This window comes from Streptomyces sp. Root1310 (genome assembly GCF_001426425.1).
Lineage (GTDB): Bacteria > Actinomycetota > Actinomycetes > Streptomycetales > Streptomycetaceae > Streptomyces.
Genome location: NZ_LMEQ01000032.1, coordinates 575,602 through 633,272, shown reverse-complemented (window position 1 = coordinate 633,272; position 57,671 = coordinate 575,602). Strand labels below are relative to the sequence as shown.

The following is a 57,671-nucleotide window of genomic DNA, read 5'->3' as shown; positions in this document are numbered from 1 at the left end:
AGGCAGGTCAACGAGCGGGACGCCCGCCCGGTGCCCGCCGCGCCGCCTTCTTCACGGCCCGTCACCCGGGCCCGTCCGCTCCCTCTTCCAGGAGCCCCGCGTCATAGGCCAGCAGGGCGATCTGCACCCGGTTGTTGAGGCCGAGCTTGGCCAGGACCCGGGAGACGTGGGCCTTGACGGTGGCGACGCTCATGAACAGCTCCGCGGCGACGTCCGCGTTGGACAGTCCCCGGCCGACCGCGACGGCCACCTCGCGTTCGCGTTCCCCGAGGGCCGCGAGACGCACGCGCGCGTGTGCACGCCGGGTGTCGGCCGGGGTACCGGCCGCGTGGTCCATCAACTGCCGGGTGACCGTGGGCGACAGGACGGGGTCACCGGCCGCCACCCGGCGCACGGCGTCGAGGATCTGGGCGGGCGGGGTGTCCTTGAGGACGAACCCGGCGGCACCCGCGCGCAGCGCGCGCAGCACCTGCTCGTCGGCGTGGAAGGTGGTGAGCACCACGACCTGCGGGGCGTCCTCCTGTCCGCGCAGCCGTTCGGTGGCGGTGAGTCCGTCCACGGACGGCATCCGGATGTCCATCAGGACCACGTCGGGTCGGGTGCGCTCCACGAGCCCCTCGACCTCGCTCCCGTCGGCGGCCTCACCGACGATCTCGATGTCGTCGGCGCCCCCCATCATGAAAGCCAGACCGGCCCGCACGAGGGGATCGTCGTCGACGAGGAGGAGTCTGATGGCAGTCATGGACCTCACGTAATCACGGTTGTGGGCGGGCGGGTTCACGGTTCCCGGCGAACGAACCGAGCGGGGTGGTCACGCCCGGCCCCGTCAGGGCGTCGCCCGCCACGGCAGCCACGCCCGCACCTCGAATCCCCCGTCCCCCCACGTCCCGTGTGCCAGTCGCCCCCCGGCCAGGGTGGCCCGTTCGGTCAGGCCGATCAGCCCCTGGCCGGAGCCGGGAACGGGCGGCACCTCGCCGACGGGGGCCGGGTTGCGCACGGTCACGTCGAGACCCTCGCCGGGGCCGCCGGTGACGGTGACCGCGACCTCCGCGCCCGGGGCGTGCTTGCGGGCGTTGGTCAGGCACTCCTGGGCGATGCGGTACGCGGTGCGGCCGACGGAGGCGGGGACGGCTCCGGCGTCGGTGACGCGTTGGTCGAGGGTGACCTTCGTGCCGGCCTCGCGGGACTCGGCGACCAGGGTGTCCAGGGCGGCCAGCGTCGGCTGGGGGCGGCCGGCGTCGTCCGGTTCCGCGGCCCGCAGGACGCCGATGATCTCCCGCAGGTCCTGAAGAGCCTCGTGGGCGCTCTCGCGGATGACACCGGCCGCCCGCGCGATCTCCTCGCGGGGCGCGTCCGGACGGAACTCCAGCCCGCCCGCGTGCACGCTGAGCAGGGTCAGCCGGTGCGCGAGCACGTCGTGCATCTCCCGGGCGATGGCCTCACGCGCCAGCCGCTGCGCCTGCTCGGCGCGCAGCCGGGCCTCGGTCTCCGCGCGCCGGGCGCGGTCGCGCAGGCTGAGCATCAGCTGCCGCCGGGACCGGACGAACATGCCCCAGCCGATGGCCGTGACGGTGAACAGCACGCTCCACGCCACCGAGGGCCCGTACGCCAGGGTGGGATCCGGCCGGGCCCAGGCCAGCAGCGGGATCAGGGCCACCTGGGCGCCGCCCACCCAGGCCACGTACCGGAACGGCCGGTGCACGGCGAGGGTGAAGAGGGCGACCGTGCAGGCGCCGGCCGAGGTGGTCGCCAGGAAGCCGAGGGGGACCATCGCGATCGCCAGGCCGAGGGGCCACCGGCGGCGCAGCCAGACCGCCGCGCAGGCGAGGGCGCCCAGGAGCTGGTCGGCCGCGGCGACGACCTCGGGGAGGTCCTGTTCGCCGGGGAAGGCGTCCGCGACCGTCAGGCCCACGGCCACGGCCACGAGGAAACAGAGGAAGTCGACGATCCAGTCGCGCGCGGTACGCCGGTACGGCCGGCCCGGATGCCCGGCGTCCGGGGCGAGTTCGGTGACCACGGCCGACGGCAGCAGCCATCGGCGCCCCGTGAACCCGGGCGCCGCCGGTGCCGTGCTGTCGTCTGCCCTCATGGTCGACAAATCTACGCAGGGCGGAACCCTGACACCTCCCCGTGGACGCGCATCCCCTACCGAAGACGGGGAAGGACCGACCCACGTCGCGGTGCCGCCTACTTTCGGCGCGGCCGGACCGCCGGACCGCAGCCTTCCGTCGCGCAGCCACGGCCCGGCGGCCGATGGCCCGCGCGGGCTCCGCGGGGCGAGAGTCACGAGCATGAGGGAACTGCTGGGACTACTCGGATTTCTCGCCCTGGTGCAGGGCGTCCTGGGCCTGCTGCACGAGTTCACCCGCTGGCACGTGGGCCTCGTGCAGCGCCTCGGCTTCCTCGACGGCTACGAGGTGTACGCCGGCGTCGCGCTGATCGTCCTGGCGTTCGCCCTGTTCGCCGCCGCGGAGAGCCGGAGAAAGGGCTGAGCGCGGGAGGCCGGACTCCGGTTAACGCCGTGAAAACTTCTCGGACCCGAAGGCAAATTCCGTCACCTTGTCATTGACATGACACTGTCTACGCGCGTCATCATGAAGCCATGAGATTCCCCCCACGGATCACTCGTACGGTCACGTCGGCGGCTGTCCTGTCCGCCCTCCTCGTCGGCGGCACCGTCTCCGCCACCACGGCCCACGCCGCCGTCGGCAGCGTCTGCTACACGAAGCTGCCCTCCCAGGCGTACGACACGCTCGACCTGATCGACGCGGGCGGGCCGTTCCCGTACTCGCAGGACGGAGCCGTCTTCCAGAACCGGGAAGGCGTCCTGCCCAGCCAGACGTCCGGCTACTACCACGAGTACACGGTGAAGACCCCGGGCTCCTCGACGCGCGGCGCGCGCCGCATCGTGACCGGGAAGAAGTCCGCCGAGGACTACTACACCGCCGACCACTACGTCACCTTCAACCTGATCAACTACGGCTGCTGACCGACTCCGTTCGCCCGTCCGATCCACAGGCCCTCGCCCCGCGGACCCCCCACGTCTCCAGGCCGCGGGGCGAGGCACGTCCGGACGGAGCGGCCCGCCGCGGCGAACCCGGGCCGCCGGTGCGCCGGAACGGCTCCTCGGCCCCCGGCCGGCACCCCGCCCGGCGGCCCGCCCGGCACCCTGCCGACACCACTCCGTCCGCCCCCGCGGCGCTTCGGCTCAGCCCGCGTTCGTCGAGAACAGTCCGCCGGTCGGCCCCTGCTTGTCGCCGCCCTGGGCCTTCCTCAGGGCGTTGGCGAGACTCTCGATGGTGAGGGACTGCAGGATGACGCGGCCGCTGCCCTCCAGGGTGGCCAGGGACAGGCCCTCGCCGCCGAACACCGCGTTCATGACCCCCTGGCGGTCGAGACCGCCGACCCGCTGGACGCCGTACCGGATGCCCTCCTCGAAGGCGACCACACAGCCGGTGTCGACCTCGATACGGCCCCCGAAGTCGGCGGGGTCGAGGTCGATGAAGTTGCCGGCCCCCGCGATGATCACCGTGCCGCGTCCGGTGAACTTCTCCAGGACGAAGCCCTCGCCGCCCTTCATCCCGGTACGGCCGGCCTGGAAGGCGATGCCGAACTCGACGGTGGACTCGGCGGCCACGAACGCGTCCTTCTCGGCGAACCACGCGCGCGTGCCGTCCAGCTCCAGGGCGCGCATCTCACCGGGGAGCACGCCCGCGAAGCCGACCGTGCCCTCGCCGCCCTGGGCGGTGAAGTACTGGAACGCCAGCGACTCGCCCGCGAGGGCGCGCTGGCCGACCTGCATGGCCGTGCCCATGGCCTGGCGCAGCATGCCGCCCATGCCGCCGCCCGGCGAGCCTCCCCGGGGTTGCCCGCCACCGCCGCCGGACGGGCCGCCCGAGGGGCCGCCGAGGCGGGTCTCCATGGTGACGTTGACCGTCTTGAACAGGAACTTTCCGGCCTCGCAGTACACGGTCTGGCCGGGGGACAGGTTGACGACCGCCATCTGCATGGCGTTGCCGACGATTTCTTGCTGAAGGGTCACGTGGGGAGAACGCGGCAGGCGGAGGAAAGAGTTCCGCATCTTCCGCGGCGCGCGCGATCCGCACGTCCGTCACCCCCTTGTCGTCCCGGGGGATCTCGACGTCCGTTCGCCGCCAGCGCGCGGGAGCGCCGGCCGCTGGGATGGAGCCATGACGACGACAACGACCGACAGGACCCTGAACGGCAAGGTGGCCCTCGTGACCGGCGGCAGCCGCGGCATCGGAGCGGCCACCGCGCTGCGGCTCGCCCGGGAGGGCGCGGACGTGGCGGTGACCTATGTGAACGGCAAGGAGGCGGCCGAGGACGTGGTGGCGGCCGCGGAGGCGCTGGGACGGCGGGCGGTGGCGCTGCGCGCGGACTCGGCGGACCCCGGGGAGGCGGCCGGGGCGGTGGACCGTACGGTCCGGGCGCTGGGCGGGCTCGACGTGCTGGTGAACAACGCGGGCGTCGGTGTCCTCGGACCGCTGGAAGGGCTCGGCCTCTCCGACGTCGACCGGGTGCTCGCGGTGAACGTCCGCGGCGTGTTCCTGGCCTCGCAGGCGGCCGCCGGGCGGATGACGGACGGCGGACGGATCATCACGATCGGCACGTGCATGACCCAGCGGGTGCCCGGCCCCGGCGGGACCCTCTACACGATGAGCAAGTCGGCCCTGATCGGACTGACCAAGGCCCTCGCCCGGGAGCTGGGCCCGCGCGGGATCACCGCGAACCTCGTCCACCCCGGCCCGATCGACACGGACATGAACCCCGCGGACGGCCCGTACGCGGCCGGTCAGGCGACGATGACCGCACTGGGCCGCTTCGGCACGGCCCAGGAGGTGGCCGCGACGGTCGCGCACCTGGCGGGGGCCGCGTACGTCACGGGCGCCGAGTTCGCCGTGGACGGCGGACACGCGGCGTAGGGATCCGTCTGCCGATCCGCGTCCGGGCCGGCGTCCGCACCGGTGCGGGCCTCCGGACCGGGACCGGTACCGGGGCCAGGGCCGGGACCAGGGCCGGGATCCGGACCAGGATCAGGCTCGTGTGGGTGCGTGGGCGCCCTCGCTGCGGTATCGCCATACCGCCGTACCGCCGTGCACAGCCCTCGCTCGTCCGGGGTGTGCACGGCGGTGGTGGGCGGTTCAGCCGCCGAGCTCCTGGTGGCGGGCCGTCAGGGCCGCCGTGCCGGCTTCCGTGAGGGAGCCGAACAGGCGCAGGCGGGAGATGCCGCCGTCGGGATAGATGTCCACGCGCGCGTGCGTGCCGAGCGCCGGGGCAGGCAGGACGAAGCGGTGGTTGGTGTCGGGCTGAAGACGGGTGCGCGGGAGGATCTCCGTCCACTCGCCGCTCTCGCCGTCCTTCACCGAAACCGAGGCCCACCCGGCGCTGTTGCCCTTCAGGTAGGCCGTGTCGATCTCCAGCGCGCGGATCCGCGCCTGGGCCGCCAGGCGGTAGCGGATCCAGTCGTTGCCCCGGTCGCGGCGGCGGCGGGTCTCCCAGCCGTCGTCCATCTTGCGGGAGCGGCCCGGCTGGATGGTGTTGCCCGCCGGCGAGTAGAAGAGGTTGGAGGCGTCCTCGGCGCGGCCGCCGTTCTCCAGGGCGACGACGTCGAAGGTGCCGAGCGCCGTCAGCCACTCGGGATCGGGCACGACCTCCCCGTGCACGCGCAGGCGGGCGATGCCGCCGTCGGGGTGCTGGTTGACCCGCAGGTGGGTGAAGCGCTGCTCCACCGACACGGAGAAACCGTTCGCCGCGTGGCCGCCGACCGGCGTGCGCGGGACCAGCGTCGTCCACTTCACATGGTCGCCGAGGAGTTCCCCGGCGGACGGCGAGCCCGGCACCGAGGCTCCTTCGACCGAGACCGCCTGCGGGTAGTTGCCGCGGAAGTGCGCCGTGTCGACGACGATGCCCCGGACCACCCCGGGCGCGCCGAGGCGGACGAGCGCCCAGTCGTGGTCCTCGGCGGTCGGCCACGGGTGGTCGGCGGAGGCGCCGCGGCGGCGGCGTGTCTCCCAGCCGTCCATGACCTTGCCCTTGTGCCCGAAGTGCTCCGGGTCGAACTCGGCGGGACCGGGGACCAGCAGGTTCTCGCGCTGGGCGAAGAACTCGTCGTTGGCGGCGACGACCGCGGCTCCGAGCCGCCGGTCGGCGAGATCGGCGAACCGGGTGAAGGGGAAGTCGGCGGTGCGGTAGTCCGCGTACGGGTCGCCTCCGCCGTAGGGGTTCGCGTCGCCGGTGAAGCTCTCTATCGCCGTCACGGTGATCAGGTCTGCCTTTCGGGAGTCGGCCGGTGCGGGTGCGGGTGAAGTGGGAACGGGCAGGTCGGGCACTCCTTCGGCTCAGGGGACGCGGGTGAGGAGCCGGCCCTTCGGCTCGGTGAACTCGCCGTCCGAGACGATGCGTTCGCCGCGCAGCCAGGTGGACTTCACGACGCCGTACAGGGTCTTCCCGGCGTACGCCGTGACGCGGTTGCGGTGCTGGAGTGCCGCCGGGTCGACGGTGAAGGTCTCGTCGGGGGCGAGGACGGCGAAGTCGGCGTCGCGGCCCGCCTCGATCGCGCCCTTGCGGGAGAGGCCCACCAGGGCCGCCGTACGGGTGGACATCCACCGGGCGACGTCCTCCAGGCCGTGGCCCCGCCGCCGGGCCTCCGTCCACACGGCCGCCAGGCTCAGCTGGAGGCCCGAGATGCCGCCCCACGCCGTCGCGAAGTCGTCGGTCTTGAGGTCGGCCGTGGACGGGGAGTGGTCGGTGACCACACAGTCGATCGTGCCGTCCGCCAGGGCCTGCCAGAGCAGATCCTGGTTGGCCGACTCGCGGATGGGCGGGCAGCACTTGAACTCGCTGGCGCCGTCGGGGACTTCCTCGGCGGTCAGGGTCAGATAGTGCGGGCAGGTCTCGGCCGTGACGCGGACGCCCTCCGCCTTGGCGGCGGCGATCAGCGGCAGCGCGTCACCGGAGGAGAGGTGCAGCACGTGCACGCGTGCGTGGAGGCGCCTGGCCTGCGCGACGAGGTGGGCGACGGCGGTGTCCTCGGCGTCGCGCGGACGGCTGGCCAGGAAGTCGGCGTACCGGGGGCCGCCCCGCTGCGGGGCGGCGTCGAGGTGGTGCGGGTCCTCGGCGTGCACGATCAGCAGGCCGTCGAATCCGGCGATCTCGGCGAGGGAGCGGGCGAGCCGGTCCTGGTCGAGGTGCGGGAACTCGTCCACGCCCGACGGGGAGAGGAACGCCTTGAAGCCGAAGACGCCGGACTCGTGCAGCGGGCGCAGGTCCTTGACGTTGTCGGGCAGCGCGCCGCCCCAGAAGCCGACGTCGATGTGCGCCTTGTCGGCGGCGACCTCCCGCTTGATCCGGAGGTGGTCGACCGTGGTGGTCGGCGGGAGGGAGTTCAGGGGCATGTCGACGAGGGTGGTGATGCCGCCGGCCGCCGCCGCGCGGGTGGCGGTCCAGAAGCCCTCCCAATGGGTGCGGCCGGGGTCGTTGACGTGCACATGAGTGTCGACCAGACCGGGCAGCAGGACGTCGTCGCCGAGGTCCTCCAGCCGGGCGCCCTCCGGGAGGGGGGCGTCGTACGGCAGTACGGCCGTGATCCGGCCGGCGGCGACCGCGACCGCGGCGGGCCGTGACCCCTCGGGAGTGATGACGCGCGTCGAGCGCAGCACCAGTTCAGCCTCGGACACCCGGGCCCCTCTCTTCCGTTCTCCTCCGGTTACGCCGGTGAAACTTCCACGTAACGGAATTCAACGTTCTGTTGAAGGAGTCTTCCCCTCCCGGCCTCGCGCCGTCAAGGGCCCACTCCCCCAGGGTGCACCCACTCCGCCACTCTGGACGTTTCCACATAATGGAATTACTATTCCGGTCAGCAGAATCTATCGACGCACAATCAGGGAGTCAACCGACCGCCGGGTAGGCTTCAGCCCTTCCGCCAGTTTCGAAAGGAACGCGCCGTGCCGACGTCCAGCGCCAGCACCACCGACTCCGCCAAGTCCGCCAGCGGCGGGGTCCAGTCCCTCGAGCGCGCCTTCGATCTCCTCGAGCGGATGGCGGACGCGGGCGGCGAGGTCGGTCTGAGCGAGCTGTCCGCGAGCAGCGGACTGCCCCTACCCACCATCCACCGCCTGATGCGCACCCTGGTGGCCTGCGGTTACGTCCGCCAGCAGCCCAATCGCCGCTACGCGCTGGGCCCTCGGCTGATCCGCCTCGGCGAGTCCGCCGCCCGGCTGCTGGGCACCTGGGCCCGCCCCTACCTGGCCCGCCTGGTCGAGGAGACCGGCGAGACGGCCAACATGGCCCTGCTCGACGGCGACGAGATCGTGTACGTGGCGCAGGTGCCGTCCAAGCACTCGATGCGGATGTTCACCGAGGTGGGCCGCCGTGTCCTGCCGCACTCGACGGGGGTCGGCAAGGCGCTGCTCGCGGGTTTCCCCGACGACGAGGTGCGCGCCCTGCTCGCCCGCACCGGCATGCCCGCCGCCACGGACAAGACGATCATCACCCCGGACGGTTTCCTCGCGGCCCTCGCGGACGTGCGGCAGGCCGGTTACGCGGTCGACGACAACGAGCAGGAGATCGGCGTGCGCTGCCTGGCGGTGCCGGTGCCGGACTCCCCCACCCCCGCGGCCATCTCCATCTCCGGCCCGGCGGGCCGCGTCACGGAGTCGGCGACGGACAGGATCGTGCCGGTACTGCGCCAGGTCGCGGTGGAACTGTCGCAGGCGCTGACGAGCTCCGGGCCGGCGGTCTAGCGCGGGCCCTCGCCCCAGCACGTCCGGCCGGTTTCGGCGCAGTGCCGCACGGCAGCCGGCGACCCGGCCGGGCCGCCGGCGTTCAGCGGCCCCGCGTCTCCCCGAACAGCTCCACGGCGTGGCGCACCTCCGACAGGCTCCTGGCCAGTGCGCTCACCGAGCCGACAGCGCCCGCGATCAGCAGCAACGAGCGGCGTAACCGGGGGAGTTCGGGAACGCCGTGCATCACCATCGCGGCGAGCGCGGCGAGTTCGTCCTCGGCGATCGCCCGTTCCGGGAACTCGGCCGGATACGTGGCGAGTTCGCGGCGCAGCCGGGACACCGCGGTCCGCAGTTCCGCCACCCTCGGATCCTCGTAGCTGCCGGTCACTGCCCTCTGCCTCAAGCTCCGCAACACAGCTCTCCCCCCACGCGCGCTCCGCCGAGCGCGCGTGCGCGCCCATCCGCCCCGCAGCCCCGCGGCACCGGCACCGGGCACCGCAGGACGCGGGTCAGTAAACGCCACCCGATGCGGCGGGCGCCACTGCGCGGACCGAAATTCAGCCCCACGAAGCCGCGCGGCCGGCGCCACGTCAGGTATGCAGGACACATGACACACAGGGAAGAGCGGGCGGCGGACCAGGTGACGGGCCTGCTCCTCGCGGCGGGCGGCGGGCGGCGGCTCGGCGGACGCCCCAAGGCCCTGCTCGAACACCGGGGCCGGCCGCTCGTCGAACACGCGGTGCGGGTGCTGCGGGCGGCGGGCTGCGCACGGGTGCACGTGGTGCTCGGGGCCGCCGCGGACACCGTGCGGGAGCGGGCACGGCTGGAGGGGTGCGTGATCGTGCCGAACCCGGCGTGGGAGCAGGGCATGGGCACCTCGCTGCGGGCCGGGCTCGGTTCCCTCGCCGGGACGGGGGCGCGGGCCGCGCTGGTCTCCCTCGTCGACCAGCCCGGCATCGGGCCGCAGGCCGTGGCCCGGGTGCTGGCCGCCTACGAGGACGAGTCCTCGCTCGTCTGCGCCGCCTACGACGGCGCACGCGGCCATCCCGTCCTGTTCGGAGCCGCCCACTGGGCGGACATCGCCGCGACTGCCACCGGCGACCGGGGGGCACGCGCCTACCTGAAGGAGCACGAGGAGGCGATCACGCTCGTCGAGTGCGCGGACGTGGCGCGCCCCTTCGACATCGACACCCCACAGGATCTCGCGCACCTTGAGTGAGGGGCCTGGCACTGAGCGCCACCTTGCCTCGACGCGGAGAATCTCGACATCAACAAATCATTGAAGTTCCACGATGAGGAAACTAGTATCCACTGTTCAGAAGGACCCGACCCGTCCGGGGCCCCGTCCGCCGTACTCGGTTCGACTGGCACCCGGTGCCACCGCTGAAGGAAGTGACCGCTCATGTCCGCACCAGCGCCGTCCCCGCTGGCCATCGTCGACGCCGAGCCCCTGCCGCGGCAGGAGGAGGTCCTCACCGAGGCGGCACTCGCCTTCGTGGCCGAGCTGCACCGGCGGTTCACCCCGCGCCGGGACGAACTCCTCGCCCGGCGTGCCGAGCGCCGCGCCGAGATCGCCCACACCTCCACCCTGGACTTCCTCCCGGAGACCGCGGCGATCCGCGCGGACGACACCTGGAGGGTCGCCCCCTCCCCCGCGGCCCTGGACGACCGCCGGGTCGAGATCACCGGCCCGACCGACCGCAAGATGACCGTCAACGCCCTCAACTCGGGCGCCCGGGTCTGGCTCGCGGACTTCGAGGACGCCTCCGCGCCGACCTGGGAGAACGTCGTCCTCGGTCAGATCAACCTGGCCGACGCCTACACCCGGCGCATCGACTTCACCGACCCGCGGTCGGGCAAGTCGTACGCCCTGAAGGACGCCGGCGAGCTCGCCACGGTCGTGATGCGCCCGCGCGGCTGGCATCTGAACGAGCGTCACCTCGTCGACGCGGACGGCCGTCAGGTCCCCGGCGCCCTGGTCGACTTCGGCCTCTACTTCTTCCACAACGCCCAGCGCCTGCTCGACCTCGGCAAGGGCCCGTACTTCTATCTCCCGAAGACGGAGTCGCACCTGGAGGCCCGCCTCTGGAACGAGGTGTTCGTCTTCGCGCAGGACCACGTCGGCATCCCGCAGGGCACCGTCCGCGCCACCGTGCTCATCGAGACGATCACGGCCGCGTACGAGATGGACGAGATCCTCTACGAACTCCGGGACCACGCCTCCGGGTTGAACGCCGGCCGCTGGGACTACCTGTTCTCCATCGTCAAGAACTTCCGTGACGGCGGGGCCAGGTTCGTCCTCCCGGACCGCAACGCGGTGACGATGACCGCCCCGTTCATGCGGGCGTACACCGAACTCCTCGTCCGCACCTGCCACAAGCGCGGCGCGCACGCCATCGGCGGCATGGCGGCCTTCATCCCGTCCCGCCGCGACGAGGAGGTCAACAAGGTCGCCTTCGAGAAGGTCAAGGCGGACAAGGACCGCGAGGCGAAGGACGGTTTCGACGGGTCGTGGGTGGCCCACCCGGACCTGGTGCCGATCGCCATGGCCTCCTTCGACGCCGTGCTCGGCGACCGGCCGAACCAGAAGGACCGGCTGCGCGAGGACGTCGACGTCAAGGCGGCCGACCTGATCGCCGTCGACTCGCTGGAGGCCAGGCCGACCTACCCGGGGCTGGTCAACGCCGTGCAGGTCGGTATCCGTTACATCGAGGCCTGGCTTCGCGGCCTGGGCGCGGTCGCCATCTTCAACCTGATGGAGGACGCGGCCACCGCGGAGATCTCCCGCTCGCAGATCTGGCAGTGGATCAACGCGGGGGTGGAGTTCGAGCGCGACGGGACCACGGTGAAGGCCACGCCCGAGCTGGCCCGCGAGGTCGCCGCCGCGGAACTGGCCGCGATCCGCGCGGAGATCGGCGAGGAGGCCTTCGCGGCCGGTCACTGGCAGCAGGCGCACGACCTGCTGCTGACCGTCGCCCTCGACGACGACTACGCGGACTTCCTCACCCTGCCGGCGTACGAGCAGCTCAAGGGCTGAGCACCGGCACCGGCCGGACGGCTCACCTCTCCGAGTGGCCCAGGGACTTCCCCGGGGCCACTCGGTCACGTACGAGCTTCTTCACCGCGGTCGGCTCCGGGAAGCCCTGTTCGCGGCGGTCCCAGACCACCTCGTCGTTCACCCGGACGACGAAGACCCCGCCCTTGCCGGGCTTCAGGGCGAGCTCCGTCAGCTCGGCCTCGAAGGTCGTGAGCAGCTCCTGTGCCAGCCAGGCCGCGCGCGGCAGCCAACGGCACTGGGTGCAGTACTCGATCTCCACCCGCCCGCTCGCGTCACTCGCTCCGCTCATCCGAGGTGCACCGACCAATCCTGTTCCGCGGCCGGCTTGCCGTGCAGGTCGGGGACCCGCTTCAGCCAGTCGGGCCGTCCTTGCCGTGTCCTCGCCGCGCGCCGGGCCTCGTCGGCGGCGAGCTCCTCCGGGGCGGGGAAGTCGGTGGGCAGCCAGGCCGCCGAAGCCCGCACCCGCGCGTGGAGGTAGCGCACATACGCCTCCCGGACCGCGTCCGGGGTCGCGAGCCCCGCCTCGCCGGTCAGCCAGGCGTCCGGTACCTCCGCCACGATCCCGCGCAGCAGCTCCTCGGTCACCCGGGGCGCCAGCTCGGCGTCGGCCGCCCGGGTGTCCGGGGCGCAGCGGCCGAGGGCGTGATGGCGGAAGTCGTAGCGCTTCTCGGGGTCGGCGCCGTCCCAGCGGTGGTGGAAGACGAGGGCGGCGCCGTGGTCGATGAGCCAGAGCCGGGGCGGGACCGTGCCGAACGTCGGCCAGACCATCAGGTTGGAGCTGTGGACCGTCCGGTCGACGTTGACGGTCAGGGCGTCCAGCCAGACGATCCTCCCGGCCTCCAGCGGCTCCACCGGGAAGACCTCGGCGACCTCCGGCGTGAAGTCCTCCGCACCCGGCAGGAAGTCCATCCCGAGGTTGACCCCCGCGCTCGCGGCGTGCAGGTCCCGTACCTCCTGGTGCGGTTCCGCAGCGGCGATCGCCGGGTCGAAGCGGACCAGGACCAGTTCGGGAAAGCGCAGCCCGAGGGCGCGCGCCAGCTCGCCCACGATCACCTCGGCGACGAGCGCCTTGCGGCCCTGCGCGGAGCCCGTGAACTTCACGACGTAGGTGCCCAGGTCGTCGGCCTCGACGACGGCGGGCACGGAGCCGCCCGCCCGCAGCGGAGCCACGTAGCGGGTCGCCGTGACCTCGGTCAACATGACTCTCTCCCTCTGGCCTGAAGGAGCATAGTAACCAGGCCCGACAGCCGGCGAACGGGGCCGAGCCGGCGCGCGCGGAGGCCCGCGGGCGGCCTCCGCGGCTGTGGTAGCTCGCCCAGGCCGGTCGAACCCATGTGCGCACGCGAGTGTGTACGGGTCAGGGAATCCGGTGCGAATCCGGAGCTGACGCGCAGCGGTGAGGGCGACGGGCGGGGCACGGCCACCGGACGGCGTACGCGGTCCGGGAAGGCGCCTCGTCCGGGTGACCCCGAGTCCAAGGACCTGCTGGCGACCCCCGCAGCCGGGAGACGGCCGGGGGAGCACCGTACGACCGGGCTTCGCGCTTGAGCCCCCGACGCGGCTGACGGTCTGCCTCGGTCACGCCAGGACCCTGGACGCGTTCGCCTTCGGGCAGGACGCGACCCTCTGCCTCGGGGTCTCCGTGGCCCGCACCCGTCTGGTACTGCTGTGCACGACCGCGCTGCTCACAGCCACCCTGGTGAGCTCGGCCGGGGCGATCGGCTTCGTCGGCCCGGTGCTCCCGCACGCCGCACGGGTCCTCACCGGCCCCGGCCGCACCCGGCTGCTGCCCGCCACCGCCCTGACCGGCGCGGTGTTCCTGGTCTGGGTCGACACCCTCGCCCGCACCGTGCTCGACCCCCAGGAGGTGCCGGTGGGCGTGGTGACCTCCCTCATCGGCGTCCCGGCTTTCGTCGCCGCGCTGTACCGCGCGAAGGAGACCCGATGACAGCGCATCGCCGTCGTCGAGCAACAGGCCGACACCCCACTCGCGTTGAACGTCCACGACGTCGTACGCCTCGGCCGCGTCCCGCACCGCCGCGCCTGGGCCGCCACCGCCGCCGACGAGGAGGCCGTCCGCTCCGCGCTCGCGCGCACCGGGCTCGCCGACAAGGCCCACCGGCCCTGGCACTCCCTCTCCGGTGGCGAGCGCCAGCGCGTCCAGATCGCCCGCGCCCTGGCCCAGGAACCCCGCGAACTCCTCCTGGACGAACCCACCAACCACCTCGACATCCGGCACCAGCTCGCCCTGCCGGCCCTGATCACCGAACTGCGGGTCACCAGCGTCGTCGCGCTGCACGACCTCAACCTCGCCGCGATGTACTGCGACCGGCTCGTCGTCCTCGAGGAGGGGCGCGTGGTGGCCTGCGGCAGCCCGCGCGACGTCCTCACCGAGGCGCCCGTCGCCGACGTCCACGGCGTCCGGGCCGCCGTCACGGCCGACGGCCCCGACGGCCGCCCGCACATCCGCTTCCTGGGCGCCGCGCCGACTCCTGACGCGGCATCGGCGCGCGGCTACTCCCCTGCCCGTGCGGCGTTCCGGATCCATTCACGGGCCTGCTCCGGCGTGGCCGCGACCCGGACCCCCGCGGGGACCGGCGGTCTGCGCACCACGACCACGGGCAGCCCCGCCGCCCGAGCGGCGGTCAGTTTCGGGGCGGTGGCCGCTCCCCCGCTGTCCTTGGTCACGACGACGTCGATCCGGTGGCGGCGCAGCAGTTCGCGCTCCCCGTCGAGCGTGAAGGGTCCCCGGTCGAGCAGTACCTCCATGCGGGACGGGACCGGCGCCTCGGGTGCCTCGACCGACCGTACGAGGAACCACAGGTCGTCCAGGGCCGCGAAGGCGGCGAGCCCCAGGCGCCCGGTGGTGAGGAACACCCGCCGGCCGAGCGAGGGAAGCAGCTCGGCGGCCTCCGCCAGGGAGCCGGCCTCGTGCCAGACGTCGCCCGCCACCGGAACCCAGCCCGGGCGGCGCAGCGCGAGCAGCGGGACACGGGCGTCGGCCGCGGCCTTCGCGGCGTTGAGGCTGATGGTCCCGGCGAAGGGGTGGGTGGCGTCGACGAGCGCGTCGACCCCCTGCTCGTCCAGCCACGCGGCGAGACCCCCGGCCCCGCCGAAGCCGCCCACGCGCACCGCGCCGGGCGGCAGCCGGGGCGCGGCCACCCGTCCGGCCAGGGAGGTCGTCACGCGGATCCCGGGCGTGGCGTCGGCCGCCAGGAGTTCGGCGAGGCGACGGGCCTCGGTGGTCCCGCCCAGGATCAGTACGTGCACGAGAGTGCGGTCCCTTCCGGAGAGCAGGGCCCGAGGGGCGCCACCGGGGATGGTCACGGCGCCCACTGAAGCACACCGGTCCCGGCCCGGCCGGGCCGGCGTCGTGTCCCGGGAGCGCTCCACGCGGTGCGGCGGGCCGCGGCATTGACTCGCCCGCCTTCACTTAGAGTAGCCTTGCCTAAGTTGACCGGTTTCCGGAGGGTGGCTGGTGGGATCAGGGGAACAGTCGGGGCGGGACGTCCTGACGCGCTCCGTCAGGGGGCAGGCGCGGCGCGTCGGTCTCGGCGCGGCGCTCGGGTGTGTGCACCAACTGGGGGAAGCCCTGGTGCCGGTGCTCATCGGTGTCGTCATCGACCAGGCCGTGGCCGGGCAGGACGCCGGGCGGCTCGCCCTCTGGCTGGTCGTGCTGGCCGTGATGTACGTGGCGCTGTCGTGGAGCTTCCGGCTGGGCGCGCGGGCCGGTGAGCGGGGTGCCGAAGAGGCCGCGCACACCCTTCGCCTGGCGATCGTGCGCCGGGTGCTCGACGCACGCGGCGGTGCCGAGGAGGGACGGCTGCCCGGCGAGCTGGCCAATGTCGCCACCGAGGACGCCAAGCGCGTCGGCGCGGTGAACATGGCGCTGATGAGCGGGATATGGGCGGTCGCGGGCATCACCGCCAGCGCCGTGTGGCTGCTGCTGACGTCCGTCCCGCTGGGGCTGATCGTGCTGCTGGGCACGCCGGTGCTGCTGTGGCTGGGGCATCTGCTGAGCAAGCCGCTGGAGCGCCGCAGCGAGGCCGAACAGGACCGGGCAGCCCACGCCTCGGGAGTGGCCGCCGACCTGGTGGCCGGTCTTCGGGTGCTGAAGGGGCTGGGCGCCCAGCAGGCGGCCGTCGAGCGGTACCGCCGTACGAGCCGTGCCTCGCTCGCGGCCACCCTGCGCGCGGCACGTGCCGAGTCCTGGCAGACCGGGCTGGTGCTCGCCCTGACCGGTGGGTTCATCGCGCTGATAGCGCTGGTCGGCGGGCGTCTCGCGCTCGACGGCTCGCTCACGTTGGGGCAGTTGGTGTCCGCGGTGGGTCTCGCGCTGTTCCTGCTGGGCCCGTTGGAGACGTTCGCCTGGGTCAACGCCGAACTGGCGCAGGGCCGGGCCTCGGCCGCCCGGGTCGCGGAGGTCCTCGCCGCGGAACCCGCCGTGGTGGGCGGCCGGGCCCCCGTGCCGGACCCGGTGCGCGGGGAGCTGCGGCTGCGCGGGGTGCGGCTCGGCGGGCCGGACGGCGTCGACCTCGACCTGCCGGCCGGGCGGCTGACCGGGATCGCCGTGACGGACCCGGCCGCCGCCGAGGCGCTGTTGCGCTGCCTGGGCCGCGAGACCGACCCGGAGTCGGGTTCGGTCGAACTGGACGGGGTGCCGTTGACCCGGCTCGATCCGACGGGGCTGCGGGCGGCGGTACTGGTGGCCGCCCACGACGCCGTGCTGTTCGACGGCTCGCTGGCCGCCAACGTGACTCCGGAGGCGGAGCCGCGACGCGGCCCCGCGGAGAACGGCGAGGCGGACGGGCCGTCAGACGGGCCGGCGGACGCGGCGGCGGATCTGCGGACGGAGCGCGCCATGGCCGCCGCCCACGCCGACGAGGTGGCCCGGTCGCTGCCGCACGGCGCCGCTACCGGTGTCGGTGAGGGCGGCCGCTCCCTGTCGGGCGGTCAGCGCCAGCGCGTCCTGCTGGCGCGTGCCCTGCGCGCCGGGCCGCCCGTCCTGGTCGTGCACGACCCGACGACGGCCGTGGACGCGGTGACCGAGGCACGTATCGCCGAGGGGCTGCGCGCGATACGGCGCGGCCGCACCACGGTCGTGGTGACCAACAGCCCGGCGCTGCTCGCCGTCGCCGACCGGGTGGTCCTCCTCGACGGCGGCCGGGTCGGCGCCGAGGGCACCCACGCCGACCTCGTACAGGCCGACGCGACCTACCGGACGGCGGTGCTGGCGTGACGACGGAACAGACGGAAGCCGCACGGGCGGAAGCGGCGCAGGCGGCGGCAGCGGCTCGGGCGGCAGCCGCACAAGCGGTGGGACCGGCGGACGCCGGGCAGGCGGACGCCGGGCAGGCGGAAGCCGGGCGGGCTCTGCTGCCGACGGCGAGTCCCGCTCGTACCCGGGCCGCGGTGCGTGAGTTGCTGCGGCCGCACCGGGGGCTGGCCTGGGCCGGGTTCGGGCTGATGGTGCTCGCCACCTCCGTCGGCCTGCTCACCCAGCCGCTGCTCGGTCACCTCGTCGACGTGGTCACCGAACGGCGTGCCCCCGACGCGCTCACCCTCCCCGTCCTCGCGCTGGCCGGGGTCGCCGTGGTGCAGGGCGTCACCACCGCGCTGGGCATGTCGCTGGTGTCCCGGCTCGGCGAGACCGTGCTCGCCCGGCTGCGCGAGCTGTTCGTGGAGCGTGCGCTCGCCCTGCCGCTGGAGCGGCTGGAGAAGGCCGGCTCCGGCGACCTCAACGCCCGGGTCACCCGGGACGTGGCCCGGGTCGCCGAGGCGGTGCGCGGCGCCCTGCCCGAGCTGGCGCGCTCCGCACTGTCGATCGTGCTGACCCTGGGCGCCCTCGCCCTGCTGGACTGGCGGTTCCTGCTGGCCGCGCTCGTCGCCCTGCCCGTACAGGCGCACACCGCGCGCTGGTACGTGCGCAACGCCGTGCCCCTGTACGCCAAGGAGCGCATCGCCACCGGGGCCCAGCAGCAGCAGTTGCTGGACACCATCGGCGGGGCACGGACCGTACGGGCGTACCGGCTTCAGGCCGGCCACACCCGACGGGTCACGGACCGCTCGCGGGCGTCGGTGGAACTGACGATGCGCGGCGTGCAGCTGGTGCTGCGCTTCTACAGCCGGCTGCACATCGCCGAGTACGCGGGCCTCAGCGCCGTTCTGGTCACCGGGTTCCTCCTGGTGCGCTCCGGCTCCGCCTCGGTCGGCACCGCCACGGCCGCCGCGCTGTACTTCCACAGCCTCTTCGGACCGGTGAACACCGCGCTCGTGCTGCTCGACGACGCCCAGTCGGCGACGGCGGGACTGGCCCGGCTGGTCGGGGTGGTGGACGAGCCCGTGCCCGCGTTCGCCGAGCGCGCGGACGACCGTCCGACCGCCGCCGCCGGCGCCCCGTCCGTGACGCTGACCGCGGTCTCCCACGCGTATGTGCCCGGCCGCCCGGTGCTGCACGGCGTCGATCTGGAGATCCGGCCCAAGGAACGGGTCGCGCTGGTCGGCACGACCGGGGCGGGCAAGACGACGCTCGCGAAGCTGGTGGCGGGGCTGCACCGGCCGGAGAGCGGCCGGATCGAGGTCGGCGGCGTCGAACCGGACGAGTCCGGCCGCCTGGTGGGACTCGTCACGCAGGAGGTGCACGTCTTCGCCGGTTCGCTCGCCGACGACCTGCGGCTGGCCCGTCCCGGGGCGCACGACGAGGAGCTGCGGGAGGCGCTGGCCACGGTGGGCGCCCTCGGCTGGGCCGAGGCACTGCCGGAGGGCCTGGAGACGGTCGTCGGCGACGGCGGACACCGGCTCACCGCCGACCGGGCCCAGCAACTCGCGCTGGCCCGGCTGTTGTTGGCCGACCCGCCGGTCGTGGTCCTCGACGAGGCGACCGCCGAGGCGGGCAGCTCGGGCGCCCGCCAGCTCGACGAGGCCGCCGAGCGGGCCCTGCGCGGCCGTACCGCGCTGGTGGTGGCGCACCGGCTCAGTCAGGCCGCCACCGCCGACCGGGTGGTCGTCCTCGGCGACGGCCGGGTCGTGGAGAGCGGCACGCACGACGAACTGCTCACCGCCGACGGCGCGTACGCCGCCCTGTGGCACGCCTGGTCCGGCAGCCGCTCCACCGCCCCCGACGCCCCCTGACCGCCCCTCACGGCCCCCGACGAGAACCCCGCCCGCCTTCCCCCCGCCCCGGAACCGGCCACCCCCCGCCGAACGCACCGCGACGAACAGAAGGATCACCGATGCCTCGCGCAACCAGAGCCTCACGGCTGTCCGGCCTGCTCGCCTCCGTAGTCCTGCTCGCCGTCGCGGCGGTCGGCTGCGGCGACTCCGACTCCGGTTCCTCGTCGTCCGGCGCGAAGGGGTCGGACTCCTCGTCCGCCGCCGGCGCGTTCCCGGTGACACTCGACCACAAGTACGGCAGTACGACGATCAAGTCCGAGCCGCAGCGGATCGTCACCGTCGGTCTCACCGACCAGGACGCCGTCCTCGCGCTGGGCAAGGTGCCGGTCGGCACGACCGAGTGGCTCGGCGGCTACAAGGGCGCCATCGGCCCGTGGGCCGAGGACAAGGTGGGCGGCGCGGCGGCGCCGACCGTCCTCACCGACACCGGCACCGGCCCCCAGGTGGAGAAGATCGCCGCGCTGAAGCCCGATCTCATCCTCGCCGTGTACTCGGGCCTGACCAAGGCCCAGTACGAGAGCCTGTCGAAGTTCGCGCCGGTGGTCGCCCAGCCGAAGGCGTACAACGACTACGGCGTGCCGTGGCAGCAGCAGACCGAGGAGATCGGCAAGGCTCTCGGCAAGGAGACCGAGGCCAAGACGCTCGTGTCGGGCGTGGAGGACAGGTTCGCGGCGGCCAGGAAGGCCAACCCCGCCTTCGCCGGGGCGACGGCGGTCATGGCGACCCCGTACGAGGGCACGTTCGTCTACGGCAGCCAGGACACCCGCTCGCGGATCCTGTCCGGCCTCGGCTTCTCGCTGCCCAAGGACCTCGACAAGGTGATCGGCGACACGTTCGGCGCCAACATCAGCAAGGAGCGCTTCGACCTGCTGGACCAGGACGTCGACGTGTGGATCGTGCCGGACCTGACCACGGCGGTCACCAAGCTGCACAGCGACAAGATCTACTCCGACCTGAACGTGGTGAAGCAGGGCCGCGAGGTCTTCGTCCAGGAGAGCGGCGACTACGGCAACGCGGTGTCGCTGTCGACCGTGCTGAGCCTCCCCTACGTCATCGACCGGCTGGTGCCGCAGCTCGCGGCGGCCGTGGACGGCAGGACGCCGGCTTCCCCGCGCGTCACCGCCGGGCCGCACCACCGGGCCGCACCACCGGGCCGCACCGCCGGGCTCAGGCCCCCTCGGCCTCGACGAGGCTCTTGGGCCGCAGGTCGGTCCAGTGGGTCTCGATGTGGTCCAGGCACTCCTGGCGGCCGGCCGGGCCGTGCGCGACGGTCCAGCCGGCCGGGACGTCCACGAAGTCGGGCCACAGGCTGTACTGGCCCTCGTCGTTGACGAGGACGGAGTACACGCCGTCGGGGTTCTCGAACGGGTTGCTCATGTCGGGTTCCCTGTCTCTCTGGGTCGCTCTGGGGCTCTCGGGGTCTCTCTGATCTGGTCTGTCTGATCTGGTCTGTCGTCGGGTCAAGTGCGTTGCGGTCAGGGCTGGTTCAAGGCGGCGGCCCGGTGTACGACCGCCTCCAGCGCGCGGAACCAGGTCTCGGCCAGGTCCCGTACCGCCTCCTCGGTGAGGAGTCCGGCCGCGTAGGCCCAGTGGGCGCTCAGTTCGGGACCCCCTGGACGGTCCTCGGTGAGGGCGTTGAGGGTGAGCGCGTGGGACATCGGCATGCCCGCGTCCGCGTCGAGGTCGGCGGCGTCGTCCTCGGGGGCGTACGACCAGTCGGCGGCCTCCGGGTGCCCGAAGCGGCCCATGTAGTTGAACTCGATCTGCGGCTCCCCGAGTCGGGCGAGGCCGGGGCCGGTGCGGGGGTTGAGGTGGCGCAGCAGGCCGTGCCCGATCCCGGAGACGGGCAGCGCCGCGAGGTGGGCGCGGATCCGGGCCAGTGCCTCGTCCAGCGCGGGGCCGCCCGTGAAGGCGTCCGCCAGGTCGGCCTCACCCGGGTCGAGCCGGACGGGCACGACGCTGGTGAACCAGCCGACCGTACGGGACAGGTCGGCGCCGTCCGCGAGTTCCTCCTCGCGGCCGTGGCCCTCCAGGTCGACCAGGACGGGTCCGCCGGGTCCGCCGGGTCCGCCGGGTCCCCGCGTCGCCGGGGTCCACCCCGGCGTCCGGGCCCGCCAGTCGGCGACCGCGAGGGCGAACGCCGTGAGCAGGACGTCGTTGACGGTGGCACCGAAGGCGGCCGGGACCCGGCTCAGCAGGGGGCCGGTCAGGTCGGCGGGCAGGGCCAGGGAGAGATGGCGGGTGGTGGCGACGGTGTCCCGGGCGGGGTCCAGCGGGCGGGCCAGGGGGAGGCCGGCTCCCCCGGCGAGGGTGGAGGTCCACCAGGACAGCTCGTCCTCGGCCGCCGGATCGCCGGCGCGGGTCCCGAGCAGCCGTGACCAGCGGGCGAACGACAGCTCCACGGGAGCCAGTCCGGCGGGGCGGCCGGTGCGGACGGCGGCCCAGGCCGTGGCGAGGTCGGGCAGCAGGACACGCCAGGAGACGCCGTCGATCACGAGGTGGTGGACGAGGATCAGCAGCCGGCCGGGGTGTCCGGGTCCGGCGTCGAACCAGACCGCCCGCACCATCGCCCCGCCCTCCGGGTCCAGCCCGGCCCGTGCCGTCGCCGCGTGGGCGGAGACGGCGGCGCGCAGTCCGGCCTCGTCCGCGCCGCGCACGTCGGCCCGGGTGAGCCAGGTGCCGACGTCGGTGTCCTCCGCCCGTGGCACCCGCAGGGTCCACTCCGGGTCGCGGACGAGCCGGGCGCGGAGCATGTCGTGCCGGGCGGCGAGCGCCGTGAGCACGGCCAGCAGCCCGGGCCCGGTCAGGTCGGCCGGGGTGCGGAGCAGGGCCGCCTGGTGGTAGGCGGCGACGGGGCCGCCGCGTTCGAGCAGCGCGCGCATGATCGGGGTGAGCGGGACGGTACCGGTGCCGTCGTCGTGCGCGGTGTGCCGTTCGTCGGTGCCGAGCGGGACGGCGACGGCGGCCAGCGCGGCGACCGTGCGGTGCCGGAAGACCTGACGGGGGGTGACCCGCAGACCGCCGGCCCTGGCCCGGGCGACGAGTTGCATGGCGACGATGCTGTCGCCGCCGAAGGCGAAGAAGTCGTCGTCCGTGCCGACCGCCTCGGCGGGCAGCCCGAGGGCGTGCGCGAACAGGTCGCGCAGGGTGCGCTCGGCGTCGCTCGCAGGGGCCCGGCCGCCGCCCGCGGCGGTGAAGTCGGGGGCGGGCAGGGCGGCCCGGTCGAGCTTGCCGTTGGAGAGCAGCGGCAGCCGGTCCAGGACGACCACGGCGGCCGGGACCATGTAGTCGGGCAGCGCGGCCGCGGCGTGGGCACGCAGCGCGGCCGCGTCCCGCGTGCCGTCCGGGACGACGGCGTACGCGATGAGCTGCCGTACGCCCGGCCGGTGTTCGCGGGCCACGACGACCGTCTGCGCGACGGCCGGGTGGGTGTCCAACGCGGCCTCGATCTCGGCGAGTTCGACCCGGTAGCCGCGGATCTTCACCTGGTCGTCGGTGCGGCCGGCGAACTCCAGCAGGCCGTCCTCGGTCCAGCGGGCCAGGTCGCCGGTGCGGTACATGCGTTCCCCGGGGGGACCGAACGGGTCGGCCACGAAGCGCTCGGCGGTCTGGTCCGGCCGACCGAGGTAGCCGCGGGCCAGCCCCGGCCCCGACAGGTACAGCTCGCCGGTGACGCCGGGCGGGACCGGGCGCAGCGCGGTGTCCAGCACATAGGCGCGGGAGTGGTGGACGGGGCGTCCGACGACCGGGCCCGCGCTGTCGCGGACCCGGCCGACGAGGGCGTCGACGGTGGCCTCGGTGGGGCCGTACAGGTTGAACGCCTCGGTGTCCGGCAGCGCGGCCAGCCGTGCCCACAGCGACGGGGGTACGGCCTCGCCGCCGAAGCCGACCACGGAGAGCGGGCAGCCGCCCTCGGCGGTGATCAGCCCGCCGTCCGCCATCTGGGCCAGCAACGACGGGGTGACCTCGATGAAGTCGATGCCCCGGTCCCGGACGAAGGCGGTGAGGAGTTCGGGGTCGCGGCGGGTCTCGTCGTCCGCGATGTGCAGGGCGTGTCCGTCCAGCAGCCACAGCTGCGGCTGCCAGGAGGCGTCGAAGGAGAAGGACCAGGCGTGCCCGACGCGCAGGTGCCGGCGTCCGGTGCGGCGCCGGGCCACTTCGTGCAGGTCGTGGCGGTGGCTGTGGAAGAGGTTGGCGATCCCGCGCTGGGTGACGACGACACCCTTGGGGCGGCCGGTCGAGCCGGAGGTGTAGATGACGTAGGCGGGGTGGTCGGGAGCGGGAGGGAGGGGATCCGCCTCCGGCAGGCCGCCGGTCGGGCCGCCGAGGAGCAGCACCGGGATCTCGGTGGCGGGCAGCGCGCGGGCGGTCCGCTCGGTGGCCAGGACCAGGACCGGGCGGGCGTCGTCGAGCATGCCGGTGAGCCGGGAAGCGGGCAGGTCGGGGTCGAGGGGCAGGTAGGCGGCTCCCGCCTTCATCACGGCGAGGATCGCGGCGATGTGGTCGGCGGTGCGGGGCAGGGCGAGGGCCACGATCCGCTCGGGACCGGCGCCGTGTCCGGCGAGGGTGCGCGCCAACCGGTCGGTGCGGGCGTCGAGTTCGGCGAACGTCCAGGTCACCGAGCCGTCGGTGACGGCGACCCGGTCCGGTGCGGCGGCGGCCTGGGCGGCGAACAGCGCGGGCACGGTGCCCGGCCGCCCGTCCGCCGGTACGGGCAGCGCGGTGTCGTTCCAGGTCCGAAGGACGGTGTGCCGGTCGTCGGGGCCCAGCAGGTCGAGCCGTCCGACCGGGCGGTCGGGGTCGGCCGCCATGCCGGTGAGCAGGGCGGCCAGGGCGGAGGTGATCCGCCGCACGACGGCCGGCGTGAACAGCTCGGGGCGGAACTCGGCGGTGAGCCGCAGCCGTTGCGCGGGCTCGACGGCCCACGCGAACGGATAGTGGGTGGAGTCCTCGTGGTCGCGGACGGTGACGCGCGGTCCGGCGCCCTCCCCGTCCGCCTCGCCCACCGGGTACGACTCGAACACCACCAGGGTGTCGAAGAGTTCGCCGAGCCCGGCGGCCCGCTGGATGTCGGCGAGGCCGAGGTGCTGATGGGCGATGAGCCGGGACTGCTCGTCCTGGAGCCGGGCCAGCAGGTCGGCCGTGCTCTCCCGCGGACGGACCCGCACCCGGACGGGCACGGTGTTGATGAACAGGCCGATCATCGACTCGGCCCCGGGCTGCTCGGCCGAGCGGCCGGCGACGGTCGCGCCGAACACCACGTCGTCGCGTCCGGTGAGCCGGCCGAGGAGGACACCCCAGGCGGCCTGGACGAGGGTGTTGAGGGTGATGCCCCGGCTCCGGGCGAACGCCTCCAGCTCCGCCGTGCGGGCGGCGTCCAGTGCGACGGTGTGGGTGTGCGGCACGACGGCGGCGCGGTCGGCGTCGACGGGTGCGAGCCGGGTGGGTTCGGCGAGAGAGCCGAGGGCCTCGGCCCACGCGGCGGCCGAGACGGCCGGGTCCTTTGCGGCCAGCAGCCGCAGATGCTCGCGGTACGGGGCCGGTACGGCGGGGGTGCGGCCCTCGTAGCGCGCCCACAGCTCGGCGGACAGCAGCGGCAGCGACCATCCGTCCAGCAGGAGATGCTGGTGCGAGAGGACGAGCCGGTGCCGGTCCGGGCCGAGCCGGGCCAGCAGCAGCCGCAGCAGCGGCGGGCGTTCGGGGTCGAAGCGGCGCCGCTCCTGGCCGAGCAGCCGGGTCCACGCGTCCGGGCCGCCGGTCCGGCCGCTGCCCGAACCGGCATCCGGGCCGGCATCCGAACCGCCATCCGGGCCGGTGAGGTCGAGCTGCCGCCAGGGCAGTACGGCGGTGCGCGGTACGACGGCGACGGGCCGCCCGGAGGACAGGTGCCGGAAGCCGCTGCGCAGGTTCTCGTGCGCGTCGAGCACCGCCTGCCCGGCGGCGCGCAGCCGGTCCGCGTCCATCGGTCCTTCCAGGTCGTAGGAGACCTGGACGGTGTACACGTCGGGGCCCTCCTCTCCGGAGTCGAGGGCGGCGTGGAAGAGCAGGCCGGCCTGGAGCGGGGAGACGGGCAGCACCTCGGTTCCGGCGGGCAGGGCGGCGAGTTCGGCGCGCTCGTCGTCGGTGAGGTCGAGCAGGAGGGCGGTGTCGTCGGGGTCCCCGCCGACGGCGGCGGGGCCGGCGGGGACGGCCACGGTGGCCAGTCCCGCGACGGACTTGTGCCGGAACACGTCACGGGGGCCGAACGCGAGCCCGGCGGCGCGGGCCCGGGCGACCAGCTGCATGGCGACGATGCTGTCGCCGCCGAGGGAGAAGAAGTCGTCCTCGACACCGACCCGTTCGAGGCCGAGGACGTCCGCGACGAGCGCGCCGAGGGTCTCCTCCAGCGCCGTGCGCGGCCGGGTGCCGGTCACCTCGGCGGCGAAGTCGGGGGCGGGCAGCGCGCGGCGGTCCAGCTTGCCGTTGGGGGTGAGCGGGAGGGTGTCGAGGGTGACCACGGCGGCCGGGACCATGTGGTCGGGCAGCACGGCGGCGGCGTGGGCGCGCAGGGCCGTCGCGTCCACCGGCGTGCCGTCGCCGGCCGGGACGACGTACGCGATCAGGTGCGCGTCGCGCAGGACGACGGTGGCGTGGCCGACGGACGGGTGCGTCGCGAGGACGGTCTCGGTCTCGCCGGGCTCGATCCGGAAGCCGCGCAGCTTGATCTGGTCGTCGGCGCGGCCGAGGTACTCCAGCGTGCCGTCCCGGGTCCAGCGGGCCAGGTCCCCGGTGCGGTACATCCGGCCGCCGGGCCCGTCGGCGTGCGGGTCGGCGACGAACCGCTCGGCGGTCAGGCCGGGGCGCCCCAGGTAGCCGCGCGCCAACTGCACGCCCGCCAGGTACAGTTCGCCGGCCACGCCGGGCGGGACCGGGCGGAGCGCGGCGTCCAGGACGTAGGTGCGGGTGTTCCACACCGGGCGGCCGATGGGCACGCCGGCCGGGTCGGCGGGCACCTCGTGGGCGGTGACGTCGACGGAGGCTTCCGTCGGGCCGTACAGGTTGTGCAGGCGGCTGCCCGGCAGCACCCGGTGGAAGCGGGCGGCCAGCGGGGCGGGCAGTGCCTCGCCGCTGCACATCACCCGGCTCAGTCCGGTGCACCCGGCCGCGGCCGGTTCGTCGAGGAAGGCGCGCAGCATCGACGGCACGAAGTGGGCCGTGGTGATGTGCTGCCGCTGGATCAGTCCGGCGAGGTAGGCGGGGTCCTGGTGTCCCCCGGGGCGGGCGAGGACCAGGGCGGCGCCGGTGACGAGCGGCCAGAAGAACTCCCACACCGAGACGTCGAACCCGGCCGGGGTCTTCTGCAGGACCCGGTCGCCGGGGGTCAGGCGGTAGGTGTCCTGCATCCACAGGAGCCGGTTGGCGATGCCCTCGTGGGGCACCGTCACGCCCTTGGGGCGGCCGGTGGAGCCGGAGGTGTAGATGACGTAGGCGGGGTGGCGGGGGTCGTGGGCGGTGGGCAGGGGCGCCTGCGCCAGGCGGTCGGGGGCGCCGTCGGCATACACCGTGAGGGTGCGCACGCCGGTGTCCGGGAGGGTGACCCCGTCGGTGGTGACCAGGCAGACCGGGCGGGCGTCGGTGAGCGTGTACGCGAGCCGCTCGGCCGGGTAGCCGGTGTCGAGGGGCAGGTAGGCGGCGCCCGCGCGGTGGACCGCGAGCAGCGCCGTCACGAGGGCGAGGGAGCGCGGCAGGGCGACGGCCACGGTGGCCTCGGCGCGCGCCCCGTGCGCGGCGAGGGTGTGGGCGAGCCGCTCCACCCGCTGGTCGAGTTCGGCGTAGGTGAGGGCGGTGTCCTCGAAGACGACCGCGGTGGCCTCGGGAGTGCGGGCGGCCTGGGCGCGGAACAGCTCCGGCAGGGTGAGACGGGGGACCGGCCGCGCGGTGGCGTTCCACTCGGTGAGGACGAGGGCGCGTTCGTCGTCGCGCAGCACGTCGAGGCTGCCGACGCGGCGGCCGGGATCGGCGGCGACCTGTTCCAGCAGCGATTCGAGGCGCCGGGCGAGGAGTTCGGCGGTGGACTCGTCGAAGAGGTCGGCGCTGTACTCGATCCAGCCCTGGATGCCGCCGCCGTCGCCCTGCTCGACGAAGTCGAAGCTGAGGTCGAACTTGGCGCCCTGCTGGCCGAGGGGTTCGCGCCGGGCGGTCAGACCGGACAGGACGGGGGTGGCGCCGGCGTTCTCCAGGTGTACGACCATCACCTGGAAGAGCGGGTGCCGGGCCAGTGAGCGGGCCGGGTTGACGGCCTCCACCAGGCGTTCGAAGGGCAGGTCCTGGTGCTCGTAGGCGGCGAGGTCGGTCTCCCGGACCCGGGCGAGCAGGTCGGCGAAGGTGGGGTCGCCGGACAGGTCGGTGCGCAGGACCAGGGTGTTCACGAAGAAGCCGACCAGGTCTTCGAGGCGTTCGTCGGAGCGCCCCGACACCGGTGCGCCCAGCGGGATGTCGTCCCCGGCGCCGAGCCGGTGCAGCAGCGCGGCGACGGCCGCCTGCGCGACCATGAACATGCTGACGCCATGGCGGCGGGCCAGCGTGCGCAGGTCCCGGGTCCGTCCGGCGTCGACGGTCAGCCCGACGGCGCCACCGCGGTGGCCGCTCTCCGGCGGCCGGGGCCGGTCGGCGGGCAGCGCGAGCTCCTCCGGCAGGCCCGCGAGGGTGTTCTGCCAGTAGGTGAGCTGGCGGGACTGGCGGCTGTCCGGCGCGTCGGCGTCGCCGAGTGCCTCGCGGTGCCAGAGGGCGTAGTCGGCGTACTGGACCGGCAGGGGAGCCCACGCGGGCCCGCGTCCCGCGCGCCGGGCCTCGTAGGCGGTGGCCAGGTCACGCCACAGGGGGCCGTCGGACCACTGGTCGCCGGCGATGTGGTGCAGCACCAGGAGCAGCACGTGTTCGTCCGGTCCGAGGCCGAACACATGGGCGCGCAGCGGGAGTTCGCGGTCGAGTGCGAAACCCCGCGCGGCGGCGGCGGCGAGCCGGCCGGGCAGCTGGTCCTCCGTGACCCGGGCGTGCTCGACGGGGACCGTGACGCGCGCCGGGTCGAGGACGACCTGGCGGGCCCGGCCGTCCTCCTCGGGGAAGACCGTGCGCAGGCTCTCGTGGCGTACCGCGACGTCGTGCAGCGCGGCGGCGAGCGCGTCCGGGTCGAGGGCACCGGTCAGCCGCCAGGCCGCCGGGATGTGGTACGTGGATCCCGGCCCCTCGATCCGGTGCAGCAGCCAGAGCCGCTGCTGGGCGAAGGACAGCGGGAGTTCCCCGGGCCGGTCCGCGGGGACGAGGGCGGGCAGCCCCCCGGCCCGGTCGTCGAGCCGCTCGGCGAGCAGCGCCGGGGTGGGCGCCTCGAAGACGGTACGGACGCCGAGGTCGGCCCCGAGGACCGTACGGACGCGGCTGACCAGCCGCATGGCGAGCAGGGAGTGTCCGCCGAGGGTGAAGAAGTCGTCGTCGGCGCCGACCCGGTCGAGGCCGAGGACGTCGGCGAAGAGTCCGCCGAGGATCTCCTCGCGCGGGCTGCGCGGCGGGGCGCCCTGCGCGCCCGCGGCCGTGAAGTCGGGGGCGGGCAGGGCCCGCCGGTCCAGCTTGCCGTTGGGGGTGAGGGGCAGCGCGCCGAGCGGGACGAAGGCCGCGGGCACCAGGTGCGCGGGGAGCGCGGCGGCCGTGCGGGCGCGCAGCGCCGCCGGGTCCACCGGTCCGGCGCCGCGTTCCGGGACCACGTAGGCCACCAGCCGCTGGTCACGGAGCACGACGACGGCCTGGGCGACGGCCGGGTGCCGGGTCAGGGCTTCCTCGATCTCGCCGGGTTCGACGCGGAAGCCGCGCACCTTCACCTGGTCGTCGGTGCGGCCCAGGTACTCGACCGTCCCGTCGGCCGTCCAGCGGGCCAGGTCGCCGGTGCGGTACATGCGGGTTCCCGGCGCCCCGTACGGGTCGGCGACGAACCGCTCGGCGGTCGGCGCGGGCCGGTCGAGGTAACCGCGGGCGAGCTGGACGCCCGCGAGGTACAGCTCGCCGGGGACGCCGGGAGGCACCGGGCGCAGCGCGGCGTCGAGTACGTACACGCGGGTGTTCCACACCGGGCGGCCGATCGGCACGCTCGGCGCGTCCGGCCCGATCTCGACGGCCGTCACGTCGACCGACGCCTCGGTCGGCCCGTAGAGGTTGTGCAGTTCGGCGGTCAGGACGTCGTGGAAGCGGTGGGCCAGGCCGACGGGCAGCGCCTCGCCGCTGCACATCACCCGGCGCAGGCCGGCGCACCGCGCGGCGGCCGGCTCCTCCAGGAACAGCTGGAGCATGGAGGGCACGAAGTGGACGGTGGTGACGTCCTGTTCGCGGATCAGACGGGCCAGGTAGGCCGGGTCGCGGTGGCCCTCGGGCCGGCCGAGCACCAGGGCGGCGCCGGTGATCAGGGGCCAGAAGAACTCCCACACCGACACGTCGAAGCTGGAAGGGGTCTTCTGCAGGACGCGGTCGGCGGCCGTCAGGCCGTAGGCGTGCTGCATCCACAGCAGCCGGTTGACGATGCCCTCGTGCGGGACGACGACCCCCTTGGGACGGCCGGTGGAGCCGGAGGTGTAGATGACGTACGCGGGGTGCGCCGGATCGTACGACGCGGGCAGGTCCGCCTCGGGGCCGGTCGGCAGGCCGTCGCGGATCACGTACACCGGACGGGCGTCGTCGAGCATGAGCGCGAGGCGTTCTCGCGGGTAGTCCGGGTCGAGCGGCAGATAGGCGGCCCCGGCCCGGTGGACGGCGAGCAGGGCGACGACCAGTTCGGGCGAGCGCGGGAGCGCGACGGCCACGGTCCGCTCGGGGCCCGCGCCCAGCGCGGCCAGCACCCGCGCGGTCCGCTCCACCCGGGCGTCCAGCTCCGCGTACGTCAGCCGCTCGCCCTCGAAGAGGAGTGCCGTGGCATGCGGGGTGCGCGCCGCCCGGGCGGAGAAGAGGCCGGGCAGTGTGGTGGACGGGACGGGGTGCGTGGTGGCGTTCCACTCCTCCAGCACCAGCGTCCGTTCGGCCTCCTCCAGGAGCGGCAGGTCCCGTACCGGGCGGTCCGGTCCGGCCGCGGCGTGTTCCAGCAGCCGCGCCGTGCGGTGGGCGAGCCGCTCGGCCGTCCCGTGGTCGAAGAGGTCGGTCGCGTACTCCAGGAGCAGCACGACGCGGTCGCGGCCGGTCTCGTCGACGAAGGTGAAGTGGAGGTCGAACTTGGCCGTGCCGGTGTCCATGTCGAACCATTCGGTCCGCAGGCCGAGCACGTCCGGGTCGCCGTCGGGACGGTGGTGGTAGCCCAGCATGACCTGGAAGAGCGGGTTGCGGCCGGCCACCCGGGGCGGGTTGAGGGCCTCCACGACCCGGTCGAAGGGCAGGTCCTGGTGTTCGAACGCCGCCAGGGACGAGTCCCGCACCCGGCCCAGCAGCTGCCGGAACGTCAGCTCCTCGCCGGACAGGTCGGTGCGCAGGACCAGGGTGTTCACGAAGAAGCCGACCAGTTCGCCGAGCGCCTCGTCGGTGCGGCCCGCGATGGGTGCGCCGAGCGGGATGTCGTCCCCGGCGCCGAGCCGGTGCAGCAGCGCCGCGGTGGCCGCCTGGAACAGCATGAACATGCTGGTACCGGTGGCTGCGGAGAGGTCGCGCAGCGCGTGGCTCGTGGCGGTGGGCAGCTCCAGGCGGACCGTGCCGCCGCGCCCGGTCGGCTCGGCCGGACGCGGCCGGTCGGCGGGCAGGGCGAGTTCGTCGGGGAGACCGCGCAGGGCGTCCGTCCAGTGGGCGAGCCGGGTCTCCCCGGTCCGGGCGAGCAGGTCGTCCTGCCAGAGGGTGTAGTCGGCGTACTGCACGGGCAGCGGCGCCCACGCGGGCGGCCGTCCTTCGCGGCGGGCCGCGTAGGCGGTGCCGAGGTCGGCGAGGAAGGGGCGGTCGGACCACTCGTCGGTGGTGATGTGGTGCAGCACGACGGCCACCACGTGGTCGTCCGGGCCCAGCCGGAACACCTCGCAGCGCAGCGGGAGTTCGGCGGTCAGGTCGAAGGGGCGGCGCTGGGCCGCCTCGATCAGCGCGGGCAGCTCCTCCTCGGCGCAGTCGCTCACCGCGCAGCAGGGCACCGCCTCGGCGGCGGGGACGATCCGCTGGTACGGCTCGCCCTCGTGCACCGGGAACACCGTCCGCAGCGACTCGTGGCGCCCGGCGACGTCCCGCAGGGCGCTGCCCAGGGCCTCCGTGTCGAGGCCGCCGCGCAGCCGGAAGACCAGCGGGAAGTTGTAGGCGGCGCCGCTTGCGGTGATCTGCTCGACGAGCAGGAGCCGTCGCTGAGCCGCCGACAGCGGAATGCGGGCGGGCCGGTCCGCGACGGGGGTGACGGCCGGCCGGGCCGGGTCCGCCCGGTCCGCGCGACCCGCGAGCAGCGCCGGGGTGGGTGCCTCGAAGAGGTCACGGATGGCGAGTTCGGCGCCCAGTTCGGTGCGGGCGCGGCTGACCAGCCGGGTGGCGAGCAGCGAGTGCCCGCCGAGATCGAAGAAGTCGTCCTCGGCGCCGACCTCGGGCAGCCCCAGCACCTCGGCGAACAGCCGGCACAGCACCTCCTCCCCCGGGGTGCGCGGGCCGCGTCCGCCACCGAGGGCGACGGCGGGCTCCGCGTCGGGCAGGGCGCGCACGTCGAGCTTGCCGTTGGCGTTCATGGGCAGGCCGTCGACGGTGACGAAGGCGGCCGGGACCATGTAGTCGGGCAGTTCGCGGCCCAGGTCCTCGCGCAGCCTGCGCACCAGGGCGCTCGCCTCGCGGGCGGCGGTGGGGTCGTTGGCGTAGGGGTGGGTTCCGCCGCCGGCGCGGAACAGGCCGCCGGTGAGGCGCGGTGCGGCGGTGTCGGTCGCCAGGAACACCGCGTCGAACGTCCCGGTCCGCGCCGACCAGGTGGTCAGCACCCGGTATCCGGCGGCCGCGCCGAGTTCGCACAGGTGCTCCGGGTCGACGCCCGCCGCGGAGGTACGGCCGTCGGGCACACCGGTCAGCCGCAGGCCCGCGGGCCGTTCGCCGCGCGGGTGCCGGCCCCTGTCGCCGGTCGCGGACCAGTTGCCGCCGAGCAGCGCGCCGATGCTCTCGGCGCCGGACCAGTCCCCGCGCACGAGTTCGCCGACGGTGTCGGCCGTGGCCCAGTCGACCACCGGCACCTCGTCCAGCCGTACGTCCGGCTCGCCGGCGTACAGGACGACGTCGTAGCGGTGCCGGGTCAGCTCGTTGTGGTGAGGGCCGCGCTTGGTCCGCAGGTCGACCCCGTAGCCGAGGGTGGTGAAGAAGTCGGGGTCGACGAGGAGTTCCTTCTCCAGCCTCAGGCCACGCTCCACGGCCGCCTCCAGGTCGGCCTCGGCGGTGCCGCGGGCGCGCTGGATCTCGGTGTGGAAGGTGCGGGCCAGCCGCAGGTTGCGGACGTCGCCGACGAACAGGGCGCCGCCGGGCGCGAGCAGGTCCATGGCGCCGCGCAGGACGGCGGTGAGGTGGTCGACGCTCGGGAAGTACTGGATGACGGAGTTGATGACGATCGTGTCGAAGTAGCCGGTGGGCAGACCGCCGAGGTCCTCGGCCGGCCGGCAGCGCAGTTCGACCTTGGCGGCGAGGGCCGGGTCGCGCCGCACCTCCTCACCGATCTTGCGGATGACGGGGGCGGCGAAGTCGGTCGCCCAGTACGCCTCCGCCTCCGGGGCGAGCCGGGACAGCAGCAGACCGGAGCCGACGCCGATCTCGAGGATCCGGCGGGGCCGCAGGGAGGTGATGCGGGCGAGGGTGGCCTCGCGCCAGGCGTGCATCTCCTCGAAGGGGATGGGCCGGCCGTCGTAGGAGCTGTCCCAGCCGTCGTAGCGCTCGGTGAAGACGGCGGTGCCGATCTCCTCGTACTCGTCGGAGTAGATCTCCTGCCACTCCCCGACCTGCGCGGCCTCGGCCGCCGAGCGCTCCCCGGAGTCGGCGCCGGAGGGCACGAGATAGCCGACGAGGCGTTCGCCGCGGACCACGACGGCGGCCTGGGCGACCAGCGGGTGACGGCTGAGGACGGTCTCGATCTCGCCGGGCTCGACGCGGTGGCCACGGATCTTGACCTGGTCGTCGGTGCGGCCGAGGAAGTCGAGGTTGCCGTCGGGGCCCCGGCGCACCAGGTCGCCGGTGCGGTACATGCGCTCGCCGGGTTCCCCGAACGGGTCGGCGACGAAGCGTTCGGCGGTCAGCGCGGGCCGGCCCAGGTAGCCGCGGGCCAGGCCGATGCCGGCGATGTACAGCTCACCGGGCACACCGTCGGGCACCGGGCGCAGCCAGGCGTCGAGGAGGTGGGCGCGGGTGCCCCGGATGGGGCGGCCGACGGTGGGGGTGTCGCTGTCGAGGGTGCCGCCGCCGAGGGTGTTGATGGTGTACTCGGTCGGCCCGTAGAGGTTGTAGCCGTACGTCCCCCCGGTGTCGCGCAGGGCCGTCCACACCGTCTCCGGGACGGCCTCGCCGCCCAGCAGCACCAGCGGCGGCACATGGCCGGTCAGCAGGCCCTGCTCGATCAGCAGCCGGGCGTAGGTCGGGGTGACGTTGACGACGTCGACACGGTGCCGCTCGCAGTAGGCCACCAGTGCCTCGGCGTCACGGCGCAACTCCTCGTCGCAGACGTGCACTTCGTGGCCCTCGACCAGCCAGAGCAGCTCCTCCCACGACATGTCGAAGGCGAAGGACACGGTGTGCGCGATGCGCAGCCGCCGCCCGCCGGCCGAGGCGATGGCCGGGGCGAAGATCTCCTTCTGGTGGTTGAGCTGCATGTTCGTCAGGCCCCGGTAGGGGGTGACGACGCCCTTGGGACGGCCGGTGGAGCCGGAGGTGTAGATGACGTAGGCGGGGTGTTCGAGGCTGAAGCGGAGACGGACCGGGGAGTCGGACAGCCCGGCCAGCTCGTTCCCGGTGTCCGGGTCGTCGAGCAGGACCCGGGTCATGTCGCCGTCCAGCGTGGCGGAGACGGCGGTGGTGGTGAGCAGCAGGAGCGGGCGGGCGTCGGCCAGCATCAGGGACAGCCGGTCGGCCGGATGGTCCAGCTCCAGCGGCAGGTAGGCGGCGCCGGTGCGCAGCACGGCGAACAGCGCGACGACCATGTCCAGGGAGCGCGGCAGGCCGAGGGCGACGACCCGCTCGGGGCCCGCGCCCCGGTCGATCAGCAGGCGGGCCGTGCGGTTCACCGCCGCGTCGAGTTCGGCGTACGTCAGGGTGCGCTCGCCGAAGACGAGGGCCCGCTCGTCCGGGGTGCGTGCGGCCTGCGCGGCCAGCAGGTCGGCGATGGTGTCCTCGGGGTCGGGCACCCGGCTCGCCGCCGACTGCGCGCGCAGCGCCTCGTGTTCGGCGGGCAGCAGCGGGTCGAGGGAGCCGACCGGCGCCGTGAGGCCGGCGGCGAGGCGGTCGGCGAGCAGTGCGAACCGGTCGAGGAGAGCGCGCGCCCGGTCGGCCGGCACGAGGTCGGGGCGGTGGGTGAGGGTGACGGCGATCCGGCGGCCCGGGGTGATGACGAGGTTGGCCGGGTAGTGGGTGGCGTCGACGTTGGCGACGGCGGTGGCGCCGTGCCGGGTGCGCAGGTCCGCCAGCCGTTCCTCGGTGTCGTTGTTGCGCAGCACGAACAGGGTGTCGAAGAGCTTGCGGTGTCCGGTCTCGGCCTGGAGCACCCCGAGGCTCAGGTGTTCGTACGGCATGAGGTCGAGGCGTTCGCCCTGGATGCGGCGGAGCAGCGCGAGGACCGGCTCGGCGGGGTCGAGGACGATCCGGGTGGGGACCGTGTTGAGGAAGAGCCCGATGATGTTGCCGACGTCCGGGACCTCACTGGGCCGGCCGGCCACGGTGGTGCCGAACACCACGTCGGGGCGTCCGGTGGCGGAGGCGAGGGTGAGCCCCCAGGCCGCGCCGAGGAGCGTGTTCAGGGTCAGACCGTGCGCGCGGCCCGTCTCCCGCAGCCGGTCGCCGAGCTCGGCGGACAGGTGCATGCCGAGCTGGTCGGGGATGACCGGTTCGAGGCCGTCGGCCGCGGCCGGGGCCAGCAGCGTGGGCTCGTCGAGCCCGGTCAGGGCGGTGCGCCAGGCGGCGGTGGCCGCCGAGTCGTCCTGCTCCCCGAGCCAGGTGAGGTAGTCCCGGTAACTGCCGGGCTCGGGAAGGGCGTTCGCGTCGCCGCCCGTCTCGTAGAGCGCGAACAGCTCGTCGAGGAACAGCCAGGCCGACCAGCCGTCCCAGAGGATCAGATGACGGCCGATGACGAGCCGATCGCCGCGCTCCGCGCCGAGGCGCAGCAGAAGCAGCCGGAACAGCGGGGGCGCCGAGAGGTCGAACCGGCGGTCGCGCTCGGCCTCCGTCAGCTCCCGCAGCCGGACGTCCTGTTCGGCTGCGGGGAGGTGGGAGAGGTCGACCTCCTCGAGCGGGACCTGCGGGTCCCGGGCGATGAACTGCACCGGCCGGTCGAGGCCCTCGCTGGTGAAGCCCGCGCACAGGCCCGGGTTGCGGGCGAGGAGGGTGCGCACGGCGGCGCGCAGCCGTCCGGTGTCGAGCCGGGCGGCGAAGTCGAAGGTCTCGTGGACGGTGTAGACGTCCAGGGCGCCCTCGTCGTACGCCGAGTGGAAGAACAGGCCCTCCTGGAGGGGGGCCAGCGGCCACACGTCGGCGACGGCGGCCGGGGCGGCCAGGGCCCGGACGCGGGCGTGTTCGGCGGCCGTGAGGGTGAAGGGGGCGGCGGGGGCCCGGCCTGCGCCCGGGGCCGCCTTCGCCGCTCCGGCCGCCGTCGCCAGGGCCGCGGGGGTGCGGTGGGTGAACACGTCGCGGGGGCTCAGGTCCAGGCCGGCCGCCCGGGCCCGGCCGGCGACGCCGATGGAGCTGATGCTGTCGCCGCCGAGCCGGAAGAAGTCGTCGTCGGGTCCGGCGTCCTCGATGCCGAGGACGGCCGCGAAGATCTCGGTGAGCCGCCGTTCCAGCGGTCCTGAGGGCTCCCGGCGGACGGCGCGCTCGGCCTCGGGGGCGGGCAGCGCGGCCTGGTCGAGCTTGCCGCTGGGGGTGAGCGGAAGGTCGTCGAGGACGACGTACGCCTCCGGGACCAGGGGCGCGGGCAGCGCGTCCGCGAGGGCGGCGCGCAGCTCGGCGGGGTCGACGGCGGCTCCCGCCGCCGGGACCGCGTAGGCGACGAGGCGCTGGTCGCGGACGACGACCGCGCCCCGGGCGACGGCCGGGTGGCGGGTCAGCGCGGCCTCGATCTCGCCGGGTTCGACCCGGTTGCCGCGCAGCTTGACCTGCCGGTCGGTGCGGCCGAGGTAGTCGAGGGTGCCGTCGGCCCGGCGGCGCACCAGGTCGCCGGTGCGGTACATGCGGGCGCCCGGTTCGCCGGCGTACGGGTCGGCGACGAACCGGTCGGCGGTGAGGGTGGGGCGCCGGTGGTAGCCGCGGGCCAGCTGGACGCCGGTCAGGTACAGCTCGCCGGGCACCCCGTCGGGGACCGGGCGCAGACAGGGGTCGAGGACCCGCAGACCGGTGTTCCACACGGGCCGGCCGATGGGCACGGTGATGTCGGACGCGCCGTCGTAGGCGTGGTACGTCACGTCGACGGCGGCCTCGGTGGGGCCGTAGAGGTTGTGCAGCGGCACCCCGGTCAGGTCGTGCCAGCGGCGGGCCGCCGCTCCGGGCAGGGCCTCGCCGCTGCTGAACACCCGGCGCAGGCTGGCCGCCCAGCCGGGGTCGGCGGTGATCTCGTCCGAGGCGAGGAACGCCTCCAGCATGGACGGCACGAAGTGCATCGTCGTCACGCCCTCGGCCCGGATCAGGCGGGCCAGTGAGGCGGGGTCGCGGTGTCCGTCCGGCGCGGCGAGGACGACGGCGGCGCCCTCGCACAGCGCCCAGAAGAACTCCCAGACGCTCACGTCGAAGCCGGACGGCGTCTTCTGGAGCACCCGGTCGCCGGCGGTGAGGCCGTACGCGCCCTGCATCCAGGCCAGCCGGTTGACGATGGCGCGGTGGGTGACGACGACGCCCTTGGGACGGCCGGTGGAGCCGGAGGTGTAGATGAGGTAGGCGGGGTCGTCGGGGCGGGCGGGGTCCACGGGGGCGACCGGCGCGGCAGGCGGGCCTTCGCCCGTCGTCACGGCCCCGCCGGTGACACCGGTGACACCGACCCCGTCGGTCACATCGGCCCCGTCCGTCACCTCGGCCGTGCCGGCCCCGTCGGCCGCGCCGGTCATGCCGTCGACGTCGATCACGTCGAGGCCCGCGACCGACGGCAGCCGTGCCGCGTCGCGTGCCGTCGTGACGACCGTGGTCGCCCCCGAGTCGGTCAGCACGTACGCGAGCCGCTCGGCCGGGTAGTCCAGGTCCAGGGGCAGATAGCCGGCCCCCGCCTTCAGGACGCCGAGCAGCGCCACCATCAGCTCGGCCGAGCGCGGCACGGCGACCGCGACGAACCGCTCACGGCCCGCGCCCCGGGCCCGCAGCCGGCCGGCCAGTTCCTCGGCCCGCGCGTCCAGTTCGGCGTAGGTGAGGGGGGCCGCGCCATCGGGGACGACGGCGGTGGCGTCCGGGGTGCGCGCGGCCTGCGCGGCGAACGCGGCGGCCAGCGTGGTGGCCGGGACCGGACGGGTCTCCCCCGCCGGGTGGGCGCCGGCCAGCTCGCGCGGGGTGAGCAGTTCGAGGTCGGCGACCCGGGCGGCGGGGTCCTCGGCCAGGGCGCCGAGGACCAGGGTGAGCCGGTCGGCGAGGGACTGCGCGGCATCGGCGTCCAGGCGCCGCGCGTGGTACTTCAGCCGCAGGTCGAGCCGGCGGCCGGGCTTGACGATCAGGGCGAGGGGGTAGTGCACGGCGTCGTGGAAGGCGTGCCCGGCGACGGCGATCGTACCGGTGGGGTCGGTGATGCCCGGGGCGCCCTCGCCGCCGGGGTAGTTCTCGAACACCACGAGGGTGTCGAAGAGTTCGCCGCCTCCGGTGTGCCCGACGGCCCGCTGGATGTCCGCGAGGCCGAGGTGCTGGTGGTCGAGCAGTGCGCTCTGCTCCTCCTGGAACCGCTCCAGCAGGGCGCCGAGGGTGTCGCCCTGCGTCCAGCGCAGCCGGGTGGGCAGCGTGTTGATGAACAGACCGATCATCGACTCGATGCCGTCGACGGCGGCGTCACGCCCGGCCACGGTGGTGCCGAACACCACGTCCTGACGGCCCGTCATGCGGCCGACCAGCAGTCCCCACGCGCCCTGCACGAGCGTGCCGAGGGTCACTCCGAGCTCCCGGGCCCGGGCGGCGAGCCGGGCGGTGACCCGCTCGGACAGCTCCACGCGGATCTGCGCGGGCTCGACGGGTCCGCCGGGCGCCGGGACCTCGACCAGCCGGGTGGGCTCCTCGACGCCGGCGAGCGCGGTGCGCCAGGCCGCGCGGGCGGCCTCGCGGTCGGCCCCGGCGATCCGGCGGAGGTAGCCACGGTACGGGGCGACTTCGGGCAGGGGCGCCGGGTCCTCGCCGTACAGGGCGAGGAGTTCACGGTGCAGGACGGGCAGGGACCAGCCGTCCGCGACGATGTGATGGAACGTCAGGACCAGTCGGCTGCGCTCGTCCCCGAAGCGGATCAGGGCGCAGCGGACCAGGGGTGGCCGGGCAAGGTCGAAGCGGTGGGCCCGTTCGTCGGCGGCGACGGCCTCGGCGAGGGCTCGCCGGACCGCGGGATCGTCCTGCGCGGCCAGGTCGACCTCGCGCCAGGGCAGTTCGAGACCGGTGGCGACGATCTGGACCGGGCGGCCGTCGGACGTCTGCCGGAAGCAGGCGCGCAGCGGGGCGTGCCGGTCGAGGAGCCGCTGCGCCGCCCGGCGCAGCAGGGCGCCGTCGACCGGCCCCGACAGCTCGACGACCTGTTGCACGACATACGTGTCGTGTTCGGCGCCGTCCATCAGGGCGTGGAAGAAGAAGCCCTCCTGGAGCGGGCCGAGGGGCAGCGTCTCCTCGACGGTGACGGCGGACTCCCCCTGCAGGGACGCGAGTTCGTCCTCGCTCAGCTGCCAGGAGGTGTCGTCCGCGGGACCGGCCGCGGGACCGGCCGCTGCGGTGCGGGCGGCACCGGCCAGCTCCGCGACCGTTCGGTGGCGGAAGACGTCGCGCGGGGTCAGCTCCAGGCCGGCCCGGCGGGCCAGGACGAGGAGCTGGACGGCGACGATGCTGTCGCCGCCGAGCGCGAAGAAGTCGTCGTCCACGCTCACCGAGGGCACCCTCAGGGCCCGTGCGTACAGCTCGCACAGCAGCCGCTCGCGGTCCGTGCCGGGGGCCCGTCCGGCGCCGGTCCGGGTGACGTCCGGCACGGGCAGCGCGGCGGCGTCGAGCTTGCCGCTGGGGGTGACGGGCAGCCGGTCCAGCGGGACGAAGGCGGCCGGGACCATGTAGTCGGGCAGGTACGCGGCGGCGTGCCGGCGCAGCGCCGTCATCAGCGCGGTGACGTTGCGGAACGGTGCCGGACGGTTGGTGAGCGGCCGGCCGCCGCCGGGGCGGTACGGCGCCGCGAGGTCGTCCCCGGCGGGCGTGAACACGGCGTCCAGGCTGCCGTCCTCGGCGTCCCCGTTCCAGGTGAGCGTCGCCTCGTAGCCGTGCCGGGCGGCGGTCTCGTGGAGGGACTCGGGGTCCACCCCGTGTGTCGCGTCGGCCGGTCTGCTGCTGTCCCGCAGGGCGTCGAGTGCGGCCAGGTCGTCGGTGAGCCGGGCGTTGGGGATGCCGGTGACGCGCAGCCTGTCCGGGCGCCCGCCGAGCAGGGTGCCCAGGGCGTGCACCGAACCGAGCGCGGGCCAGGGCGACCCGGGCACCTCCGCGTCCGCCTCCGCCTCCGCGTCCGCCTCCATGTCGGCCCGCGATCGCAGGACCACGTCGTAGCGGTACCGGGTGAGTTCGTTGTGGTGCGTGCCGCGCTTGATCAGGATGTCGGCGGTGAGGCCGTCGAGGGTGGTGAAGTAGTCGGGGTCGACGAGGAGTTCGCCCTCCCAGGCGAGGGCCCGGTCCACGGCGGCGCGCAGGGCGTCCTTGTCCTCCTCTCCTCCGTCCCGCCCCTCCCGCACCCGCCCGCCCTCGACGGCCGCGCTCAGGGCGCGCAGCAGCCGCAGGTTGCGTACGTCGCCGACGAAGAGGGCGCCGCCGGGCGCGAGCAGCGCGGCGGCGGCGCGCAGCACGCCAGTGAGGTAGTCGCCGCCGGGGAAGTACTGGACGACGGAGTTGACGACGATCGTGTCGAAGTGGCCCTCGGGCAGCCCGGTGAGGTCGTGCGCGGGCCGGGCCAGCAGGGTGACCCGGTCGGCGAGGCCGGGGACGGCGGACACCTGGGCGTCCAGGGCCCGTACGGCCTCCTCGGACAGGTCGGTGCCCCAGTACGCCTCGCAGTCCGGGGCGAGCCGGGACAGCAGCAGACCGGAGCCGGCCCCGATCTCCAGGACGCGCCGGGGCCGCAGGGCGCGGATCCGGTCGAGGGTCGCCTCCCGCCACTCGCGCAGGTCGGCGAGGGGGATGGGCAGCCCGTCGTACATGCTGTTCCAGCCGGCGAAGTTCTCCTCGAAGCCTTCCGAACCGGCCGCGGAGTACAGCTGTTCGTGCAGGTCCTTCCAGTCGGCGACACCGGCCTCGGCGTCCGCCTGCGGGCCCGCGTCCAGAGAGGGCACGACATAGGCGGCGAGGCGCCGTTCGCCGGGACGGTCCTCGCGGACGACGACCGCGGCCTGGTCGACGCCCGGGTGGGAGCGCAGGACGGACTCGATCTCGCCGGGCTCGATGCGGAAGCCGCGGATCTTCACCTGGCTGTCCACGCGGCCGTGGAACTCCAGTCGCCCGTCGGCCTTCCAGCGCACCAGGTCGCCGGTGCGGTACAGCCGGTCGCCGGGGGCGGCGGCGAGGGCGTCGGGCGCGGCGACGAAGCGTTCGGCGGTCAGGCCGGGGCGGCCCAGGTAGCCGCGGGCGAGGCCGGCGCCGCCGAGGTAGAGCTCTCCCGTGACACCGGCGGGGACCGGCCGCAGCCGGTCGTCGAGGACGTAGGCACGGGTGCCGGGGTCGGGCACGCCGATCGGCACGAGGGTGCCGGGCGGGGTGTCCGGGTCGCACAGGCCCAGCGTGGAGTTGGTGGTGGCCTCGGTGGGGCCGTAGGCGTTGAACATCATCCGGCCGCGCGCGTACCGGCCGACCAGCTCGGGGGACACCCGTTCCGTACCGGCCAGCAGCGTCGCCCGCGGCGGGAGTCGCACGTCCTCCGGCATGGCGGCGAGCAGGGCGGGCGGCAGGATCATGAAGGTGATGCCGTGCTCGTTCGCGTAGTCGGCGAGCGGCGCGCCGGGAACCCGGCGGTCGGCGGGCACGACGACCAGCCGGCCGCCGGACAGCAGTCCGAGGCACAGGTCCCAGAACGCCACGTCGAAGCCGGGCGAGGCGAACTGGAGGACCCGGCTGTGCGGGCCGATCCCGAAGCGCTCCCGTTGCGTGGCGACCAGCCCCGCCACACCGGCGTGCGACAGCACCGTGCCCTTGGGACGGCCGGTGGAGCCGGAGGTGTAGATCACGTAGGCCGCGTGCGCGGCCGTCAACCCGTCGGCGGCCGACGGACCTTGCGCGGGGCGGGCGGCGAGCTCGGCGATCGTGTCCGGGGCGTCGAGGACCAGCGGACCGGTGTCCGGGGGGAGGTCGGGCACCGTCTCGGCGGTGGTGACGAGGCAGACCGGCCGGGCGTCGGCGAGCATGTAGGCGATGCGGTCGGCCGGGTAGTCGGTGTCGACGGGCAGATAGGCCGCGCCCGCCTTCAGGACGGCGACCTGCGCGACGATCATGTCGGCCGAGCGGGGTACGGCGAGGGCGACCACGGTCTCCGGGCCGGCGCCCCGGGCCACCAGGGAGTGCGCCAGCCGGGCCGCGCGCGCGTCGAGTTCGGCGTAGGTGAGGCGGACGTCCTCGTGGACGAGGGCGACCGCGTCGGGGCGGGCGGCGACCTGGTCGGCGAACATCCGCGGCCAGGTGAGCGCGGGTACGTCGTGCGCGGTGTCGTTCCAGTCGTGCAGGATGCGGTGCCGTTCCCCGTCGTCGAGGAGCTGCAGGTCGGCGACCGGGGTGGCCGGGCGGGCGAGGGCGTCGGCGAGGAGCGTGCGGTAGTGGCCGAGGATCCGGTCGACGGTGGCGGGTTCGAAGAGGTCGGCCCGGTAGTCCGCCGACACCTCCCCGTCGGTCACGGTCAGGGCCAGGTCCAGCGGGCCGCCCTCGTCCCAGGGCGCGTCGCCGAAGCCCGTGGCGCACAACAGCCCGCCGCCGCGGAAGGGTTCGGGGGTGAGGAGTGCCAGCAGTTCGGCGGTCGGCAGGCGGTGGGCCGCGGCTTCGGCGCGCGCGGCCGTGATCCGTTCGCGCAGCTCGGCGAACGGGGTGCCGCCGTCGAGCGCGACGCGCAGCGGCAGCCCTTCGTGCGCCACCGCCGTCCCGGTCGCGGCGGCACTCCCGTAGCGGTGCAGCAGGGCCACGAGGGCGGCGAGTCCGGTCGCCAGGTCGGCGGTCTCCCCAACCGGGGCGGCGCGCCGGGCGCGCGGTGCCGTTCCCTCCTGGCGGGGCGGGTGCGGAAAGTCCAGTGGCAGTGCGGGCTGCGGTGCCGGTGCGGCGAACCGCCGCCGCCAGTAGTCCGTCGCCGTCGCCCGTGCAGAAGAACGCGTGTTGCCCGACACAGCTGCCCGTGCCTCCCAGGTGCGGTGTGGAACGGCTCAGCGGAGCCGCGACCGCTCGAATAGTAAGGTAAGCATTGCCTTACTTGATAGACCCCTTCCGGAACCACGGACCCATGCCGCCGTGGCTGAGGTTATGCTCACCTAACCTGCTGACAGGATTGTCCGGTGGTCCGCCAACAGGGGTCTGCGCGAGGGGCGATGACCCGACGGCACCCCCGGCGAGACCCCCGGACCGCGACATGGAGACCGGCAAGTGGCTTCAGGCAGAAGGCTTCGCACCGCGGCGCTGGTGACATCCGTCGTGGCCCTCCTCATCGCCCTGTCCCTGCTGTCCGTGGCACTGGGCGCGCTGAACGTCCCGCTCGACCAGGTGGTCCGCGCGGTCCTGGGCCGTCCGCCCAGCCGCCTCGTCGACAACGTCGTCTGGTCGGTGCGGGTCCCCCGCACCCTGCTGGGCCTGACGACGGGCGCCGCGCTCGGCCTGTCCGGCGCGCTGATGCAGGCCCTCACCCGCAACCCGCTCGCGGACCCGGGCATCCTCGGCGTCAGCGCCGGGGCGTCCTTCGCGATCGTGCTGGCGGTCGCGGTGTTCGGGGTCGGATCGCTCTACGGCTATGTGTGGTTCGCGTTCGGCGGAGCGCTCGCCGCGAGCGTCCTGGTCTTCTCCCTGGGGCGGCTGGGCCGTTCCGGTGCCACGCCCGTGAAGCTCGCGCTCGCCGGGGTCGCCGTCACCTCGCTGCTGTCGTCGCTCACCAGCGCCGTGGTGCTGACCGACCAGGACGCCCTGGACCGCTACCGCTTCTGGTCGGCCGGCTCGCTGGCCGACCAGGACTCCGGTGAACTCCTGCGCATCCTGCCCTTCCTCGCCGTCGGGGCCGTGCTCGCCCTGTCCTGCGCGCCCGCCCTCAACAGCATGGCCCTGGGCGACGATGTGGCCGCCTCGCTGGGCCGGAGGCTCGGCCTGGTCCGCCTCCAGGGGGTCACCGCGGTGATGCTGCTGACCGGCGCGTCGGTCGCCGTCATCGGTCCGGTGGTCTTCCTCGGCCTGGTCGTGCCGCACATCGCGCGGGTCCTCGCCCAGTACGCCGGGATCGGCCCCGACCACCGCTGGCTGCTGCCGCTGTCCGCCGCCCTCGCGCCCGTACTGCTGCTGTCCGCCGACATCCTGGGCCGGACGCTGGCCCGCCCCACCGAGATCCAGGCCGGCGTCCTCGTCGCCTTCCTCGGCGGCCCGTTCTTCATCGCCCTGGTCCGCCGCCGTAAGCTCGCGGAGGTGTGAGCGTGCCCGCACAGCCCCCGGACACAGCACGGTCCCCGGACCCGGCACAGTCCCCGACCACAGCGCAGTCCCCGACCACAGCGCAGTCGCCGACCACAGCGCAGTCGCCGACTCCGGCGCAGTCCCCCACCACGGCGCGCTCCCCGGGCGCACCGGCCGTCGAGGCGTCCCCCGCGGTCCCCGCGCAATCCGCGCTGCACGGCCGGCCGTTCCGGCTGGCCTTCCCCCCGGTCTCCGGCATGCTGCGCCCGCGCCTGGTGCTGACCGGAGTACTCGTCGCCGCCGGCGCGTTCCTGCTGTTCTGCTGGGGCCTCACCCTCGGCGACTACCCCGTGCCCTTCACCGACGTCGTCAGAGCGCTCGGCGGCGCGGGCGACCCCGGCACCGTCGTCGTCGTGCGGGATCTGCGGCTCCCCCGCGCCCTGACCGGGCTGCTGGTCGGCATCGCGTTCGGCGTCTCGGGCGCGGTGTTCCAGACGATGACCCGCAACCCGCTGGCCAGCCCCGACATGATCGGGCTGACCGAGGGCGCAGGAACGGCCGTGGTGGCGGCCGTCGTTCTCGGCTGGACCGGCGGGCTCGGGCTGTCGACGCTGGGACTGCTGGGCGCCCTGGCGACCGCGCTGCTCGTCTACGCGCTGGCCTGGAAGGGCGGCACCACCGGGTACCGCATCATCCTCGTCGGCATCGGCGTGTCCTGGATCTGCACCAGCGCCACCGACTTCCTCGTGGCGCGCGGCAGCCGGTTCCAGGCGCAGGAGGCCATCGGCTGGCTGGTCGGCAACCTCAACGGCCGGACCTGGGACCAGGTGGACTCGCTGGCCCTCGCCCTGGCCGTGCTGCTGCCGGTCACCCTGGCCATGGGCCGCTGGATGCGTACCCTGCAACTCGGCGACGACGTGGCCGCGGGGCTCGGCACACCGGTCCAGCCGGTCCGGCTGGCCCTGCTGCTGGCCGGGGTGGGACTGGTCGCCTTCGGTACGGCGGCGGCCGGCCCGGTGGCCTTCGTGGCCCTGGCCTGTCCGCAGATCGCCCAGCGGCTGGCGGGCACCGCGTCGCCGCCGCCGATCGTCTCCGGTCTCACCGGCGCGCTGGTCGTCCTCGGCTCGGATCTCCTCGCCCGCGAGGCGATCCCCGGGACGGAACTGCCGGTCGGGATCGTCACCGGCGCCCTGGGCGCGCCGGTCCTGCTGTGGCTGCTCATCCGCGCCAACCGCGCGGGCTCTGGAGGCTGATCCCATGTCGACCACCGACCCGCGCACCCCGCGGCCGACCGAGCCGAAGACCGGCGCCGGCATCCCCCGCCCGTCCGGCGCCGACGCGAACGACGCGGGCCCGGGGGCAGGCCCGGGCATCGCCCACCCGCCGCCCGCCGGGCCGGAGTTGCGGGCCAGGAACCTGCATCTCGCCTACGACGGACGGTCGGTGGTGGAGGATCTGGACCTCAGCGTGCCGACCGGCCGGATCACCGCCATCGTCGGGGCCAACGCCTGCGGCAAGTCGACCCTGCTGCGCGCGCTGGCCCGGCTGCTGACGCCACGGCAGGGTGTCGTGGAACTGGACGGGGCCGCCCTGCGGTCCGTGCCGACCCGCGAACTCGCGCGCACCCTGGGCATCCTGCCGCAGACACCGGTGGCGCCGGAGGGGCTGACCGTCTTCGACCTGGTGGGCAGGGGCCGTTCACCGCACCAGACCTGGTGGCGGCAGTGGTCCGCGGCGGACGAGGAGGCCGTGCACGGGGCGCTGGCGGCGACCGGCCTGACCGGGCTCGCCGACCGCCCGGTCGACGAGCTCTCCGGCGGCCAGCGGCAGCGCGCGTGGATCGCGATGGCCGTCGCCCAGGGCACCCCCGTCCTGCTGCTGGACGAGCCGACGACCTATCTCGACCTCGCCCACCAGATCGACGTGCTGGACCTGATCACGGACCTCAACCGGCGTGAGGGACGCACGGTGGTGATGGTGCTGCACGACCTCAACCAGGCGTGCCGGTACGCCGATCACGTCATCGCCATGAAGGCGGGCCGGATCGTCGCCGAGGGCCCGCCCGCCGAGGTGGTCACCGAGGCCACCGTCGAGGACGTCTTCGACCTGCGCTGCCGGATCACCCCCGACCCGGTCAGCGGGACTCCGCTGGTCATCCCGCTGGGCCGGCACCACCACGCCGGCGAGGTCCGGGCCCGGGACGCACGGCCCGCCGCGGTCGCCGACTGACCCGCGACCGGCCCGCGACCGGCCCCCGCCGCGCACGGCCGGGGGCCCGTCCGGTTCAGCCCTTCCCGTTTCCGGTCGCGGTCAGGCTGCCGGTGGCCGGTCACCGGCCACCGGCCACCGGCCAGATTTCCGGTTCCGGTCAGGCCCTCAGGGCCGGGACGTCAGATACCCGCCCATGGTGCGGAACCAGTCGGTGGCCGCGTACTCGGTGCCGTCGTCGGTGCGCACCCGCCGCACGAGGAGACCCCGGCAGCGGCCCGACCAGGAGTCGGCGCCCGCCACCACGACGACGCCGTCCCCCTCCCGGATGAAGATCCGGCCGGGCGTGCCGCCGTAGCACCCCTGCGACACCGCCGCCGAGACGATCCTCAGCCGCCGGCCCCGGTGAAAGGCGTACGCGTTCGGATACGGGTCCGACTGGGCCCGCACGAGCCGTTCCAGCCGTTCCGCGGGCCAACTCCAGTCGATCCGGCTGTCCTCCGCCGACCGCTTGTGGAAGAAGCTGGCGCGGGCACGGTCCTGCGGCACCCACTGGCCGGCGTCCCGGCCGGAGGCGATCAGGTCGAGCGACTCCCGCACGATGGGCGCGATGAGGTCGACGGTCCGGTGGAACAGGTCGGTCGCCGTGTCGGTGGGCCCCACCGGCACCGCGCGCTGCACCAGGACGTCCCCGGCGTCGAGTTCGGTGTTCATGCGGTGCGCGGTCACGCCGACGCGCGTCTCGCCGTTGAGGAGCGCCCAGATGATCGGCGAGAAGCCCGCGTACGACGGCAGCAGCGAGTCGTGGATGTTGAGGGTGCCGTGCGGCGGCAGGTCGAACAGCTCGGGGGGCAGCCAGGTACGCCAGTTGTTGGCGACGATGATGTCCGGCCGGGCGTCCGCCACCGCGGCCAGGAGTTCGGTGTCGTCGGGACGGTTGCGCAGCAGGACGGGGACGTCGTTCTTCTCCGCGAGTTCGGCGACGCTGTCGTCCCATATCTTCTCGTAGGCGTGCTCGCTCTTCGGATGGGTGACGACGAGGACGACCTCGTGGTCGGAGTCCAGCAGCGCCTGAAGCGTGCGGTGACCCCAGGTCTGGTAGCCGAGCATGACGACCCGCATGGCGTCCTTCCCTTCAACGACTCATTGCAAGGTAAGCCTTACCTTATCTAGCATGGGCCTGCCTGAGGAGGCGATGCCAAGGTGAAGTCACCGCTCATGGGTAACGACGTCATCCACGACGTCATCGGAATCGGATTCGGTCCGTCAAATCTCGCTCTGGCCATAGCGGTCGAGGAGCACAACGCAGACCTTCCGGCAGACCGCCGCCTCAACGCCCTGTTCCTGGAGCGCCAGCCGCGCTTCGGCTGGCACCGCGGCATGCTCATCGACGACGCCACCATGCAGGTGTCGTTCCTCAAGGACCTTGTCACGCTGCGCAATCCGACCAGCGACTACAGCTTTCTCTGCTTCCTGCGCGAGCGGGGCAGACTCATCGACTTCCTGAACCAGAAGACCCTCTTCCCGCTGCGGATGGAGTTCCACGAGTACTTCGAGTGGGCCGCCGCCCGGGTCTCCCACCTGGTCTCGTACGGCAGCGAGGTCGTCTCCGTCGACCCGGTGCGCGACGAGGACGGCGAGGTGGCCTTCTTCGACGTCATCTGCCGCGACAGCGCGGGTCGCGGCGAGACCGTGACCCGCAGGACCCGCAACGTCAGCGTGGCCATGGGGCTGGAGCCGCATGTGCCGCCCGGTCTGGGACTCTCCGAACGCGTGTGGCACAACAGCGAGTTGATCCCGCGTGCCACACGACTGGGCGAGGCGGGTGCGCCGGTACGGCGGGCCGTGGTGCTCGGCGCCGGCCAGAGCGCCGCCGAGGCGGTGGACTACCTGCACCGCACCTTCCCCGAGGCCGAGGTGTGCTCGGTCTTCGCCAAGTACGGCTACACCCCGGCCGACGACAGCCCGTTCGCCAACCGCATCTTCGACCCGGAGGCGGTCGACGTCTACTTCTCGGCGCCCTCCGAGGTCAAGCAGTCGCTGATCGACTATCACCGCTCCACCAACTACTCGGTGGTCGACATGGAGCTGATCGAGGCCCTGTACGCCACCTCGTACCGGGAGAAGGTGGCGGGCCGGGAGCGGCTGCGCTTCCTCAACGTCTCGCGGGTGCGCGCCGTCGACCCCGGTGCGGACGGCGGTCTCGAGATCGCCGTGGAGTTCCTGCCCACCGGTGAGCGGCAGGTCCTCGCCGCCGACGTGCTCGTGCTCGCGACGGGGTACCGGCCGCGCGATCTGGCGTCGCTGCTCGGCGAGGCGGCCAAGCTCTGCCTCCGGGACGACGGGGACGAGGTCCGCGTGGGCCGCGACCACCGGGTGGAGACCGTGCCGGAGGTGACGGCCGGCCTCTATCTCCAGGGCGGAACCGAGCACACCCACGGGCTGACCAGCACCCTGCTGTCGACCGTCGCCGTCCGGGCGGAGGAGATCCACCGCTCCGTGCTGGCCGGCGTACCGACGGCCTGACCCCCCGGACTCCCGGGCCCGGAGGGTACGGTCCCTTCCGGGCCCGGGTCCGCCCGGAGCACCGTGCAACCGCCCGAAGGGCCGGCGCGGCAGCCCGACGCCGCGTTCGACGGCGCGCCGAGCCTGTTGCCGGGGCGGGTCCCGGGGGGAGCACCGGATCCGTTGCGGCTCCGCAGTTTCGCGCCGGCCGGTCTCGAATAGGATCTCCTGATCATGGACGTGATGACGGGGAACGAGATGATCGCCGTCCCGCCGGGGCGGGTGACGCTGTCGGACCGGCGGACGCAGCGCAGTTGGCCGGTCGAGCTCGCGCCCTACGAGCTCGCCGCGGTCCCGGTCACCCAGGCGCTGTACGCACAGGTCACCGGCCGGCGGCCGAGTGCCGCCCGCGGGGACCGGCTGCCCGTCGAGTGCGTCTCCTGGTGGGACGCGGCGAGGTTCTGCAACTCCCTGTCCCGGCGCGACGGGTTCACGCCCGCGTACGACTTCCGCGCCGACGACGAAGGGATCGAGTGGGACGCGTCCGCCGACGGGTACCGGCTGCCGACCGAAGCCGAATGGGAGCACGCCTGCCGTGCCGGTACGGCAGGGCCGCGGTACGGGGAGCTCGACGAGATCGCCTGGTACCGCGGCAACGCGCACGAACGCCCGCATGACGTGGGCGGCAGACGCCCCAACCCATGGGGGCTGCACGACATGCTCGGCAACGTCTGGGACTGGTGCTGGGACGTCTACGACGCCGAGGTCTACGGCACCTACCGGGTGCTCCGCGGCGGTGGCTGGTTCGACGAGCACTGGAGCTGCCGGGCCTCCGCGCGGCGCCGCAGCCACCCGGCCTTCCAGGTCGACGACGTGGGTTTCCGCCTCGCGCGTTCCCTCGCGTGACGACCGGTCCCGTCGCCGGACAGGCGGCTGCCCCTCCGCGTCGACGACAGGTGCCTGCCCGGCCTCGACGGCCCGCTCGGCCTGGACGGCCGAAAGGACGGTCCGAGGGCGCGCGAGATCGACGTCGGTGATCTTCACGGTGAGAACGTCACCATCCTCGGGAGCGTCGCCGGGCGCGACCGGTCCGGTGACCGCCTGCCCGAGCCCCCGCGCCGGCCCCGGCCCCGGGCCCTCCCGCACGGCTCGCAGCGACGGCGGCGCCCTTCGGGCACCCCAGGCGCGGGGGGGGCGTCGGCGCTCGCCGTCTCAGTACGGCCCGTGGGTCCAGCGGCCGTCCGTCATCGTGGCGTGCACGGGCATCGTGCGCAGGGCGTCCGGGCCCGCCCCCGAGGGGTCCACGTCCACGACCACCAGGTCGGCCGGGTCGCCGACCCGGATGAGCCGGCGTCCGCGGGCCGCAGCGACCAGCGCGTCCCGGACGGACAGGCACTGCTCCGGATGCCAGGCGGGGCGTTCGTCGTCGGTGCGGCCGACGGCCGACGCGATGGCGAGCCACGGGTCGAGGGCCGAGACGGGGGCGTCGGAACCGAACTCCAGCCGGGCCCCGGCGGCGAGCAGGTCGGCGTAGGCGAAGGCGCGTCCGGTGCGCCCGGCCCAGTGCCGGTCCGCCACGTCACGGTCGTCCGTCGCGTGCCGGGGCTGCACGCCGGCCGTGACGCCCAGGCGGGCGAACCTCGGGAGGTCCTCGGGGCTCAGCAGCTGCGCGTGTTCGATCCGGCCTCGGCAGCGCACGGCCTCGAAAGCGTCCAGGGCCAGCGTGTTGGCGTGGTCGCCGATCGCGTGCACCGCGGGTTCGACGCCGCGCGCGGCGGCCTGCCGCATGAGCCGCACCAGCTCGCGCGGTGACGTCTCCTCGATGCCGTGGGAACCGTCCGTGCCCTCCAGCCCCGGATAGGGATCACGGCACAGCGCGGTACGGGTGTTGAGCGAGCCGTCGGTGAAGAGCTTCAGCGGGCCCACCCGGACGAGACCGCCGGGAGCGCCGGCCTCGTCCCCCGTGCGCAGCCCCCGCCGCAGGGCCGCGTCCAGGCTGCTCGGGTAGATCGCGGCCGACACCCGCACGGCCGGCCGGCCCGCGGCCGAGCGACGTTCCCAGTCCGCGACCGTGTCGCCGAACTGGAAGTCGATGACACCGGTGACCCCGCGTGCGGCGGCGGCCTCGCAGGCCTCCGCGATCCAGCCGTCGATCACCGCGGCCGGCGGCCGGGGAAGCGCGGACAGGACCTCGTGGCACTCGGTCTCCCTGACCAGGCCGGTGGGGTGGTCGCCCCGGCCGACGAGGGCGAGACCGGCGGAGTTCAGCCACGCGGCGTGCAGGTCGGCGCTGACCAGGGCGACCGGCCGGTCGGGCAGGACCGCGTCGAGGAGCCGCTTGTGCGGGGCGTCGGGCCACAGTCCGTCCCGGAACCCGTAGCCGAAGAGCACCGTGCCGCCGGGCGCCGCGCCGCCGCGTTCCCGGACCAGGTCGGCCACCGCCCGCGCGGAGGCGGTTCCGGCCAGGTCCAGGCGGTGCCGGGCGCTCGCCCACTCCGCCATGTGGACGTGGGCGTCCCACAGGCCGGGCAGCAGCACCCGTCCGTCCAGATCGACGACCCGCCCGCCACCGGCCTCCCCCGCCCGTCCCCCGGTCCCGGCCTCCGGGACGACATGGGTGACCCTGCCGTCCGCGATGCGCAGCCGGGTGAGCGGCCCGCCGGCGCCGAGCCGCACCCGGTCGAGCGTCAGCACGTCGCTCGCGTGGTCCGCCATGGGGCCTCCCTCTGCGACGGGCATCCGCGACGGGTGTCCGCGACGGGCGTCTCTCGACACCCACGGAACCCGCCACGTGACGCCCCGATAGGTAAAGTTAGGCTTACCTTATCGAATGATCGCGCCGCCGTCCGCCGCTCGGCCTCACCGGAGGAGCGGGTTGGGCAGCGGCAGATAGCGGGCGTCGGCGCCGTCCGCGCCCGTCCAGCGCAGCAGCAGGTTCGTCTTGCCGGGCAGGGTGGGCGCGGTCAGCAGGGCGGCAGCCTCGGGGAGGTCGTGGTGGCCCAGTTCCGCGCGTACGGCGGGCCAGGGGTCGAAGCCGGGGTGCCGTTCGGCGAGCGCGGCCGCGACCTCCCACAGGTGGTTCACCACCAGGCAGTACACCAGCCGCTCCCAGCCGGCCGCCCGCTCCACGTCCGGCAGCAGTTTCACGCCCTCGGCGTCCCGGAACAGGGCCTGCACGGGGATGCCGTCGGCGTCCACGGCGACCAGGGTGTTCTGCAGGTGCGCCTCGAGGACGACGCCGTGCTCGGCGAAGGCCGTCAGCGCCGGGGGGACGACGGCGGCGAGATAGGCCGCCCACCAGGCCACCGGGTCCGCCGCGGCGGCCAACGGGCTGCCGTCGAAGCCCTCCACGAGTCCCGCGGCGAGCAGCGGGGTCGCGCCGGGCGCCAGCGCGTCCGCCAGTCCGTCGCGGACCAGGACCGCGAGCTCCTCGAAGGCGAAGTCGGCGGTGCGGTAGCCGCGGTCGCTCAGCCAGACCGCCGGCGCCGGACGGCGCGCCGCGGGGCCGCCGCCCGCCGCGAGGGCGCGCACCGCCGACTCGTCGGTCCGGCGCAGTTTCAGCAGGTCGTGCCGCCACAGCCGGCGGATGTCGTTGGTGATGCGGACGTCGAGGCTGAACTTCAGACAGAGGTCCCGCTCGGGTGCGTAGACCGTCCGCACGGCGGCCGTCGGCCAGGCCTCGAAGCCGGTCGCGCCGAGCCGGACCAGGCGCCCGTCGGCGAAGGCTGGCGCGAGCTCCCGGCCCACCAGCTCGAGCTGCCAGGGATGGGCGGGCAGCAGCCGGTAGCCGGGCGGGGCCGTGCCGAGGGCGTCCAGCGCCGAGGTGTCGCCCTCCTCGACGACCGCGTCCTCGCGCAGCCCCAGCAGGACCAGCGGAAAGCGGGCGTGGGCCTCCGGGGCGTACGGCAGCCAGCCGGCCGGCGGGCCGCCGCCGCGCGCCTTGGGGGCGGGATGGTGGGGGTGGCCGGTGAGCAGCGCCTGCTCGGAGCGCAGATAGCGGCCGGGCGGCGGGGTGGCCCGCGCGCGTGCGGTGAGCATCGCGGCGACCACGTCCCTGCTGTCGGTCATCTCGGCGGGCAGTTCCCGGTTGGCCAGCCCGGTGTGCCCGCGCAGCACCTCGGCGACCAGTTCGACGAGCGCGGTGTGACCGAGGCGGTGCCAGGCGCCCGCCGTGTACACCTCGGGCTCGGCGGGCCGCCGGGTGCCGCGCACGCGCAGCAGCCGGGCGCCGCCGGGCGGCCCGTCGCCGGGCAGCCGGTACACGAACCGGCCGTCGCCGGCGGGCGGGCCGGGCAGTGGTTCGGCGACCTCCCGCAGCAGACAGTTGAGCAGCGGCGCTGCCGCGTACGCGTCGGCACGCTCGGCGACGCCGTCGGCGGACGCCGCGGCCTCGGCGGGCGGGAGGATGAGGTCCACGCGATCCACTGGTTCCCTGGTTCCCTACGGTTCTTCCGGGCGGAGACGATCATTATCGCGTCGTCACAGCCCCTCCGTGACGTCGTACCCGCACCCTCAGGAGCCCACCCGTGCACCGTCCCCCCACCGCCGAGGCCGAGCTGGCCGCGGAACTGGCCGCCGTACGCCCCGCTCTCGGCCCGCGGTACACGGCCGCGCTGCCCGGGGCGAGGGCGGCCGTGCTGACCCGGCTGTGGCGGGCGCTCGTCCACGAACCCCTGCCGTGGATCGGGCACCGCGAGGGGTCCGGCGGGGAGAGCCTGCTGCGGCTGCGCGACGGCCGTCGTCTGCACGGCCCGCGCGCGGATCCCTACGCGACCGACGCCTATGTGACGGACGTCCGGCTGGACGGTGTGGCGTACGACGATCCCGCGCGGCTGATGACGGAGCTGGCCGTGCCGCACGGCGCGGGCTTCGCGGCCGAACTCGGCCACAGCGTCGCGTCGTTGGCGTTGTCGCGGGCCGGGCAGGAGCCCGGCCCCGCCTCCTTGCGGGACCCTGGCACGTGGCCGGTGCACGACTGGGAGTGGGAGCAGCGGGTGGTGGACGGCCATCCGTATCATCCCAACTGCCGGGCGCGGCCCGGGCTCTCGGCCGCCGAGCAGCTGGCGTACGGTCCCGAGCACCGGCCGGTGGTGCGGCTGGGGCTGCTGCCGGTGCCCGCCGACGAGTGCCTGGTGTCGGGCACATGGCCACAGGAGCTGCGCGAGGGAACGCGGCTGGTGATCCCGGTGCATCCGTGGCAGGCGGCGCACGTGCTCAAGCGGTCCTGCGAACAGGAGGCCACCGCGCATCCGCTGATGTCGTTGCGCACCCTCGCCCTCCCCGGCGGCCCGCACGTCAAGACCGCGCTGAGCACCCGCCTGACCTCCTCCGTCCGGGACATCTCCGTCGGCTCCATCGTCGCCTCCGCGGCCCTCTCGGCGTTCGCGGAGACCCTGACCCCGCACACGGACGGCCTGCTGCACACGACCCGCACCCTCGGCGCGGCCACCGCGAACTCCCCCGATCTGGCGGCCGTGTTGCGGGAGTCGCCGCGCGCGTTCGGGGAGCCCGGCGAACACGTCGTCCCGGTAGCCGCCCTCATCGGCACCGAACTGCCCTCCTCCCCCGCCTGGTTGGCGCAGTTCGCCCGTCTCGCGCTCACCGTCGGACTGCGGCTGCTGGAACTGGGCGTGGCACTGGAGGCACACGGCCAGAACCTGCTGGTCGTGCTCTCGGCGTCGGGCGCCCCGCTGCGGCTGGTCTACCGCGACCTGGCCGACATCCGGGTCAGTCCGGCCCGACTGGCCCGGCACGGCATCCCGCTGCCCGACGAACTGCCCGAGCGCATCCGCACGGACGATGTGACCGCGCTGCGGCGCAAGCTGTTCGGCTCCCTGGTCGCGGGCGCGCTGGCCGGGACGGCGGGCAGCCGTCCGGCCCTGCGTGCGGCCCTGGAGACGGCGGTCCGGGGCCTCCCGCGCTCGCCGGACCTCGTCGCGTTGTGCGAGGAACCGCTTCCGGCGAAGGCACTGACACTCATGCGGCTGTCGGCGGGGGCGCCCGGGGACCAGTGGGCCCTGCTGCCCAACCCGCTCACCGGGGACGCATGTTGACCCATGACACGAGCCCCGGCCGGTCCCGGAGTCCGGCCCGGATGCCGAATCCGGTTCCCCGCCGTTTTGTGGCCGGACGCCTCTGATCAATAGGATCCGCCGATGATCAGAACACAACGGCTGGCGGCGGGCGTCTGCGCCCTGCTCGCCGCGCTCACGGCCGGGATCGCGTTCCCTGCCGGGGCGGTCGCCGACGAGACCACCGCCACCGCGCCCAAGGTCGACCTGGTCCTCGACGTCAGCGGTTCGATGCGGACGAAGGACATGGACGGCGGGACGCGGATGGCCGCGGCCAAGCAGGCGTTCAACGAGGTGCTGGACGCGACCCCGGAGAACGTTCTCCTGGGCATCCGCACCCTGGGCGCCAACTACCCGGGCGACGACCAGAAGACGGGCTGCAAGGACACCGCGCAGCTCTACCCGGTCGGCCCGCTGGACCGGACCGAGGCCAAGACCGCGGTGGCGACCCTGTCGCCGACCGGCTGGACGCCGATAGGCCCTGCCCTGCTCAAGGCCGCCGACGACCTCGACGGCGGCACCGGCTCCAAGCGCATCGTGCTGATCAGTGACGGCGAGGACACCTGCGCTCCGCTCGACCCGTGCGAGGTGGCCCGTGAGATCGCGGCCAAGGGCATCGGCCTGACGATCGACACGCTCGGCCTGGTGCCCAACGTCAAGATGCGCCAGCAGCTCAGCTGCATCGCCGAGGCGACCGGCGGCACCTACACCTCGGTGGAGCACACCGACGAACTCACGGACCGCGTCAACCAGTTGGTCGACCGGGCCGCCGATCCCGTGGTGACGCCGGTCGCCACCGAGGGCGCGGCCTCCTGCTCCGCGGCCCCGGCCCTGAAGTCCGGGCTGTACACCGACCGCGAGGAGTTCGGCCAGGAGCGCTGGTACAAGGTCGACGTCGAGCCGGGCCAGGAGCTGCGCGCCTCGGTGAGCGTGTCGGCGGACCGGACCATGAACCCCGACTACGGGGTGCTGCTGCGGGCGGTCACGGTGCACGGCCGGGAGATCGTGCGCGGCGAGGCGGCCGGCAACGGCCGTACCGACGTCATCTCGACCGGTCTGCGCTACCCGAAGGCGGAGAGCGACGAGGACGAGGCGCCCGCCGAGACGGTGTGCGTGCAGGTGACGAACTCCTACTCGGCGGCCTCGGGGGTGAAGACCACGCCGGGCATGCCGCTGGAGCTGACCGTGGACGTGGTCGACGGTCCCTCGCAGGCGAGCGACGTGGCCTCCTTCGGCCTCGGGCGCGGCTGGTGGCTGCTGGGTGTCCTGGTGCTGTTCGGCTTCCTCGCGGGTGTGCTGTGGGGCTGGGTGTCCCGCTGGCGGGTCGCGGTCTGGAGGACCAACTGATGCGTATCACACGTGTGTTGAGCGGCGCCCTGCTGGCGCTGGGTCCGGTGCTCGGGCTGGCGCTCGGACCGGCGGCCGTACCGGCCGCGGCCGACTCCACCCCGTCGGCGAGCCCGTCCGACGACAGCTCCGCGCCGACCGAGGCGGGCACGTCGTTCCGTACGGCGACGGAGATCGACCAGGGGCAGACGGCGACGGCGAGCGGGTCGGCGGGCGACTACCTCTACTGGTCGTTCCCGGCCGACTCCGGGCAACGCCCCACCGTCAAGGCGACGGTGAAGCTGCCTCAGGCCCACACCACGCAGACCTGGCAGGTCGACGTGTACGACGGTCTGCGGCGCCGCCAGGCCTGCCAGTACGGCGCCCAGACGCGCACCGCCGGCCAGGGCACGGCCTCGCTGGAGCTGGCCTGTGTGCTGCGCACGGTCCGCGCCTGGTCGGAGCCGTGGGCCGACGACCCGCTGCCGGGCACGTACTACGTCCGGCTGACGGCCCTCGACCTGAAGGCGGCCGACCTGGGTCTGCCGGTCGGCGCGGAACTGCGGGTGGACTCCAAGGACATCGGGGGCGCCGCGGCCGTCGACGGCTCACTGGCGAAGCCGCTGGTCCCGGGCATAGCCGTCACGTCCAGGACGGACGAGGACGAGGACGAGGACTCGTCGGCCACGGCCGTCCTGTCGAGCATCGAGCCGGACGACGGCTGGGCGTCCGGCTGGTGGTCCGACCGCTGGGTGTGGACCGCGATCGGCGCGGTGCTGGCCGCCCTCGCCGGGATCGGCGGATACACGCTGACCCGGGGGTCGGGACGCCCACGGCACGTACCGCCGGGCGCCTGACGCTCACTTGACGCACCATCAGAGGGCCTGTCGCGCACAGCGGCGGGCCCTCTGCCGTGCGCCGCGCCCCGCCGTGCGGGACGCCCTCCCCCCGGCCGGCCGCCGGCCGCCCTCAGGCTTCCCGCAGCGCCTTGGCCAGGGTTCCGTCGCCGCCGACCTCGATCCGCCCGGCCCGTACGGCGTCGAGCACGCCCAACCCGCCCTGGGCGACGGCCGTACAGGTGTCCGTGTCGAGGACGAGTCGCGCGTCGGGCTCCCCGGGCGCGGGCCCGTCACCGTACACGGGACCGTCCTGCGCGCCGACGTACAGGTGGAAGACCCCTTCGTCGAGCCGGACTTCGACGAGCCCCGCGCTCCCGCACGCCTCGCCGTCGAGCCTGCGCAGCAGCGGCAGCGCGAACCAGTGGGCGCGCAGGGCGTCCGTGGGCCGACGCTCGCCGAGTTCGCCTTCACCCCACTCGCCCAGGGCCTGCAGGACGGGCAGCAACCCCCGCCCGCGGCCGGTCAGTTCGTACACGTAGGCCGCGCCCGGCGGGGGCAGCCGGCGCCGGGTGGCCAGCCCGTCCCGCTCCATGTCCTTCAGTCGTGAGGCGAGCACGTCCGTGCTCACCCCCGGCAGATCGGCGTGCAGGTCCGTGTAACGGCGCGGGCCGGCGAGCAGCTCCCGGACGATCAGCAAGGTCCAGCGGTCACCGACGGTGTCGAGCGCCCGGGCGGCGGAACAGTACTGGTCGTAGCTTCGGCGAGGTGACATGGGACGCAGTCTAGACATGTCGTTGGACTT

General features: G+C 74.4%; 31 protein-coding genes, 3 pseudogenes and 1 riboswitch. Of the genes and pseudogenes, 19 read left to right on the top strand and 15 right to left on the bottom strand.

Translation table 11 applies throughout. The annotated features are described in order from the left end of the window. Positions 1-61: 61 nt before the first annotated feature. Entirely contained in the window at positions 62-742 is a 681-nt protein-coding gene (locus ASD48_RS35880; protein ID WP_057606040.1) for a response regulator transcription factor, read from the bottom strand. Positions 743-826: 84 nt separating this feature from the next. Next, positions 827-2,089, bottom strand: a complete 1,263-nt coding sequence (locus ASD48_RS35875) for a histidine kinase (protein WP_199876122.1) — start codon at positions 2,087-2,089, stop codon at positions 827-829. Positions 2,090-2,291: 202 nt separating this feature from the next. On the opposite strand from ASD48_RS35875, the gene ASD48_RS35870 reads away from it, so the two are divergent. Both ASD48_RS35870 and ASD48_RS35865 read left to right on the top strand, forming a co-directional pair. Beyond that, the gene (locus ASD48_RS35870) at positions 2,292-2,492 is read left to right on the top strand and encodes a hypothetical protein (RefSeq protein WP_057606038.1); all 201 of its coding nucleotides are present in this window, start codon (positions 2,292-2,294) and stop codon (positions 2,490-2,492) included. A 110-nt stretch (positions 2,493-2,602) separates the two neighbouring features. Then, on the top strand, positions 2,603-2,989 hold the full coding sequence (locus ASD48_RS35865) for a ribonuclease (protein WP_057606037.1): 387 nt from the start codon (positions 2,603-2,605) through the stop codon (positions 2,987-2,989). A gap of 219 nt (positions 2,990-3,208) precedes the next feature. Here the strand turns inward: ASD48_RS35865 and ASD48_RS35860 are convergent, their stop codons facing one another. Continuing rightward, the gene (locus ASD48_RS35860) at positions 3,209-4,042 is read right to left on the bottom strand and encodes an AIM24 family protein (RefSeq protein WP_079074180.1); all 834 of its coding nucleotides are present in this window, start codon (positions 4,040-4,042) and stop codon (positions 3,209-3,211) included. Positions 4,043-4,190: 148 nt separating this feature from the next. On the opposite strand from ASD48_RS35860, the gene ASD48_RS35855 reads away from it, so the two are divergent. Further along, positions 4,191-4,943 carry an SDR family oxidoreductase gene (locus ASD48_RS35855; RefSeq protein WP_057606036.1) on the top strand — a complete coding sequence of 251 codons (753 nt, stop codon included), beginning with the start codon at positions 4,191-4,193 and terminating at the stop codon, positions 4,941-4,943. Positions 4,944-5,162: 219 nt separating this feature from the next. Here ASD48_RS35855 and alc read toward each other — a convergent pair whose 3' ends face one another. Then, the gene (gene alc, locus ASD48_RS35850) at positions 5,163-6,278 is read right to left on the bottom strand and encodes an allantoicase (RefSeq protein WP_057606125.1); all 1,116 of its coding nucleotides are present in this window, start codon (positions 6,276-6,278) and stop codon (positions 5,163-5,165) included. Between the two features lie 81 nt (positions 6,279-6,359). After that, positions 6,360-7,697: an allantoinase AllB gene (gene allB, locus ASD48_RS35845; protein ID WP_057606035.1), complete on the bottom strand. Its 1,338-nt coding sequence runs from the start codon at positions 7,695-7,697 to the stop codon at positions 6,360-6,362. A 267-nt stretch (positions 7,698-7,964) separates the two neighbouring features. On the opposite strand from allB, the gene ASD48_RS35840 reads away from it, so the two are divergent. After that, positions 7,965-8,762 (top strand): IclR family transcriptional regulator, encoded by a 798-nt coding sequence (locus ASD48_RS35840; RefSeq protein ID WP_057606034.1) that lies wholly within the window; start codon positions 7,965-7,967, stop codon positions 8,760-8,762. Between the two features lie 82 nt (positions 8,763-8,844). On the opposite strand, the gene ASD48_RS35835 is transcribed toward ASD48_RS35840, so the two are convergent. Next, on the bottom strand, positions 8,845-9,159 hold the full coding sequence (locus ASD48_RS35835; RefSeq protein ID WP_079074178.1) for a DUF5955 family protein: 315 nt from the start codon (positions 9,157-9,159) through the stop codon (positions 8,845-8,847). 192 nt (positions 9,160-9,351) lie between these two features. Here ASD48_RS35835 and ASD48_RS35830 point away from each other — a divergent pair, with 192 nt between their 5' ends. Beyond that, positions 9,352-9,963 (top strand): nucleotidyltransferase family protein, encoded by a 612-nt coding sequence (locus tag ASD48_RS35830; RefSeq protein ID WP_057606032.1) that lies wholly within the window; start codon positions 9,352-9,354, stop codon positions 9,961-9,963. 183 nt (positions 9,964-10,146) lie between these two features. Beyond that, positions 10,147-11,781: a malate synthase A gene (aceB, locus tag ASD48_RS35825; RefSeq protein WP_057606031.1), complete on the top strand. Its 1,635-nt coding sequence runs from the start codon at positions 10,147-10,149 to the stop codon at positions 11,779-11,781. 22 nt (positions 11,782-11,803) lie between these two features. Here aceB and ASD48_RS35820 read toward each other — a convergent pair whose 3' ends face one another. Next, positions 11,804-12,091, bottom strand: coding sequence for a SelT/SelW/SelH family protein (locus ASD48_RS35820; RefSeq protein WP_057606030.1), 288 nt, complete (start codon positions 12,089-12,091; stop codon positions 11,804-11,806). Next, a complete protein-coding gene (locus tag ASD48_RS35815; protein WP_057606029.1) occupies positions 12,088-13,002 on the bottom strand; it encodes a HipA family kinase in 915 nt (304 codons plus the stop codon). Before ASD48_RS35815 ends, ASD48_RS35820 begins: the two co-directional genes overlap by 4 nt. A gap of 159 nt (positions 13,003-13,161) precedes the next feature. After that, positions 13,162-13,286: riboswitch (cobalamin riboswitch) on the top strand. Between the two features lie 77 nt (positions 13,287-13,363). Here ASD48_RS35815 and ASD48_RS35810 point away from each other — a divergent pair. Continuing rightward, positions 13,364-13,750: pseudogene (locus ASD48_RS35810) on the top strand (iron chelate uptake ABC transporter family permease subunit); the annotation flags it as partial. 3 nt (positions 13,751-13,753) lie between these two features. Next, positions 13,754-14,281 (top strand): annotated as a pseudogene (locus ASD48_RS42850) (ABC transporter ATP-binding protein); the annotation flags it as partial. A 35-nt stretch (positions 14,282-14,316) separates the two neighbouring features. On the opposite strand, the gene ASD48_RS35805 reads toward ASD48_RS42850, so the two are convergent. After that, the gene (locus tag ASD48_RS35805; RefSeq protein WP_057606028.1) at positions 14,317-15,072 is read right to left on the bottom strand and encodes a cobalt-precorrin-6A reductase; all 756 of its coding nucleotides are present in this window, start codon (positions 15,070-15,072) and stop codon (positions 14,317-14,319) included. A 208-nt stretch (positions 15,073-15,280) separates the two neighbouring features. Between ASD48_RS35805 and ASD48_RS35800 the strand changes: the two genes are divergently transcribed. The 3 genes and pseudogenes from ASD48_RS35800 to ASD48_RS35790 all read left to right on the top strand — a co-directional run. Next, positions 15,281-17,041 carry an ABC transporter ATP-binding protein gene (locus ASD48_RS35800; RefSeq protein WP_057606027.1) on the top strand — a complete coding sequence of 587 codons (1,761 nt, stop codon included), beginning with the start codon at positions 15,281-15,283 and terminating at the stop codon, positions 17,039-17,041. A 227-nt stretch (positions 17,042-17,268) separates the two neighbouring features. Beyond that, entirely contained in the window at positions 17,269-18,933 is a 1,665-nt protein-coding gene (locus ASD48_RS35795) for an ABC transporter ATP-binding protein (protein ID WP_242432835.1), read from the top strand. A 101-nt stretch (positions 18,934-19,034) separates the two neighbouring features. Then, positions 19,035-20,075: pseudogene (locus ASD48_RS35790) on the top strand (iron-siderophore ABC transporter substrate-binding protein); the annotation flags it as partial. A 67-nt stretch (positions 20,076-20,142) separates the two neighbouring features. Here the strand turns inward: ASD48_RS35790 and ASD48_RS42845 are convergent. Continuing rightward, positions 20,143-20,352 (bottom strand): MbtH family protein, encoded by a 210-nt coding sequence (locus tag ASD48_RS42845; protein ID WP_079074176.1) that lies wholly within the window; start codon positions 20,350-20,352, stop codon positions 20,143-20,145. A 98-nt stretch (positions 20,353-20,450) separates the two neighbouring features. After that, the gene (locus tag ASD48_RS35785; protein WP_057606026.1) at positions 20,451-42,659 is read right to left on the bottom strand and encodes a non-ribosomal peptide synthetase; all 22,209 of its coding nucleotides are present in this window, start codon (positions 42,657-42,659) and stop codon (positions 20,451-20,453) included. A 253-nt stretch (positions 42,660-42,912) separates the two neighbouring features. On the opposite strand from ASD48_RS35785, the gene ASD48_RS35780 reads away from it, so the two are divergent. From ASD48_RS35780 to ASD48_RS35770, 3 genes are all read left to right on the top strand, one after another. Continuing rightward, positions 42,913-43,938 carry an iron ABC transporter permease gene (locus tag ASD48_RS35780; RefSeq protein WP_057606025.1) on the top strand — a complete coding sequence of 342 codons (1,026 nt, stop codon included), beginning with the start codon at positions 42,913-42,915 and terminating at the stop codon, positions 43,936-43,938. A gap of 239 nt (positions 43,939-44,177) precedes the next feature. Continuing rightward, positions 44,178-45,173 carry an iron chelate uptake ABC transporter family permease subunit gene (locus ASD48_RS35775; protein ID WP_242432834.1) on the top strand — a complete coding sequence of 332 codons (996 nt, stop codon included), beginning with the start codon at positions 44,178-44,180 and terminating at the stop codon, positions 45,171-45,173. 4 nt (positions 45,174-45,177) lie between these two features. Then, complete coding sequence (locus tag ASD48_RS35770) at positions 45,178-46,149, top strand: ABC transporter ATP-binding protein (RefSeq protein ID WP_242432828.1); 972 nt, start codon at positions 45,178-45,180, stop codon at positions 46,147-46,149. 147 nt (positions 46,150-46,296) lie between these two features. On the opposite strand, the gene ASD48_RS35765 is transcribed toward ASD48_RS35770, so the two are convergent. Continuing rightward, positions 46,297-47,250, bottom strand: coding sequence for a methionyl-tRNA formyltransferase (locus tag ASD48_RS35765; RefSeq protein WP_057606024.1), 954 nt, complete (start codon positions 47,248-47,250; stop codon positions 46,297-46,299). An 81-nt stretch (positions 47,251-47,331) separates the two neighbouring features. On the opposite strand from ASD48_RS35765, the gene ASD48_RS35760 reads away from it, so the two are divergent. Next, the gene (locus ASD48_RS35760) at positions 47,332-48,654 is read left to right on the top strand and encodes a lysine N(6)-hydroxylase/L-ornithine N(5)-oxygenase family protein (RefSeq protein WP_057606023.1); all 1,323 of its coding nucleotides are present in this window, start codon (positions 47,332-47,334) and stop codon (positions 48,652-48,654) included. A gap of 213 nt (positions 48,655-48,867) precedes the next feature. Next, positions 48,868-49,539 (top strand): SUMF1/EgtB/PvdO family nonheme iron enzyme, encoded by a 672-nt coding sequence (locus tag ASD48_RS35755; RefSeq protein WP_057606022.1) that lies wholly within the window; start codon positions 48,868-48,870, stop codon positions 49,537-49,539. A 306-nt stretch (positions 49,540-49,845) separates the two neighbouring features. On the opposite strand, the gene ASD48_RS35750 is transcribed toward ASD48_RS35755, so the two are convergent. Together ASD48_RS35750 and ASD48_RS35745 are read right to left on the bottom strand one after the other, a co-directional pair. Then, positions 49,846-51,348, bottom strand: a complete 1,503-nt coding sequence (locus tag ASD48_RS35750) for an amidohydrolase (protein ID WP_057606021.1) — start codon at positions 51,346-51,348, stop codon at positions 49,846-49,848. A 144-nt stretch (positions 51,349-51,492) separates the two neighbouring features. Continuing rightward, positions 51,493-53,049 carry an IucA/IucC family protein gene (locus ASD48_RS35745; protein WP_242432827.1) on the bottom strand — a complete coding sequence of 519 codons (1,557 nt, stop codon included), beginning with the start codon at positions 53,047-53,049 and terminating at the stop codon, positions 51,493-51,495. Between the two features lie 110 nt (positions 53,050-53,159). Between ASD48_RS35745 and ASD48_RS35740 the strand changes: the two genes are divergently transcribed. The 3 genes from ASD48_RS35740 to ASD48_RS35730 all read left to right on the top strand — a co-directional run bounded on the left by ASD48_RS35740 (position 53,160) and on the right by ASD48_RS35730 (position 56,887). After that, positions 53,160-54,686, top strand: coding sequence for an IucA/IucC family siderophore biosynthesis protein (locus tag ASD48_RS35740; protein WP_057606019.1), 1,527 nt, complete (start codon positions 53,160-53,162; stop codon positions 54,684-54,686). 102 nt (positions 54,687-54,788) lie between these two features. Further along, a complete protein-coding gene (locus ASD48_RS35735; RefSeq protein WP_020125460.1) occupies positions 54,789-56,051 on the top strand; it encodes a VWA domain-containing protein in 1,263 nt (420 codons plus the stop codon). Next, positions 56,051-56,887, top strand: a complete 837-nt coding sequence (locus ASD48_RS35730) for a hypothetical protein (RefSeq protein WP_057606018.1) — start codon at positions 56,051-56,053, stop codon at positions 56,885-56,887. The genes ASD48_RS35735 and ASD48_RS35730 overlap by 1 nt, the downstream gene beginning before the upstream one ends. Before the next feature lie 112 nt (positions 56,888-56,999). On the opposite strand, the gene ASD48_RS35725 is transcribed toward ASD48_RS35730, so the two are convergent. Continuing rightward, positions 57,000-57,641 (bottom strand): winged helix-turn-helix transcriptional regulator, encoded by a 642-nt coding sequence (locus ASD48_RS35725; protein WP_057606017.1) that lies wholly within the window; start codon positions 57,639-57,641, stop codon positions 57,000-57,002. Between the last annotated feature and the right edge of the window lie 30 nt (positions 57,642-57,671).

What these genes read in the sequence shown, in the direction of transcription:
- ASD48_RS35875 (WP_199876122.1), bottom strand. Translation starts at nt 2,089, where the DNA reads ATGAGGGCAGACGACAGCACGGCACCGGCGGCGCCCGGGTTCACGGGG.
- aceB (WP_057606031.1), top strand. Translation starts at nt 10,147, where the DNA reads ATGTCCGCACCAGCGCCGTCCCCGCTGGCCATCGTCGACGCCGAGCCC.
- ASD48_RS35765 (WP_057606024.1), bottom strand. Translation starts at nt 47,250, where the DNA reads ATGCGGGTCGTCATGCTCGGCTACCAGACCTGGGGTCACCGCACGCTT.
- ASD48_RS35830 (WP_057606032.1), top strand. Translation starts at nt 9,352, where the DNA reads ATGACACACAGGGAAGAGCGGGCGGCGGACCAGGTGACGGGCCTGCTC.
- ASD48_RS35820 (WP_057606030.1), bottom strand. Translation starts at nt 12,091, where the DNA reads ATGAGCGGAGCGAGTGACGCGAGCGGGCGGGTGGAGATCGAGTACTGC.
- ASD48_RS35865 (WP_057606037.1), top strand. Translation starts at nt 2,603, where the DNA reads ATGAGATTCCCCCCACGGATCACTCGTACGGTCACGTCGGCGGCTGTC.
- ASD48_RS35725 (WP_057606017.1), bottom strand. Translation starts at nt 57,641, where the DNA reads ATGTCACCTCGCCGAAGCTACGACCAGTACTGTTCCGCCGCCCGGGCG.
- ASD48_RS35795 (WP_242432835.1), top strand. Translation starts at nt 17,269, where the DNA reads ATGGTGCTCGCCACCTCCGTCGGCCTGCTCACCCAGCCGCTGCTCGGT.
- ASD48_RS35880 (WP_057606040.1), bottom strand. Translation starts at nt 742, where the DNA reads ATGACTGCCATCAGACTCCTCCTCGTCGACGACGATCCCCTCGTGCGG.
- ASD48_RS35855 (WP_057606036.1), top strand. Translation starts at nt 4,191, where the DNA reads ATGACGACGACAACGACCGACAGGACCCTGAACGGCAAGGTGGCCCTC.
- ASD48_RS35735 (WP_020125460.1), top strand. Translation starts at nt 54,789, where the DNA reads ATGATCAGAACACAACGGCTGGCGGCGGGCGTCTGCGCCCTGCTCGCC.
- ASD48_RS35730 (WP_057606018.1), top strand. Translation starts at nt 56,051, where the DNA reads ATGCGTATCACACGTGTGTTGAGCGGCGCCCTGCTGGCGCTGGGTCCG.
- ASD48_RS35775 (WP_242432834.1), top strand. Translation starts at nt 44,178, where the DNA reads ATGCTGCGCCCGCGCCTGGTGCTGACCGGAGTACTCGTCGCCGCCGGC.
- ASD48_RS42845 (WP_079074176.1), bottom strand. Translation starts at nt 20,352, where the DNA reads ATGAGCAACCCGTTCGAGAACCCCGACGGCGTGTACTCCGTCCTCGTC.
- ASD48_RS35870 (WP_057606038.1), top strand. Translation starts at nt 2,292, where the DNA reads ATGAGGGAACTGCTGGGACTACTCGGATTTCTCGCCCTGGTGCAGGGC.
- ASD48_RS35750 (WP_057606021.1), bottom strand. Translation starts at nt 51,348, where the DNA reads ATGGCGGACCACGCGAGCGACGTGCTGACGCTCGACCGGGTGCGGCTC.
- ASD48_RS35815 (WP_057606029.1), bottom strand. Translation starts at nt 13,002, where the DNA reads ATGTTGACCGAGGTCACGGCGACCCGCTACGTGGCTCCGCTGCGGGCG.
- ASD48_RS35770 (WP_242432828.1), top strand. Translation starts at nt 45,178, where the DNA reads ATGTCGACCACCGACCCGCGCACCCCGCGGCCGACCGAGCCGAAGACC.
- ASD48_RS35755 (WP_057606022.1), top strand. Translation starts at nt 48,868, where the DNA reads ATGGACGTGATGACGGGGAACGAGATGATCGCCGTCCCGCCGGGGCGG.